This window comes from Dyadobacter ginsengisoli DSM 21015 (assembly GCF_059568735.1).
This window is the reverse complement of sequence record NZ_JCANTY010000008.1, coordinates 1-56970: the sequence shown is the minus strand read 5'-3', so window position 1 is coordinate 56970 and position 56970 is coordinate 1. Positions and strand designations below refer to the sequence as shown.

58 protein-coding genes, 2 tRNA genes and 2 pseudogenes (1 of these 62 only partly in view) are annotated in these 56970 nt (G+C 46.4%); 25 read left to right on the top strand and 37 right to left on the bottom strand.

Features of this window, described 5'->3' with window-relative positions; all coding sequences use genetic code 11:
* The 7 genes from BP71_RS27910 to BP71_RS27880 form a co-directional block, all read right to left on the bottom strand.
* Positions 1-276: the start of a hypothetical protein gene (locus tag BP71_RS27910; protein ID WP_496384869.1), read on the bottom strand. It extends 1206 nt beyond the left edge of the window; the window shows 276 of its 1482 coding nt (coding positions 1-276); the start codon lies at positions 274-276; its stop codon lies beyond the left edge, outside the window.
* Positions 277-297: 21 nt separating this feature from the next.
* Positions 298-1152: an N-acetylmuramoyl-L-alanine amidase gene (locus BP71_RS27905; protein WP_496384868.1), complete on the bottom strand. Its 855-nt coding sequence runs from the start codon at positions 1150-1152 to the stop codon at positions 298-300.
* An 83-nt stretch (positions 1153-1235) separates the two neighbouring features.
* Positions 1236-2444 (bottom strand): hypothetical protein, encoded by a 1209-nt coding sequence (locus BP71_RS27900; RefSeq protein WP_496384867.1) that lies wholly within the window; start codon positions 2442-2444, stop codon positions 1236-1238.
* A 310-nt stretch (positions 2445-2754) separates the two neighbouring features.
* Positions 2755-3807 carry a caspase family protein gene (locus BP71_RS27895; RefSeq protein WP_496384866.1) on the bottom strand — a complete coding sequence of 351 codons (1053 nt, stop codon included), beginning with the start codon at positions 3805-3807 and terminating at the stop codon, positions 2755-2757.
* 7 nt (positions 3808-3814) lie between these two features.
* Positions 3815-5314 (bottom strand): hypothetical protein, encoded by a 1500-nt coding sequence (locus BP71_RS27890; protein WP_496384865.1) that lies wholly within the window; start codon positions 5312-5314, stop codon positions 3815-3817.
* Positions 5315-6329: 1015 nt separating this feature from the next.
* Positions 6330-7076 carry a phage tail-like protein gene (locus BP71_RS27885; RefSeq protein WP_496384864.1) on the bottom strand — a complete coding sequence of 249 codons (747 nt, stop codon included), beginning with the start codon at positions 7074-7076 and terminating at the stop codon, positions 6330-6332.
* A complete protein-coding gene (locus tag BP71_RS27880; RefSeq protein WP_496384863.1) occupies positions 7073-7309 on the bottom strand; it encodes a hypothetical protein in 237 nt (78 codons plus the stop codon). Before BP71_RS27880 ends, BP71_RS27885 begins: the two co-directional genes overlap by 4 nt.
* Positions 7310-7537: 228 nt before the next feature.
* Here BP71_RS27880 and BP71_RS27875 point away from each other — a divergent pair, with 228 nt between their 5' ends.
* The 3 genes from BP71_RS27875 to BP71_RS27865 all read left to right on the top strand — a co-directional run bounded on the left by BP71_RS27875 (position 7538) and on the right by BP71_RS27865 (position 8899).
* Entirely contained in the window at positions 7538-7714 is a 177-nt protein-coding gene (locus tag BP71_RS27875; RefSeq protein ID WP_496384862.1) for a hypothetical protein, read from the top strand.
* Positions 7715-8090: 376 nt separating this feature from the next.
* Positions 8091-8486 (top strand): (R)-mandelonitrile lyase, encoded by a 396-nt coding sequence (locus BP71_RS27870; protein WP_496384861.1) that lies wholly within the window; start codon positions 8091-8093, stop codon positions 8484-8486.
* Between the two features lie 17 nt (positions 8487-8503).
* Positions 8504-8899: a putative quinol monooxygenase gene (locus BP71_RS27865; RefSeq protein WP_496384860.1), complete on the top strand. Its 396-nt coding sequence runs from the start codon at positions 8504-8506 to the stop codon at positions 8897-8899.
* Between the two features lie 89 nt (positions 8900-8988).
* On the opposite strand, the gene BP71_RS27860 is transcribed toward BP71_RS27865, so the two are convergent.
* Both BP71_RS27860 and BP71_RS27855 read right to left on the bottom strand, forming a co-directional pair.
* Positions 8989-9061, bottom strand: a tRNA-Thr gene (locus BP71_RS27860).
* A gap of 111 nt (positions 9062-9172) precedes the next feature.
* Positions 9173-11077 carry a DUF349 domain-containing protein gene (locus BP71_RS27855; protein ID WP_496384859.1) on the bottom strand — a complete coding sequence of 635 codons (1905 nt, stop codon included), beginning with the start codon at positions 11075-11077 and terminating at the stop codon, positions 9173-9175.
* Between the two features lie 107 nt (positions 11078-11184).
* On the opposite strand from BP71_RS27855, the gene pdxH reads away from it, so the two are divergent.
* Positions 11185-11826: a pyridoxamine 5'-phosphate oxidase gene (gene pdxH, locus BP71_RS27850; RefSeq protein WP_496384858.1), complete on the top strand. Its 642-nt coding sequence runs from the start codon at positions 11185-11187 to the stop codon at positions 11824-11826.
* Between the two features lie 63 nt (positions 11827-11889).
* Here the strand turns inward: pdxH and BP71_RS27845 are convergent, their stop codons facing one another.
* The 6 genes from BP71_RS27845 to BP71_RS27820 form a co-directional block, all read right to left on the bottom strand.
* Positions 11890-13176 carry a citrate synthase gene (locus tag BP71_RS27845; protein WP_496384856.1) on the bottom strand — a complete coding sequence of 429 codons (1287 nt, stop codon included), beginning with the start codon at positions 13174-13176 and terminating at the stop codon, positions 11890-11892.
* 314 nt (positions 13177-13490) lie between these two features.
* On the bottom strand, positions 13491-13946 hold the full coding sequence (locus tag BP71_RS27840; protein WP_496384855.1) for a hypothetical protein: 456 nt from the start codon (positions 13944-13946) through the stop codon (positions 13491-13493).
* Positions 13947-13980: 34 nt separating this feature from the next.
* Positions 13981-14943, bottom strand: a complete 963-nt coding sequence (gene miaA / locus BP71_RS27835) for a tRNA (adenosine(37)-N6)-dimethylallyltransferase MiaA (protein ID WP_496384854.1) — start codon at positions 14941-14943, stop codon at positions 13981-13983.
* Positions 14933-15850 carry a hypothetical protein gene (locus tag BP71_RS27830; protein WP_496384853.1) on the bottom strand — a complete coding sequence of 306 codons (918 nt, stop codon included), beginning with the start codon at positions 15848-15850 and terminating at the stop codon, positions 14933-14935. The genes miaA and BP71_RS27830 overlap by 11 nt, the downstream gene beginning before the upstream one ends.
* A 105-nt stretch (positions 15851-15955) precedes the next feature.
* Positions 15956-16561, bottom strand: a complete 606-nt coding sequence (locus BP71_RS27825) for a hypothetical protein (protein ID WP_496384852.1) — start codon at positions 16559-16561, stop codon at positions 15956-15958.
* A 136-nt stretch (positions 16562-16697) separates the two neighbouring features.
* Positions 16698-17567, bottom strand: coding sequence for a methylated-DNA--[protein]-cysteine S-methyltransferase (locus tag BP71_RS27820; RefSeq protein ID WP_496384850.1), 870 nt, complete (start codon positions 17565-17567; stop codon positions 16698-16700).
* Between the two features lie 169 nt (positions 17568-17736).
* On the opposite strand from BP71_RS27820, the gene BP71_RS27815 reads away from it, so the two are divergent.
* Positions 17737-18036, top strand: a complete 300-nt coding sequence (locus tag BP71_RS27815) for a hypothetical protein (RefSeq protein ID WP_496384849.1) — start codon at positions 17737-17739, stop codon at positions 18034-18036.
* 236 nt (positions 18037-18272) lie between these two features.
* On the opposite strand, the gene BP71_RS27810 is transcribed toward BP71_RS27815, so the two are convergent.
* The gene (locus tag BP71_RS27810; protein WP_496384848.1) at positions 18273-19256 is read right to left on the bottom strand and encodes a Gfo/Idh/MocA family protein; all 984 of its coding nucleotides are present in this window, start codon (positions 19254-19256) and stop codon (positions 18273-18275) included.
* A 99-nt stretch (positions 19257-19355) separates the two neighbouring features.
* Between BP71_RS27810 and BP71_RS27805 the strand changes: the two genes are divergently transcribed.
* The 4 genes from BP71_RS27805 (at position 19356) to BP71_RS27790 (ending at position 22139) form a co-directional block, all read left to right on the top strand.
* Positions 19356-19577, top strand: a complete 222-nt coding sequence (locus tag BP71_RS27805) for a VF530 family protein (protein WP_496384847.1) — start codon at positions 19356-19358, stop codon at positions 19575-19577.
* Between the two features lie 48 nt (positions 19578-19625).
* A complete protein-coding gene (locus BP71_RS27800) occupies positions 19626-20507 on the top strand; it encodes a DnaJ C-terminal domain-containing protein (RefSeq protein ID WP_496384846.1) in 882 nt (293 codons plus the stop codon).
* A gap of 7 nt (positions 20508-20514) precedes the next feature.
* The gene (locus BP71_RS27795) at positions 20515-20817 is read left to right on the top strand and encodes a chaperone modulator CbpM (RefSeq protein ID WP_496384845.1); all 303 of its coding nucleotides are present in this window, start codon (positions 20515-20517) and stop codon (positions 20815-20817) included.
* 86 nt (positions 20818-20903) lie between these two features.
* Positions 20904-22139 carry a DEAD/DEAH box helicase gene (locus BP71_RS27790; protein WP_496384844.1) on the top strand — a complete coding sequence of 412 codons (1236 nt, stop codon included), beginning with the start codon at positions 20904-20906 and terminating at the stop codon, positions 22137-22139.
* A gap of 60 nt (positions 22140-22199) precedes the next feature.
* Here BP71_RS27790 and BP71_RS27785 read toward each other — a convergent pair whose 3' ends face one another.
* Together BP71_RS27785 and BP71_RS27780 are read right to left on the bottom strand one after the other, a co-directional pair.
* A complete protein-coding gene (locus BP71_RS27785; RefSeq protein ID WP_496384843.1) occupies positions 22200-22664 on the bottom strand; it encodes a CHRD domain-containing protein in 465 nt (154 codons plus the stop codon).
* Positions 22665-22740: 76 nt separating this feature from the next.
* Positions 22741-23475, bottom strand: a complete 735-nt coding sequence (locus BP71_RS27780; RefSeq protein WP_496384842.1) for an SH3 domain-containing protein — start codon at positions 23473-23475, stop codon at positions 22741-22743.
* Between the two features lie 101 nt (positions 23476-23576).
* Between BP71_RS27780 and BP71_RS27775 the strand changes: the two genes are divergently transcribed.
* Together BP71_RS27775 and BP71_RS27770 are read left to right on the top strand one after the other, a co-directional pair.
* A tRNA-Lys gene (locus BP71_RS27775) sits at positions 23577-23649 on the top strand.
* Positions 23650-23875: 226 nt separating this feature from the next.
* Positions 23876-25171 (top strand): site-specific integrase, encoded by a 1296-nt coding sequence (locus tag BP71_RS27770; protein WP_496384841.1) that lies wholly within the window; start codon positions 23876-23878, stop codon positions 25169-25171.
* A gap of 105 nt (positions 25172-25276) precedes the next feature.
* On the opposite strand, the gene BP71_RS27765 is transcribed toward BP71_RS27770, so the two are convergent.
* The 3 genes from BP71_RS27765 to BP71_RS27755 form a co-directional block, all read right to left on the bottom strand.
* Positions 25277-25525 (bottom strand): DUF7683 domain-containing protein, encoded by a 249-nt coding sequence (locus tag BP71_RS27765; RefSeq protein ID WP_496384840.1) that lies wholly within the window; start codon positions 25523-25525, stop codon positions 25277-25279.
* A gap of 80 nt (positions 25526-25605) precedes the next feature.
* The gene (locus BP71_RS27760; protein WP_496384839.1) at positions 25606-25995 is read right to left on the bottom strand and encodes a hypothetical protein; all 390 of its coding nucleotides are present in this window, start codon (positions 25993-25995) and stop codon (positions 25606-25608) included.
* Positions 25996-26224: 229 nt separating this feature from the next.
* Entirely contained in the window at positions 26225-26551 is a 327-nt protein-coding gene (locus BP71_RS27755; protein ID WP_496384838.1) for a helix-turn-helix domain-containing protein, read from the bottom strand.
* Between the two features lie 50 nt (positions 26552-26601).
* Between BP71_RS27755 and BP71_RS27750 the strand changes: the two genes are divergently transcribed.
* Complete coding sequence (locus tag BP71_RS27750) at positions 26602-27012, top strand: hypothetical protein (protein WP_496384837.1); 411 nt, start codon at positions 26602-26604, stop codon at positions 27010-27012.
* On the opposite strand, the gene BP71_RS27745 is transcribed toward BP71_RS27750, so the two are convergent.
* The 4 genes from BP71_RS27745 to BP71_RS27730 all read right to left on the bottom strand — a co-directional run bounded on the left by BP71_RS27745 (position 27007) and on the right by BP71_RS27730 (position 29094).
* Positions 27007-27408: a hypothetical protein gene (locus tag BP71_RS27745; protein WP_496384836.1), complete on the bottom strand. Its 402-nt coding sequence runs from the start codon at positions 27406-27408 to the stop codon at positions 27007-27009. The two genes, BP71_RS27750 and BP71_RS27745, sit on opposite strands and share 6 nt — an antisense overlap.
* Before the next feature lie 75 nt (positions 27409-27483).
* Entirely contained in the window at positions 27484-27753 is a 270-nt protein-coding gene (locus tag BP71_RS27740) for a hypothetical protein (RefSeq protein ID WP_496384835.1), read from the bottom strand.
* 100 nt (positions 27754-27853) lie between these two features.
* Positions 27854-28417, bottom strand: a complete 564-nt coding sequence (locus BP71_RS27735; protein WP_496384834.1) for a hypothetical protein — start codon at positions 28415-28417, stop codon at positions 27854-27856.
* Positions 28414-29094, bottom strand: a complete 681-nt coding sequence (locus tag BP71_RS27730) for a response regulator transcription factor (protein ID WP_496384833.1) — start codon at positions 29092-29094, stop codon at positions 28414-28416. Before BP71_RS27730 ends, BP71_RS27735 begins: the two co-directional genes overlap by 4 nt.
* Positions 29095-30066: 972 nt before the next feature.
* Here BP71_RS27730 and BP71_RS27725 point away from each other — a divergent pair.
* The 3 genes from BP71_RS27725 to BP71_RS27715 all read left to right on the top strand — a co-directional run bounded on the left by BP71_RS27725 (position 30067) and on the right by BP71_RS27715 (position 37092).
* Positions 30067-33222 (top strand): SusC/RagA family TonB-linked outer membrane protein, encoded by a 3156-nt coding sequence (locus tag BP71_RS27725; RefSeq protein ID WP_496384832.1) that lies wholly within the window; start codon positions 30067-30069, stop codon positions 33220-33222.
* A gap of 12 nt (positions 33223-33234) precedes the next feature.
* The gene (locus BP71_RS27720; RefSeq protein ID WP_496384831.1) at positions 33235-34713 is read left to right on the top strand and encodes a SusD/RagB family nutrient-binding outer membrane lipoprotein; all 1479 of its coding nucleotides are present in this window, start codon (positions 33235-33237) and stop codon (positions 34711-34713) included.
* Between the two features lie 162 nt (positions 34714-34875).
* Positions 34876-37092 carry an alkaline phosphatase family protein gene (locus tag BP71_RS27715; RefSeq protein ID WP_496384830.1) on the top strand — a complete coding sequence of 739 codons (2217 nt, stop codon included), beginning with the start codon at positions 34876-34878 and terminating at the stop codon, positions 37090-37092.
* Positions 37093-38546: 1454 nt separating this feature from the next.
* Here BP71_RS27715 and BP71_RS27710 read toward each other — a convergent pair.
* From BP71_RS27710 to BP71_RS27670, 9 genes and pseudogenes are all read right to left on the bottom strand, one after another.
* Positions 38547-40955 (bottom strand): FtsX-like permease family protein, encoded by a 2409-nt coding sequence (locus BP71_RS27710; protein ID WP_496384829.1) that lies wholly within the window; start codon positions 40953-40955, stop codon positions 38547-38549.
* Between the two features lie 393 nt (positions 40956-41348).
* On the bottom strand, positions 41349-41483 hold the full coding sequence (locus BP71_RS27705; protein ID WP_496384828.1) for a hypothetical protein: 135 nt from the start codon (positions 41481-41483) through the stop codon (positions 41349-41351).
* Between the two features lie 177 nt (positions 41484-41660).
* The gene (locus BP71_RS27700) at positions 41661-42245 is read right to left on the bottom strand and encodes a hypothetical protein (protein ID WP_496384827.1); all 585 of its coding nucleotides are present in this window, start codon (positions 42243-42245) and stop codon (positions 41661-41663) included.
* Position 42246: 1 nt separating this feature from the next.
* Positions 42247-42825 (bottom strand): annotated as a pseudogene (locus BP71_RS27695) (metallophosphoesterase family protein); the annotation flags it as partial.
* A 59-nt stretch (positions 42826-42884) separates the two neighbouring features.
* Positions 42885-43064, bottom strand: a complete 180-nt coding sequence (locus BP71_RS27690; protein WP_496384826.1) for a hypothetical protein — start codon at positions 43062-43064, stop codon at positions 42885-42887.
* A gap of 8 nt (positions 43065-43072) precedes the next feature.
* Positions 43073-43972: a helix-turn-helix domain-containing protein gene (locus BP71_RS27685; protein WP_496384825.1), complete on the bottom strand. Its 900-nt coding sequence runs from the start codon at positions 43970-43972 to the stop codon at positions 43073-43075.
* A gap of 49 nt (positions 43973-44021) precedes the next feature.
* Positions 44022-45287 carry an MFS transporter gene (locus BP71_RS27680; protein ID WP_496384824.1) on the bottom strand — a complete coding sequence of 422 codons (1266 nt, stop codon included), beginning with the start codon at positions 45285-45287 and terminating at the stop codon, positions 44022-44024.
* Positions 45288-45333: 46 nt separating this feature from the next.
* The gene (locus BP71_RS27675) at positions 45334-46110 is read right to left on the bottom strand and encodes an SDR family oxidoreductase (RefSeq protein WP_496384823.1); all 777 of its coding nucleotides are present in this window, start codon (positions 46108-46110) and stop codon (positions 45334-45336) included.
* 17 nt (positions 46111-46127) lie between these two features.
* Entirely contained in the window at positions 46128-48530 is a 2403-nt protein-coding gene (locus tag BP71_RS27670) for a TonB-dependent receptor (protein ID WP_496384822.1), read from the bottom strand.
* A 232-nt stretch (positions 48531-48762) separates the two neighbouring features.
* On the opposite strand from BP71_RS27670, the gene BP71_RS27665 reads away from it, so the two are divergent.
* From BP71_RS27665 to BP71_RS27645, 5 genes and pseudogenes are all read left to right on the top strand, one after another.
* On the top strand, positions 48763-49557 hold the full coding sequence (locus BP71_RS27665; RefSeq protein ID WP_496384821.1) for an SDR family oxidoreductase: 795 nt from the start codon (positions 48763-48765) through the stop codon (positions 49555-49557).
* Positions 49554-49988, top strand: coding sequence for a DUF2147 domain-containing protein (locus BP71_RS27660; protein WP_496384820.1), 435 nt, complete (start codon positions 49554-49556; stop codon positions 49986-49988). Before BP71_RS27665 ends, BP71_RS27660 begins: the two co-directional genes overlap by 4 nt.
* Positions 49989-50006: 18 nt before the next feature.
* Complete coding sequence (locus BP71_RS27655) at positions 50007-50204, top strand: hypothetical protein (RefSeq protein WP_496384819.1); 198 nt, start codon at positions 50007-50009, stop codon at positions 50202-50204.
* Positions 50205-50207: 3 nt separating this feature from the next.
* Entirely contained in the window at positions 50208-50564 is a 357-nt protein-coding gene (locus tag BP71_RS27650; RefSeq protein WP_496384818.1) for a hypothetical protein, read from the top strand.
* A gap of 8 nt (positions 50565-50572) precedes the next feature.
* Positions 50573-51479: pseudogene (locus tag BP71_RS27645) on the top strand (helix-turn-helix domain-containing protein).
* 145 nt (positions 51480-51624) lie between these two features.
* Here BP71_RS27645 and BP71_RS27640 read toward each other — a convergent pair.
* Positions 51625-51990 carry a winged helix-turn-helix transcriptional regulator gene (locus tag BP71_RS27640; RefSeq protein ID WP_496384817.1) on the bottom strand — a complete coding sequence of 122 codons (366 nt, stop codon included), beginning with the start codon at positions 51988-51990 and terminating at the stop codon, positions 51625-51627.
* A gap of 99 nt (positions 51991-52089) precedes the next feature.
* Between BP71_RS27640 and BP71_RS27635 the strand changes: the two genes are divergently transcribed.
* The 4 genes from BP71_RS27635 to BP71_RS27620 all read left to right on the top strand — a co-directional run bounded on the left by BP71_RS27635 (position 52090) and on the right by BP71_RS27620 (position 54706).
* Positions 52090-52698, top strand: a complete 609-nt coding sequence (locus BP71_RS27635; protein ID WP_496384816.1) for an FMN-dependent NADH-azoreductase — start codon at positions 52090-52092, stop codon at positions 52696-52698.
* A 12-nt stretch (positions 52699-52710) separates the two neighbouring features.
* Entirely contained in the window at positions 52711-53085 is a 375-nt protein-coding gene (locus BP71_RS27630) for a DoxX family protein (RefSeq protein WP_496384815.1), read from the top strand.
* A 113-nt stretch (positions 53086-53198) separates the two neighbouring features.
* The gene (locus BP71_RS27625) at positions 53199-53768 is read left to right on the top strand and encodes a Crp/Fnr family transcriptional regulator (protein WP_496384814.1); all 570 of its coding nucleotides are present in this window, start codon (positions 53199-53201) and stop codon (positions 53766-53768) included.
* Between the two features lie 77 nt (positions 53769-53845).
* Positions 53846-54706, top strand: coding sequence for an SDR family oxidoreductase (locus BP71_RS27620; RefSeq protein WP_496384812.1), 861 nt, complete (start codon positions 53846-53848; stop codon positions 54704-54706).
* Between the two features lie 68 nt (positions 54707-54774).
* On the opposite strand, the gene BP71_RS27615 is transcribed toward BP71_RS27620, so the two are convergent.
* Both BP71_RS27615 and BP71_RS27610 read right to left on the bottom strand, forming a co-directional pair.
* Positions 54775-55692 (bottom strand): helix-turn-helix domain-containing protein, encoded by a 918-nt coding sequence (locus BP71_RS27615; protein ID WP_496384811.1) that lies wholly within the window; start codon positions 55690-55692, stop codon positions 54775-54777.
* Between the two features lie 4 nt (positions 55693-55696).
* On the bottom strand, positions 55697-56497 hold the full coding sequence (locus BP71_RS27610; protein ID WP_496384810.1) for an SDR family NAD(P)-dependent oxidoreductase: 801 nt from the start codon (positions 56495-56497) through the stop codon (positions 55697-55699).
* Between the two features lie 181 nt (positions 56498-56678).
* On the opposite strand from BP71_RS27610, the gene BP71_RS27605 reads away from it, so the two are divergent.
* The coding region (locus BP71_RS27605; protein WP_496384809.1) for a transposase at positions 56679-56970 on the top strand (292 nt) is incomplete at its 3' end.

Below are 56970 nucleotides of genomic sequence, written 5' to 3'. Positions count from 1 at the left end.
TTTTTGTCTGTTGGGAATTGTATCGGGAACTGCCAAACTCTGATTTAGAAAAATATAGTTTAGCGTTTGCACGCGGTTTTCGTTCAGTTGGATCGTCTCCCAACCGTACCGGTCCTGGAAATTGAATATTTTCCTGCTATGTAGTAACAGGTAGAAACCTACGAGGGTTAGCAGCGAAAAAGCCAAAAAGGTAAGCCAGCGAAACGGGCGGTCCCAATATGATGCCTCAAGGAGGTCTGTCAGCCTGGTCAGGGAAAAAGAACGTTTTGTTGCCATTGCGGTAGAGGGAGAGGATTATTATTGTAAGTATATGTCGGCTACCCACTCCTCACGGATCGGGTCAATTTTGGACCAGCCGTCAAGCGTGAGGTAAACATGAACCACCGTGTCCTTTCGCAACTGCCTTAAAACCGAAAAGGTAGTTCCCCGCCCCGATCTCACGTTGAGAAGAGAGCCATTGACCGTCTTGGAAACGGCATTCGGCACCGGTGCATTTGGCTGCCCATCCTGCACCGGCGGAGCCGGCTGATTGACAGCTGCCTGAACTAACGGCAGAAAGTGGTTCAGCGCATCGATGACTCTGTTACCTCCAAAAAAATTAGTTCCCGGACAGGATTTCTGAAGCTTTTGGGCCTGGACTTTGCCCTCATTGACAAAGCTGTCCGGGAATCGACGCCCATTCCCGTCAAACCAGTGATGGTAAACTACATGCTGGATCGTGACAGGTAACTGGAATTTACGGCATAGGATCGCGTTGCAGTGAATAATAGCCTCCTTGTGTTCCTCGGTCATATTATCCGCCCCGAAATCAAAAAAACCGACATGTTCGAGGCAAATCCCAAACTTATTTGCCCCGAAAATACCCGCAGGCATAATGTCAATAGGTCGGCAGAGGGCAATGGTACCGTCAGGAAAAGTCGTGATGTTTTGCCCTATCTGGCTCCAACCTCGGTCATTCATGTGGGATTGTTCCATTCCATTCAGTACGGGCAGGTAATTTTTGGTGGTATTAGAAAAACTGGCGTAAGACGGTCGGAAGGTGTGATGATTCTGGATAGCCGTAACCCTTCGGTTAAAAGTCGACTGATCGACATACGTCTGAAATTCACTGATGGTTCGAAAAATGGAGAATTCTCCCGGTCTGCGTGACATCGCTGATAGAGTTGGATGGGTGGTTGTGACTGGAATGGAATTACGGCGGTTTAGGATATTGCGGGTCGTTCCGCGTACCTGTCCTATTTCAATAAAGTATCAATCTTTCCCTGAATCGACTTTAGCTGGCTTTCCATTTCATCCGGCGATATGTTATCACCGAAAATTGAGTTGGCAACGGCATTTAGGTTACCAACTTTCTTCATTTTATTCAAAGCCAATCGAACAGTATTGTTTGTGATTTGTAGCTGTGTTGCTATTTCCGCTATAACCGGCTCTGTCTTGATACTGGATAGCTGATCAAAAATCGTTGCAGTAATCCAATCCTTCCCGGGATTGAATTGAATGCTCGATTCCTGTTTTCCAATGTCAATGTGAACATATGCATCTAACTGGCTTTGTTTTGATGTTTTCTTTTCGGGCCGACTGCTGCGTTTTACCGACGACGGGTCATAAGTCGTCCAAATGCTTTCCGCATGCATTGTTCTAAAAACTTTCTCCGCAACACTACCCTTCTTGATCAGTCCTTCATCTTGCGACGATTGTTTCAAAAAAATACTCATGCCTGCCGACACCATACAGGGGGCTGACAAACTTTGTTTCGGCAGGGGTTTATTGAAATGAACCGCTGCGAGTAAACGTAGGGCGGCCAGATCGGGGGCATCTTTATCGTTGAGTATGAAGTTTTCCAGGTTGGAAAGGATCGTGTCAAATAATCTGTCATCTTTGGAGTCGTTTGACATCAAATACATATAACAGGAAATAATACCAAGCATTGGATTTTGCCATTTCCCGATTGCAGCAGCTTCCCTAAGGCTTTCAGGCAAAATATAAATCCCATTGTACATCTTCTGAATCATCGCATCCAGTTGCAGGTTCTCAGGGCTTTGCGAGGAAAAGCCTTGCTTTTCTATTGATATTCTGGCTGTCGAGAATGATGGGGTCTCCCTGATCATCATGAACAACTGAGTTTGCCAGTTTTCAAAAACATATAACGGAATCTCCCAGCTTAACTCCTTAGTCTTGTATTGAAGATAGTATTGACCCGGGGGTACTTTTTCGTGAAATGCAATGCTTCCATAAAATTCCGAATGCTCTCCCGACTCTGATTTGACATTACTTTTTTTAAGTGAAAAGACAACTTGCCTATATTCATTCAGTATTACAAATCCTTTTTCCGGTGCCTTTATATTTTCAAACGGAATGTTCTTATCCGAATATCGAAGAAAAATAAAAATTGAATTACCACTGACAAATTGACCGGTTTCCGTCGATTTTCTGCTCCATTCCATCGATGGTCCCGAAAAATATTCATGTGTCGACGTAATTCCGACCAAAGGAGTTGCAGACGCGGTGTTGATTGTTTCCAGTCGGTCTGCTATATCCTCCGTAACCCGATAATTCCGGTCCTCAACATGTTCATTCATTTCAACCCGGAGCTGGTAAATACCTTTTGGTACTTGTAAATTCATATTCCCGTAGCCCTGGCTCACGATTTCATTATAACCATTGAAAAGCTTCAAATGTGTAAATGTCGAAAGCGTTGAATCGGCAACTTCAAATGAAAAATTGAATAGTTTCGATTTTTCCGTGTTAGTTTCATTATTCATATTCGAAAACGGTTTGAACGCCATCTATCAATATTTGTTGACCAACATTCTCATTTTCACTTCTCAGCGTATGTACACCTCTGTGTAATGGCAGTCTCCATTCACCCTCCGAAGAATTGCCTTCTTTAATAATCTCCAATTCCGGGTCTTCCAGTATTACCTGATGACCTCCCTTCTTAAAGCGAATAATTGTTTCAACCACTTTCTCAAAGGGCCCGAGAATATTCTTTTCACTATCCTTTGTGGACACTACCGACCTTGGTATTTGTGTTTTTCCTTTTGAAGTAGCCAGCTCCGGTAGTTTCTTATCGACGTAAGATACCAGGTCACGAATTCTTAAGTTCCCGTTCTTGTCAGCAGCTGCACCCTTTAATCCCCGCAACAGAACCTCCGTAAAAAGCCCGCGTGGCAATAAATTATCCAGTGTACCTTCCTTCCTCGCCAGTTCGACTTCATAGGCGGGATTATCAAATTCAGATGCATAATAAATCAGGTAATTGGAACTTGCAGCCGAGGGAAGCGCAGCCGACCAGTAAGGGCCCTGCCCCTGGACACCGGAAATTCTGTTTCGGCAACAGTCCATAAAAAATAGTATTTCCTCAAAAGCACCTTTCTTTACGAGTTCGAGTATGTATTTTTCTGAGGATAGCGCATATTGCCGATATGAAAATGTCCATTTTGGCAAAAGCATAGCCGAATTCATTTGCGTATCGCCTATGCCGTGGCCTGAGAAATAAAAATACAGTCTCCTCCCGCTATTGGCTTCCGCTAAAAGTTTATTCATAACGGTGTCCATCCAGTCGTCTACATCATCCTTTACGGGTGTGTATTGCGGCGTCGATAACAAAAGCAAAATGTTGGGACTCGGACTCACATTCGACTCTGCACCTGACCAGGCACCGTTATCCGGAAGCCCTCCGCCGGCGGGATCAATAAGCCAATGCACAAAATCCCGGGTATCTCTATGGGGACCACCCAGGGGTTGAAGAACATCCTTATAATGTTCAACCCCAATTACAACTGCAAAATCCCGATCCTGCGGCATAGTGTTATTATTTAAGCAGATGGAAAATACTATCAAGTGTTGGTTCGTCCTGGTTATCGAAGCCTCCATGGCTCACAGAGGCAGAGCGCATCCCTTCCAGGGAATTGTTATCCGTGACCGAATAAATAATCCTGTCATTCATTACCAAATACCCATTTATTTTATTCAGTACCTGCTCCCCATCATAAGGTTTGTTTCCAATAATCTGTCGTTGAAGGCCCAAAATGAAAGCGTCAACGGAGTCAGATTCCAAAACACCTGAAATGAAATACAAAAGAGAGCGCGGGTAGAGTACCGAAACCAAATGATCTTTCTGCTCATAGGAGTCAAGCATGGTGAAAATCCTCAGCTTTTGAAACAATTCCTGATGGCTTAAAATAGTGTCGGCAAACAACTCACAACGGCACGCGGGCGCCATAAACAATATATTTCTGAATTTCAGCCCAATACCTCTCTTTGCAACTGCGTCTATCAACTCACAGGTTGCTATGGAACCCGCTGAATGGCCAACTATATCGATGGTCAGTTCACCGGCTGCTTCCTGATACTCAATCAATTTTTTAATCAGGTAAGTGCCTGCATGCCAGTCTTGGGAAGCACCTGTAAAATCGTCTTCCTTCCACATATTCTTTGCTTTCGTCTTCATACTTCCCCAAACCCAAGCGCCAATATCTGCTACGTAAATTTTTCGGAGTATTTCTTCGATGATCGTAGGGTAAAAACCATGGTCACGCTTCTGCATATGTCGTTTGATGATTGCAACCGTTATCTTTACGGCCACAACGAGAAGCTTTCCATAAGTCAGGATCCCTTTTTCCCCATCCTGCGGGGTATCTGCAATGCTGTTTTTCATGAGCCTTGCCTCATCGGGATATTTTTGTTGTGAGGCCAGGGCTACTAGCTGAGGATCATTGGTGATCTCCTCTTCCACAGCCAGCTCGACTTCTGGTTTGACGGTAAACTCGTAATAAAGTTCGTCTTTGATCTTCTCAGGTGCGACCTTCAGGCTGGCCGATCGTTTCCCCTCATTTACAACAGTTTTCTCAAAAGGAGCCTCCTTTTCCAGTTGCACTTTTATTTCGGCATCGCTCATGCTTCCTACCCCTTTGCTTCCACCCAGTACATTATCCAGGTCGATTCCAAGCTGCTTGCCCGCGACCTTTATAATCTTGACCAAAAGCTTTTTAAAAAAATCCGACTTTTTGATTGTGTCCAGATTTTGAAACAGGGTCTCATTCAATCCTGTCTCCCAAACAAAACAAATTGGGTGTGATGTGGAGCGCTCTGCCGCATATTTTACGATCCGGGTCGCGGTCTCCATTCCGTTAGATGCATTTACAAGTCCTCCGTGAAAATACAATAGGATCCGTTTTTGATTTTCCTCACTGAGCTTCTGGATCATTTTATCAACATCCTCCGGCGTTGTGTCGAAAACAGAGTTTCCTGATGGGCGGAAAGTTCCATTTTTCCCGACATTTATATAATAAAGTTTATCCAATTCTGGCATATCAGTCTGATTTAGCATTTGTTAATACCAATAATGATGGCTTTTACGAAGCAACCAATTTGCTGTGGCCCCTGACTTATCAATGATCTTCCATTTCCACCACAAGTCTATCCATGACCAGTAATGGCAATCCATGCCTTACATTAAACACATCGCTCCAATATCCTATTCTCCACGCTCCAAACAGCGAACGGGATAGCATATACGCTAATCATAGCAAATCAAATCAGCTCTCCTCAGCGATCTATTTATCTTTGAATTTTGCTTATTCTGTCATTGCAATGAACCGACATATGTGGTAAGTAAGAGCATTTACGCTTCATTACTCCGTCGTTATGGTAGTTATTGAACAGCATCAACCTTGCAAATAAATACATGCTTTGGATCCCGATCAGGGCTAGCTTACCTGCCCGAAATAGCATGAAGCATCAATTACAAGACAATTATGATTGTGAAGACATCGAAATGGGTACGTAGTACCAGTCGGTTGAGCATTTTTCATATTTATGAGAAGAGTTTTATGTAGAAACCTAAGAAATTCAAATTCAGCTTAATTTGGGCAAAAAATATCACTTCACACAACGGCAACTTACATAGTTAATACAAACTTATTATTCGGTATTAATTATTATCAAAAACTCATTAAGTATCCGAAAGTAAATAAGTTATCATTCCATATTGCGTGTTGTTCGATTCGTGAAAATACCGTCCATCCAGTCCATTATATTGTGGAACAACTGCTGATACATTACGAATTATATATTGTTCCAAAATCGATTTGAGTGGCTTTATATATTGCCGAAAGTATTTCCGCTGATCCGTTTTTTGACGTTCTGATTCAGTCTTTTGAATATTACATCTTGTCTGACTTTCGTTCTTTAAGGTTATCTGAGCGAAGAATTTAATTCAGTTGTGATGTGCATTACGGGCCATCATTCATTTCCGGTTAAATTGTCCGGACAAAACTTGCCCGGACATGCATACTTTGGTTAGGTTATGTTATGCAAAAACAAATTTAATTCACTTTGGTAACCGACCAGTTGATACCGGTACCGCCCCCTGAGCCCAGGTTCAGGGCTACCGTATATCCGCCTGCGTCATAGAAAAGTTGCAATTGATCTCCCGCATTGAGTGCCACAGTGCCGTCAATGGGTACGGTGCCAGTGTTGATCAATGCCCGCAATGTGAGCACAAGTATTACGTTGACGTTCAGGATGGGAAACACGCCGCGGAGAACCTCTGCGGATCCAACCACTTTGCGGATCTGCATGCTGGGGTTAACACCTGCGCCAATCGAAATACTGATCGCCGACAAGTGGGCGTAATTGACCGAAGCGGAAATTTTATAAATACCGGTGGCGGGAACTGTATACGTTCCGGTAGGCACATCAAATCCACCCGTTGAATACACCTGGGTCCATCCGGCAGTCACAGGCCCTGACGCAGACTGCGTACCTCCTGTGCTGGTGGCGGCAAAGCCGACTGTGGAGGTATCTCCAACCCGTTTCCAGGTCGAACCATCGAAATAGTAAAATCCAGGCGTGTTATTGGTTTGGTAGATTACAAGGCCTGTGGCGGGAGTAACAATGGCGTCACGCCCGGCCATGTCCATTCTCGGGATCAACAGTCCCTTGTCGGTGGCTGTAACATCGAGCTGTGCGCTGGGGTCAGGGGTGATCGTACCTACCCCCACCTGAGCGAGAATCCTGTTTCCTGTAAAAAGACAAAGAGCCAGCAAAGCGAACGTAAAAAGGTGTTTCATAGCAAGGTTTGATATTTAGGGTTAAAGAATAATCGATGGCAAAGCACTTTACAAAGCAGCACCAGGTTGCTTTCGGTCGCTCCTGCCCTGCTCCAATCGTCCGCCACGGTTACATTGCCGGCAACGGAGATACGGTCAGGAAGAACTCCAAAGCATGGATCTGCGGTTAAAAACCAATTGAACACAACGAGCACCATCCTGTCGTGTTGCAGGTCGGCTGGTACTAATCGCAAAGCTGGCGTGGGTTAACCCGGTAAAGGGTCTTCTAATTAGTAGAAATAATTTTACAAAAAAAACAATTGATCTTAATAAAGTCAAAATAATTATTCGAATAATCATTTCAAGTAAAATTGGCGGTTATCCCGGATGCCTCTGGTACCCCATGGCGTAAACAATGCCGGTCGTGGAATGTACTGTTTTGTTGCCGCCTAAGCCGGGGATGTTCTACTTGCATCTCCGTTATGCTGTCTTCCAAAATGCAACACCAGGAGTTCAAACCTCCCGAAGCGCTACGGGATGCCATCAAATGTTTTTGGCCCGACAAAAGAGACTTTGAAGAACTGCCAGCGAGTTTTGAAGTAGTACCGGACGGCTCGCTGAAATCATTTTTCATTTCGGAAGCCCTGCGGCATTTCTGAAAATGGAAACCTGCATTCCCTACCATCGCCGTTTCTCGTGGGGCTGCTCGATCAACCTGTTCATTTATACAAGAAAACCCCCTTGGAAACCATTGGTATCAGGTGCTGTCCCTGGCAACCACTTGAACCGACGGCGCCCGTCAAACTACAACCTATCGTAAGGGACGGAGTTTCTTAGCAGGGGGATTACATCAGTTGGATCATTCTCAGCGCAAACATAGAGATGCATCCTCCACAGCGTATCGGCAAAGGTCCTTTACGAATGCATTTTGTTTGAAATTCTTAAAAGATGGTTTGAAATTTTTTACTATGCGTCAGTCGCCAGTGTGATCTTTGTACATTCACCACTAATTCAGCATACCAAACATTTCAAGTTATGGAAATTACGAGAGCAGGCAGCAAACCCTCCGGCAAAGGCCCGGAAGATTGGTTTAGCGGATCCGTGCGGATCGATCCGCTGTTTGATGCCAATAATACCCGGCGTGCCGTGGCAGCCCTGGTCACTTTCGAACCCGGCGCAAGAACAGCCTGGCACACGCACCCGCTCGGGCAAACGCTGATCGTTACAGCGGGCAGTGGCTGGGTACAGCGTGAAGGTGGACCCGTGGAGAAGATCTTCCCCGGCGACGTCGTCTGGTTCGAACCCAATGAAAAACACTGGCATGGTGCCACCGCCACAACCGGAATGAGCCATATCGCCATTCAGGAAAATCTGGACGGAAAAGTGGTGGACTGGATGGAAAAGGTCACAAAAGAGCAATATCAGATATAACCTAACGGCATTTTCGAATGAAGATCTTTCTCATAAGCTTGTTTGTGCTGGTTGGCGCTACGATCCAATCGGCATTGGGCCAACACAAGGAATGGATGATTCGCATGGCAAAAATCGAGGTTGACAGCGCGTATCTGGACCAGTACAACGCCGCTATCCGCGAGCATACCCAGGCGGCTATCGCTTCGGAACCCGGGGTATTGACCTTGTACGCGGTGTATGACAAGGAACACCCGACCCGCGTCACGGTTTTTGAAATCTACGCAAGCAAGGACGCCTACCAAGCCCATTTGAAAACCCCTCATTTTCAAAAGTACAAGACCGGCACGCTCAAAATGATAAAATCATTACAGCTTATCGACGTAGACCCGATCGCATTGGGGGCTAAGCCGAACATTTTGGAAAAAAGATAGTGGATTTGATTTTGAGTTGGCCGCAGGTTTCAGCTCACAGGAATGCCATAAAAAAAAGGTGTCATTTCTGACACCTTTTTTCTTTCAAGAGCCCCCAGTCGGGATCGAACCAACGACCTACTGATTACAAGTCAGTTGCTCTACCAGCTGAGCTATGGAGGCCTTTTTCTTTGTGATACCGTTTGTTATTCCGTTATCATGGTGCAAAAGTAGTCGAGCGGGATATACGATGCAACCTTTTCAAAGTAAATTTTTCAAACTTTTTTTCAGGTTTTATATAGCTTCCTGAATAATAGTCAGTTGGTGTTTCAACTCATCCAGCTGGCTTAATGCATTGTTGATCTTTCTTTCGAACTCGGCTTTCAAACGATCGGAAGTTTTCGATTTCGCAAAGAATTCAATGTTGTTTTGCCAGAGCGAAATGTCGTTTTCCAGTTGCGTAATCTTCCGCCTGATGTCGTTTTCTTTGCGGTACAGGTTGCGGCTGCTTTCGCCGTCACGTACCAGTTCGACTTCACTTTCCAGCACAGCCTGCTCCTTCTCTTTGGTGGAGAGCTGCCCGATCGCGCTGACATAGGTGTTAATTGCCGCAATATAGCGCTTCTGGATGGCTTGCATGTCCTTCTTGGGGACAAAGCCTATCGAAGACCATTCCGACTTAAATGCGCTCAGTAAATTGAGCGAAGATTCGTCCTTGTCCTTGGCTGCCGCTTCGATTCTCTCGATCAGATCTGTTTTCAGTTTCAGATTGTTCTCGAATTCCTCTTCCACTTCGCGGTTTTTCGCACGTTTCTGGTCGAAATAAGAATCGCAGGCTTTTTTGAAGCGGTCGTAGATCGTGTCTTTGAATTTCTCCGGAACCTGGCCAATGCCTTTCCATTTCTTCTGGAGTTCGATTATCTTCTGCGTGGTAGCAGGGTTATCTTCTCCTGTTGCCAGCAGCGTTTCTGCCTCATCGCACAGCTGGTTTTTCAGTTCGAGGTTCTGCTCCCGCTTCGATTCTAACTGGCGGAAAAACTCCCCCTTGTTATTGAAGAACGTTTTCAGTGCAGCCCAGAATTTCTTGCTCAGCTCTTTTCCTTCTTCACGAGGCATAATGCCTTTCAGCGCAACCCATTGGTCCTGGAACGCCATGATGTCTTTCGTTTTGGCATTCCATTCCTTGATGCTTCCCGAGTTGTATGACGTGAAAGGAACAATGGCTTCGTAAATCTTCACTTTCTGCTCATAATTCTCCTGCATCGACTTCTTTTGCTCGGCAAACTGTCCGCGTTGCGCGTCATACAGCACATCCAGCGCCTCTTTGAAACGCTGCCAGAGTTTTTCCTGGTCCTCTTTCGGTGCTGGCCCCAGGTGTTTGTACTCTTCAAAAATATGGTTGGCTTCGTTCAGGATTTCGCGGGACATCGGCCGCCCTTCCAGTGATTTGCCCAGTTCTTCGACTTTGTCGCACAGCTCGCCTTTCAAATCAGCATTCCGGCGTCTGTCCAGCTCTTTCAGCTCGAAATAAATGTTGCGATTGCTGAAATAGCGATCAATCAATGCATTGTAAGTCGCCCACAGCGTACCGTTATGCGGCGAAGCGATATTACCGGCCTGCTTCCATTCGTCCTGGATCTTCTTGAATTCCTCCCAGCTCGACTTAATTCCCGAAGCGTCGGTTTCCCGGTGGCCCTCCTCTTCCAGCAAAACCCGAAGACGTTGCAAAAGAGCCGTTTTTACATTGAAATTCTTCTCCTTCTCTTTCTCCTGGCTTTGGTAGAAAGCATTTTTCACGCCACGGATTTCACGGCTCAAAGAGTCGATTTTCTGGGTTTCGGCATCATATTTGTACTCGAAGCCCTCTTCACCGCCGGTATCGGCCACAAATGCCTTCAATGCGGCTTCACGTTCCTTGTGTTTAATCTGGTCCAAAACCGTACGGATCTCCCTGGCCACAGTTTCCGCCTTTTTTAGCTGAGCAGGTGTTGCACCCTCTCCACGGACGGCCGCCAGTTCATTCTCCAATAAATTAACCAGCTGTTCTTTAGACAATTGGCTATAATCCACATCTGGCGTTTCCTCCTCATGCTCCTCCGTCAACTCATTGTTAAGATCAATTTCAAGGGTATCAATCGTTTTTGGTGCCAGGTCGTCCTGCTCTTCGCTCTTGACCCCTTCTTGTTGTTCTTGTGCCATCGTGATGCTTGTTTCGTACGTACGGTCTCTTATAGATTACAAATCTAATAATCTTTCCTCTGAAATGGCTACTTTTGGCATCCTAACATTGAACATATTAGTATCAAATGGACCATAGTATTGCAAATATCCGGCACGATTACGACCTCAAAGGACTTCTGGAGTCTGACCTCGATCCTGATCCGCTGAAACAGTTCAGGTTATGGTTTGATGAAGTGATAAATGCAGGGATCACCGAAGCCAATGCGATGCTGCTCAGCACGGTTTCAAACGGACGTCCGTCGGGCCGGATCGTACTGCTGAAAGACCTCAACGAAAGCGGCTTTTCCTTCTTCACCAACTACGACAGTAAAAAAGGCCGGGAAATGGACGATAACCCGCAGGTGGCATTAACCTTTTTCTGGAAAGAGCTCGAAAGACAAGTAAGAATAGAAGGGCGCATCATAAAGACTTCAGAGGCTGAATCCAGCGAGTATTTCGCCGTGCGCCCCAGAGGAAGCCAGATTGGCGCGTGGGTATCCGCGCAAAGTGAAGTGATCCCCGGCCGGGCATTTCTGGAAGAAAAGACAAAGGTTTTAACAGCCCGTTTTGAAGGTCAGCCGGTGCCGAGACCAGCCCGCTGGGGCGGCTACCGGGTTATTCCCGATTATGTGGAGTTCTGGCAGGGGCGCCCCAGCCGCCTGCACGACCGGTTAGCTTATACGAAAGAGGCGGAAGGTGATTGGAAAATAGAAAGACTTTCGCCCTGACAGGGTTTAAAAAGTAAAAGCCCTTCGAAGTTCGAAGGGCTTTTACTTTACCGGAACTCCGGCTTATTTTCTTTCGCTCATCGGAACAAAATCTCTTTTCGGTGCGCCGGTGTAGATCTGACGCGGACGGCCGATCGGCTCCTTGTTAGCCCTCATTTCCTTCCATTGTGCAATCCATCCGGGAAGACGGCCAATCGCGAACATGACCGTAAACATGTTAGTAGGAATACCCAATGCCCGGTAGATGATACCTGAGTAGAAATCCACGTTCGGGTAAAGCTTGCGTTGTACGAAGTAATCATCTTCCAAAGCCGCTTTTTCCAGTTTTTGTGCAATTTCCAAAACAGGGTCGTTGATACCCAGCTTGTTCAACACGTCGTCCGCTGCTTTTTTGATGATACGGGCACGCGGGTCGAAGTTTTTATAAACACGGTGACCGAAGCCAAACAGGCGGAATCCGCTGCTCTTGTCTTTGGCCATGTTGATGTATTTCTGTGTGTCGCCTCCATCCGCTTTGATGGCTTCAAGCATTTCGATCACTTCCTGGTTGGCCCCGCCGTGAAGTGGCCCCCACAAAGCACTGATACCGGATGAGATGGATGAGAAAATGTTCGCATGCGATGAACCTACCAATCTCACGGTCGAGGTAGAGCAATTTTGCTCGTGGTCTGCGTGCAGGATCAACAGCTTGTTCAATGCAGCCGAAACCACCGGGTCAACATTGTATTTGGCAACCGGCAGCGAGAACATCATATTCAGGAAATTCGAGCAATAGTCAAGGTCATTCTGCGGGTAATTGACCGGGTGGCCCTGAGATTTCTTATATGACCAGGTTGCTATCGTAGGCAATTTGGCCAGCAAGCGGATAATGTGCAGCTGGGTTACCTCTTCGTCGTTCTGTCCGTTGGCATCAGGATAGAATGCACTCATGGCACTCACCAGTGACGATAACACGCCCATGGGGTGCGCATTAACGGGGAAGCCTTCAAAAATCTTGCGCATATCTTCGTTGACGAGCGTATGCGTACGTATTTCATGCTCAAACTCAGCAAATTGCTTTTCGGTAGGAAGTTCTCCGTAAATCAGAAGGTAAGCTACTTCAAGGAAAGAAGATTTTTCGGCCAGATCCTCTATCGAGTAGCCTCTGTAATTCAACACACCTTCTTCACCATCCAGAAAAGTGATGGCGCTTTTCGTAGCACCGGTATTTTTGTAACCTGCATCAATCGTAATATACCCTGTCTGGTCGCGTAACTTGGCAATATCTATCGCTTTTTCCTGTTCACTGCCTTCTATTATGGGGAACTCGTACTTTTTACCTTCAAGGGTCAATTCAGCTATTTGGGACATAGAAATAAGAATAAAATTAAAAAGGTTAATGACAAGGCAGAGCCAATCGGGGTCAATTCAAGCCAAAGTTTTTCGTTAACAGCGATTTACTTGCCCAACAAATTAATTTTGTGTTAAATGGCCCCGGGATTAACCATTTCCCGGTCCGACACAAGCCGCAATATCCTAAAAAACTGTGTACTTTCTATTATTATCCGTGGTTTATTTGTGAAAAATCAAGACGGAAACAATAATATTTCACAATTTGAAGTATTTATGATAATATTCTACTGCCTAGTGGCAAATACGCCATTGTTAGCACTGCAAACGGCCGTCTAGTACTCCTGAAAACCGCTTTTTTCGTTTGTTAACGCATCATTAACCGGTTCTTTTACCAATATCCTCTTGATGAGGTATCTCAGGTTGAGCCCGGTCAGGATCACCGGCAACAGGTGTGCGCCATATATGAATGCCTTTCCCGTGATCCTGTATGAAAATGAGGAGAAGGTGATAAAGACATACATGAACCACACTACCGCTATGCCTGTCAGTACCAGGTAGGTTACAATGGCGGTGCGTTTCCCGCCAAACCTGTAAACCACTTCACATATCGCCAGCGACACGCCTACCACAAGCATCACCGTGAGCAGCGCTCGTGGGAAGTTTCGGATGTAATGGTGCCTGTATACCAGCACGCCTATTTTTCCGATCAGGTTGGGATGCGCCAAAAGATATGCATCCGTTACACTCAGTACCAGCAGCGCCAGCAGGCTGCTCAATTTCCTATTCATTTACTTCAATGACGTTATTTCGATAATCTTACACCTACCTATTACCCGGAAGGCCGCTTTTAAATTCCCCGTAATGCTCAATAATAAACCGGATCTTTTCCTCCTCGGGCCATCCATCCGGTATCCAGTTGATTTTCAACCCATCTTTCTCCATTTTCCTGAAAAAAGTCATCTGTCTTTTGGCAAACCGGTGTATTTCCGTTTCCAGTTTCTGATGCATTTCTTCGTAGCTCATCAGTCCGGTCAGGAACAGCGTTACATATTTGTATTCCAGTCCGTAGTAAATTAACGAATCGGGGCTAAGTCCCTGATCCAGCAGTCCTTGCACTTCTGTGATTAAACCTTGCTTCAACCGGGCCGACAACCTGCTGCTGATCCGGCCACGCCTGGCCTCCACCGAGGGAGACAAACCGAATATGTCCGCCTCGTATACAGCAGTTCCATCCCCGAAATCAACTTTCGCATCCGGATTCTCATTCAGAAATCGGGCTATCTCCAGAGCCCGGATCAGCCGCTTCCTCGTAGACGTGTCTGCCAGCCGGTGATACTGTGAATCCGAGCTTCTGAATTGTTTCATTAAATCTTCGGTGGAACGCGCATCGAATTCCTCGCGTAACTCCGGACGAACCGGCACGGTGTCCTGGGCATGCCCTTTCAGCAATGCATATATATAGAACCCCGTTCCGCCGCAGACAACCGGACAGCGGTCCCGGCAGACGATATCGGCATAGGCATTGGCAAAATCAGCTTGGAATTCATTCACATTGTATTGAGCCCCCGCCTCTCGAATGTTAATGAGATGATAAGGGACCGCATTGCCGTCCACGGTATACTCGTCCAGGTCCTTTCCCGTACCAATGTCCATCTGACGGTAAACCTGTCGCGAATCGGCACTAAGGATCTCGCCCCTCAACGCATTAGCTACCCTTGTTGCGAGGTGCGTCTTGCCGGAAGCGGTAGGCCCCAAAATGATGAGTAAGGGTATTTTAGTCCGCATCGGAAGAGGTATTGATCGTTAATACATATTTGATACTGCCCAGATTATACACCGTTAGATAATCGACCGATGGTTGAATGCTTTCGGTCTCGCTTACTTTCGGTACCTCCTTGACGCGAAGCATATTACCAGTGTCGAGCAATGCTTCTCTGGGCGCCATTGCACCGCGCTTTTCAAAACCCAGCTTTACATAGCTTCGTCCATCCGACCACTCGATATCCGCATAAGTCATAATATCATCGGGCTCTTTCTCACGCATGAATGCACGAAGCAATTTGTCCAGTGCCCCTACGACGTTGGTATTCAAAAGACTGGCAAACCGGATGAGTTCGTGGGAGCGGAAAGGGGTTCCTTTCTGCTCAAAAATCCGGGCGTGACTGAATGTGGCAACTGCTACCAGTAATTCTTCCCTACTGTGATCGGATACAAAGTTATCCGGCAGCACCCGATAATATCTTTGCGGAAGAAACAACCCGTAACGAAATTTCGACGTCGTGGGCCCGTTCAGATGGTTCTCTGCCAGAAAACCGGTAGCAAGCGCATTCTCAATCCTGCGCACCTGCGTCAGGCGCGCCGGAATTTTGGCCGAAATACCTAGCATTGCCGCCAGACGCGACTTAACTATGTTGTTTTTGGAAATCCAGAAATCCTCCCAGATCACGATCACCGGCCTGCCCTTCCCGCGCCGCGCAGAAATGTTCTCTGCCAGTACTTCCGGAAGATATGCACATGACAAACCCTTGCAGGCAGCAAGTTCAACAGGCAGGATCTCCATTTTCACAGAACCTTCCTTAACTACTTCAATAAACGGCAGCGGAAGATCGGAGCTATACCCCACCCTGCCCTGGAACCCCATGGAAAAGAGCCAGTCGCAGATCTGTCCGGATAAAGGAAATGTATTTGTCAACTTGAATGCAAATGGATTAAACGGGGCAAGTTAACGCCGGAAGTCCTCACAACAAAAAAACGCGTCTCTCGACGCGTTTTGGGGTAAGTTGATATCAGCTAGCTGCTACTTGCCGCCCAACCCGAAAATGACACCCACATTTACACCACCGAACTTGGAGGTCGACTCAAAATCGATGTTGTTGGGAGAACCTGTTTCAGAGCTGTGGTTTTTGTTACCGAATACAAAATGATAGATGCCTTCCACCTGTATACCGAGGTTTCCGAATGCAAATACCACACCAGCGCGGGGCGCCGCACCGAAGTTACTGTGCTTAGACGATTCCAGCACGGTTTCGCCGTTCCATTTTGCTTTGTACTTGGAAAAATAAACCCCCGCGTCACCACCTATGTACGGACGGATCACGCCTGTTGTAAAAAAGTAATCGAGCGTTCCGGTAACGGGCGTAAGTGTTCCGGTTGTACTCAGGTTCTGTCCGGCAACGCGATAATCGCTTCCATCGGCGTAGATCTTACCGGCTACCCCTATTGCAAACTGGGGAGCGGCGAACACCCGCAGGTTCACACCCCCACCTGCTACGGTTTTTGAATCCTCTACATTGGATTTTGCAATGCCTCCCTGCAGTCCGAGAGAGAACTGTGCGTAACTTGCCGAGGTCGCGGTAACAATCATGGCGATAACCGCCATAGATAGGATCAATTTCTTTTTCATGTCTGATACTGATTTGGTTAATAGTTTGCGGCTATGCTTCCAATATCAGTCCAACAGGCACAAATGCTTCCGCTGCGGTTTTAGCTAATTGTCATACAATCAATTACGAAGACAATTTGCACGAATCCGACCGCCGTCAGGAAGCCTGTTCCTGGGCAAAATATTCCTCATCCTGATGGGCTGCCTCCCATCCGATCAATGCCTTTTTGCGTAAAGCCCCCCAGCGATATTCACCCAAAACACCTTCTTTCCGTATTACCCGGTGACATGGGATGATGTAGGCAATGGGATTGTCTCCGACTGCCGTACCCACGGCGCGCACCGCATTCGGATTGCCGATGCTCTGCGCGATTTGCCGGTAGGTCGTAACAGCACCCTTGGGTATTTTAAGTAATGCTTCCCAAACTTTGAGCTGGAAATTGGTCCCCTGGACCAGCAGCGGAAGTTTCTCAAGGGAGCTTCCGGCGGGCTGAAAAATACGTTGGACAAACCCTGCCGTCAGAGGCTGATCGGGCCTGATCGTTGCGTGATGCCACTTGCGGGCGAGCTCGATCAATTGCAGGTCACGGTTGCTGTCGTCCACAAATGCCATGGCGCAAATCCCTCGTTCGGTAGCTGCCACAAAACAGTCCCCGAAAGGCGTTTCATGAAATCCATAGCTGATTGTCAACCCCTTGCCGGCACTTTTGTATTCATGTGGTGTTACCCCTTCGATAGAAATGAAATGGTCGTACACCCTGCTCTGGCTTGAAAGTCCGGCAGATTCTGCCAGTTCAGCCAGATTAGCCGAATCTTTGATTTTGTCTTTAAGATATCCGGCCGTGATGTACTGAAGGAATTTTTTAGGACTTACCCCCGCCCATTCAGAGAAAAGACGTTGAAAGTGAAACTGGCTGACGCTGACCTCATCCGCTACCTCGAATAGCGATGGCTGTTCTTTCGCATTGGCCACGATGAACTCGATGGCTTTGGCGATTTTGTCGTAATTATAAGTTTGCTGGTTCATGGGATTTTGAATTTGTCGATACAAATTTGGCAGCTCTACGCCTGGCAGCCAACCTGAAACTTGCGCAAAAACCGGAACCAGTTACTAACCCCCGCTGGCGCCATTTGTGTATTCCGGATTATATTCACATCGATTTTCAAACCGCAACATTTGACATTTCCTCACAGCCATGAAATTAGTTTTTGCAAGCCTGCTGACTCTTTTATTGACTTCCCATGCCTATTCCCAAAACTTCAAAGCCGATCTCCGAAAGCTTAGTGGTCAGATCGAGTCGGCCTATAAGAGCCGTAAACTGACCGCCGTGGAATATGGCAAACTGAAAAAGGAACAGGACATGATCCGGCTGACGATCGACAAGGCAATGGCCGACGACATCCTGACCCCGGACGAAAAGAACAAAATACATTCAAAAATAGTCCGCTCGCGGAAAAGGCTGGCGAAATACAAAACCAACCGGGAGATCTATTAAAGCGAAATGGCTCCTGCTTAGTAGCGGGAGCCATTCGGGAGGATCAGTATTCTTTTTTACCATCCTTTTTAGCCTTCTTATCAGCTCGTTTTTCTTTCAGGGACTTCGTAGCCTCCTTTTTGGTGCTCCCTTTGTCCAGATTTTTTCCTTTGGCCATGACTTTAAAAATTTTGGAGTATTAAGAATCTTTTAAATAACAGCAATACCTCGTTCGTTTGTATCCTTTTGCACCGAAATTATTGCCTTTTGGTGATCCAATCCATGATCAGATTGGACCGTGCGCCCGAATCGCCACTGCTGGGGCTCTTCGCTTCGCCCCGCAGCTCCTTCACGATGAGGTCGATCAGCGGCTGCTGAACATGCTGGGGATAAGGTATGTGAAATACTTCAATTCCTTCACTGGTTTCGACGTGAATATCGAACTTTTCAAAAAAAGAAAAGGTAATACGGCCTTTGGAACCGATAATCTGCGCTTCATCTTCCCGCTGCTCTTTATCCACGGTGTAACACCAGCTGCCCTTTCCCAGTACACCCGACACGAATTCGAAACTGGCTACCACAATGTCGTCCGCCGCATACAATCCAGCCTGGTTCCGTGCGATGCCGGTGGCATATTTGACTGGACCGAAAACAAATTCAAGAAAGTCGAACTGATGCGATGCCAGGTCATGGAAATGCCCGCCGCCGGAGATTTCGGGGTTTACACGCCAGCGCGGCTTCGGATTTTCACCCACTTCTTCATCGTAAGGTTGCCATTGCAGGCAAATGTCGACAAAGCGGATGTCGCCGATCACTTTCTTATCGATCAGTTCCTTCACTTTCAGGAAGTAATCCAATGCGCGGCGGTAGTAGGCTACGAATACGGGTACCCCTGTTCTTTTGCTTTCTGCATTAATACGGTCACATTCCGCCGCATTCCTCGCCATGGGCTTTTCGATGTACACGGGCTTACCGGCCCGCATGGCCTTGAATGCCAGGCTTTCATGCGCATCGGGCGGCGTGGCGATGTAGATCGCGTTGACATCGGGATCGTTGATCAGTTCGTCGGCATTGTCGTACCATTTAGGGACGCCATGCCTTTCGGCATAGTCTTGCGCGAGTGCGCCATCCCGGCGCATGACAGCGACGAGCGACGAATTGGGTACTTTGTTAAATGCAGGGCCACTTTTAACTTCGGTCACATTGCCGCAGCCAATAATGCCCCATTTGATCTGATCCATCGGACAGTTTTTTAGGATTTGAACTAATCAACCTGCATAATAATTATTTATAGACAGAAATCTACTTTAAAATACACGGCAACATTTCTAATGGTACCTATGGAATCACAACCCAATAACCCGCTCCACGGCAAGACCCTGGAAGCCATTTTGAACGAACTGGTGGACTACTATGGCTGGGAGCAAATGGGTTACCATGTGAATATCAACAGCTTCCAGCAAGACCCCAGCGTCAAATCGAGTCTTAAATTTTTGAGAAAAACACCATGGGCAAGAAAGAAAGTGGAAGATCTGTATTTGAAAATGCAGGAACGAAAATAAGAATAGCGGATTTAAGACTGATTATTCACCTCAACTGACAAAACATTTATGGCTTTTGTAGATTATTATCAAATACTCGGGCTGGACAAAAATGCAGACGATAAGGCCATTAAGAATGCATATCGAAAACTGGCCAGGAAATACCATCCCGACCTCAACCCGAACGATAAAGAAGCTCAGAAGAAATTTCAGGAACTGAATGAGGCCAATGAGGTATTAAGCGACCCCGAAAAACGGAAGAAATACGATAAATACGGCAAGGATTGGGAACACGGTGAGGAATTCGAACGGGCACGCCAGGCACGCAGCCAGGCCGGCGGTCAGGAAGGGCAATGGTTTTCCGGCGGTGGCGAGGGGTTCTCCGATTTTTTTGAATCGATGTTTGGTTCGTCATCTGGCTTTGGAGGCGGACGGCAGGCCCGCTTTCGTGGACAGGACTACCAGGCCGAAATCAGCCTCAGTATGCGGGATGCTTATGAAACGCATAAGCAGACATTGACCGTTAACGACAAAAACATCCGCATTACTGTTCCGGCCGGTGTCGAAAACGGCCAGACAATCAAGATTGCCGGTCATGGCGGAAAAGGCAGCAATGGCGGCCCTGACGGTGACCTGTATATTACATTTTCGGTCGGCACAGATGAGGAATTCAGGAGATCAGGCAATGACCTGCATCTGAAGGCGGATCTGGACCTTTATACCGCAGTACTTGGCGGTGAATTGGTGATCGAAACCCTGAGCGGCAAAGTAAAACTTCCCATCAAGCCTGAAACACAAAACGGCAGCGTAGTCAGATTAAAGGGTAAAGGTTTCCCCGTGTACAAGCAGGAAGGCAAGTTCGGGGACCTGTATGTTACTTTCGACATCAAGATTCCTACCAACCTGAACGAGCGTCAGAAAGAGTTGTTTACAGAACTATCTAAATCCTGAAAACGATATGGAAAATGATCAACTGGTAGCCATCGAGTCATTCTGCTCCTATTATGGTGTGGAATATTCGTTTCTGGAAACATTGCAGGACCATGACCTGATCGAGACGGTCATCGTCGGAGAAGCGAAATTTTTACATATCCCCCATCTGAACCGCATCGAACGCATGGTCCGCCTCCACCATGATCTCGCTATCAATGCGGAAGGCATCGGGGCTGTGCAGGCACTGCTGGACCGTATCGATTACCTTGAAAGAGAAATAGGCACACTTCGGAACCAACTCAGGTTTTACGAGCCCGCGCGACAATAAATCGCGCATTGCCGGATAAGCGGTTATCTTTGCACTCCCATTTAAATCCGGGGCAGGCGCCATTCATGCCTGCCCGTTATTTGCCTATGAAATTTGACGATTACGCTATTGCAGCAGAGATCAAGCGGAGCCTGGAAACAGCAGGCTTCCGAAAACCCACTGACATCCAATTCAAGGCCATTCCGGCCGTCATGAAGGGAGAAGATGTGCTGGCCATCGCTCAGACCGGTACCGGTAAAACTGCCGCATTTGCCATTCCTATTATCGATAAACTCCACAAACAGAAATCTTCCAGCCGTTCGGAAGGCATCCGGTGCGTCGTGATGGTTCCCACCCGCGAGCTGGCCATTCAGATTGCCGAGGTTTTTAACAACATTGCACGACACACCCGCGTGAAGACATTCAGCGTATTCGGTGGCGTGGAGCAAGGCCCGCAGATAGCACGCCTGGAAAAGGGGATCGACATTCTGGTGTCCACGCCCGGACGGATGTTCGACCTGGTAAGCCAGGGACACATTAAACTCGACCGCGTGGATACGCTTATTCTCGACGAAGCGGATCACATGCTAGATCTTGGATTTATCAAAGACATCCAGGACCTCATCAAGCATCTTCCGAAGAAGCGGCAAACCCTGTTTTTTTCAGCGACCATCGACGAGAAAATTAAAAAGCTAGCCTATTCACTCGTAAGAAATGCCATCCGGATCCAGATTTCGCCCAAGAACCCTGTTGCCAAAAATATCGATCACTCTGTCGCATTTGTGGCCATGGACGACAAGCGGTTCTTCCTGGAACGGGTTATCAAACAATATCCGGATAAAAAGATACTCGTGTTTGTACGCACAAAGGTACGCGCCGAGCGCGTATACAGCGCATTGGAAAGAATGGAGATCAAGAGCATCACCATTCATGGCGACAAGGAGCAAGCGGACAGGCTGATTGCTATGAATGAGTTTAAAAAGGGAACCATTAAAGTATTGATAGCTACGGACGTAAGCGCACGCGGAATCGACATTCCGAATGTGGATTACGTGATCAACTACGATTTGCCGGAGCAACCTGAAAATTATGTCCACAGGGTCGGCAGAACGGGACGCGGGACGCAGAAAGGACTCGCCGTGTCGTTCTGCAGTGAGGAAGAAAAGCCATTGCTGGAAGAAATCCAGGGCTATCTGGACAAACCCGTAGCCGTGGTGCAGATCAGCGCGACCGACTATGCACAGACACTCGATTTCACTACCGATACCACCAATGACCTGGGTGCATTGATGCGGGAAGTGGAGGCACTCGAACAACGGCGAAAGAAGAAGGGTAAAAAGTAGGACCAAAAAAAAGGCTTTCAGGATCGCTCCCGAAAGCCTTTTTTTTGGATGTGTTGCAGCTTATTCTTCGAATTTGTCAGCCAGGATCTGCCCACGAATTTCACCGTAAAAAGCCTGAGCGGTAGGAATATTGACATAAAACATACCGAGGATCAGTTGCGTTTGCTGTTCAGTGTTCAGCTTCACTGAACCCTGAACCTGCGTGCCGGTCGGCTTGTCCGCTACTGTAAAAAGGATCGGACCTGCCTCCCACGCTGGATTTGCCGCATTGATCGTTACAGAAGTAGGTGTAATATTTTGGTAGTTGATATTGTATTTCAGCTCCATCGTGTTTTTGTTGTATTCAAAAACACCTGTGCCTTGTGCAGACGATGTAGATTTTGGAACCGTAGCGCTACTATTGATAACAGCTGAGAACTTCACAATGTCATCTTTGTGAGGGCCTTCCTCTTTGCAGGAAGAAACAAATCCTAACATTAAAACTCCTGCGATTAATAGTAAAAAACGTTTCATTGGCTTTTTCATACATCTTTAATTTAAAAATTTAACTCCTAAATATACATACAAACTTAAATGCTGCAAAAATGATACCACTTCGCTGTCAGATATTCCAAAGATCACTTTTGCGGATATAGACGATCCGGTTGTTCCAAATCACCCGGTCCCAATGGTCCACAGAACCGATAATCGTCAATTTATGCCCCTTTCCGACCTGTTCGACAACCGCCGCGGCCGAGGAGGGCTCGTCACGCAGGAAAGTACTTTCATTGACAATAATGCACGTTTGATAGAGAGAAGGCACATTTAAAATTGCAAGCAATGCCAGCAGATAAACAACTATGGATATTTTATGAATCTGTAAAATGGGCTCCTTTCTACGTGTCTTTGTAACCATTATGATAACTATGTAGGTGCCCAAAGTTAGAAGCAATATTGGAATGTAGTCGCCATATCTGCGATAAAATATTATAAAATAGTTGTAATCATCAAATTCATAACCACTTAGATTTTGCTCGCTGGCGAGCTTTTCCATTTTCTCAAAAAGGTGCCTGGAAGGCTGGATAAGGGCCAGTTTGCTGAGAAAAAAAAGGCAGTCGGTATAATTGTTTGTTTTTTCAGCAAGGAAAGCGAGCTTCAAAAGGAGTGCCTGGCTATTTTTTTCGTCCAGGTTGAAATTTTTTTTATAGAGTACCTGGGCTTCCTGGTACTTGGCCATAGCGAACAGAGAATCAGCTGTTTTAAGCTCTTTCGGGTTGGCACAAAATGCCGCTCCCGACATCCAGAAAGGCAGCAATAACAACGAAAAAATCAGGTTTTTCTTATCTTGGATTTGCATTATACTTTTAAGAATTCTACTTTTGCATCGCAATTACGGAAAACGCCACGGCTAATCCAAGGTTGCAAAGGTTCGAAACCCTCCGGGGGTAGTAGAAAAAAGATTCCGTAGCTCAGCTGGTAGAGCAATACACTTTTAATGTATGGGTCCTGGGTTCGAATCCCAGCGGGATCACAGAAGGCACACGAAAGTGTGCCTTTTTTGTTTAAAATGCATTGATAATCAGCACATTTTACAAAAAGGCAGGCCAGTCTGAATCATAATGAACCAATCCATTCGGTCACCTATTCGGTCACCTGTTGGATTCGGTAAATTAGGTGACCGAATCAGATGTTTGATTGAGGCGGTTTTGATTTAAGGTTCTCCACGGACACAATTACCAACCTTAAAATGTGCGAGCATGAAGTTCAAACAAAATCTGTCATTGCTATTCTGGCTGTACCGGGGTAAGGCCTCCAAAGACGGAAAAGCACCCATCTATGTCAGGATTACCATCGACGGAACCGACACTGACATTTCTCTTGGCAAAAAGATCCATCCCGACTTTTGGAACAGCGATGCCAAGCTGGTGACCGCAACGACCTCGGAAGCTAAGATGATCAATCTAAAAATCGTCCAGGCACAGGCTGAGATAGAAAAACACTTTCTCGTGCTGCAATCCCAGTTTAACCATGTGACGCCGGTGATGCTGAAAAATGCATATCTGGGCTTGCCATTGACTCATTCCAAAACAAAGCCGGAAAAGGTTGCCGGGCCCAGCCAAACGCTGCTAGCAGCCTTCGATGAATTCATCGCGATCTTCGAAAAGAAAGCTAAGAAAGGAATCCGCTCCGAGGGGACATTAAGGCACTGGCGTTCGACCAAACGTAAAGTCGAGTCATTCATCCGTTTCCGGTTTCAACGGAAGGATATCGAGATGATCGATATCGATCAGTGTTTTGCCGAAGAGTTTTACGATTATTTAACCCTTCACCTGGATGAGCCGCTTTCCGAAGTCACTGCCAAAAAGCTGGTGAAATGGACAAGACAAATCGTCAAGACAGGTGTTAAGAAGAAAGTAATCGCTTCCAACCCGCTGGAAGGGTTTGTTTGCTCGGGCGGCAATAAAGAAGTAATGCCTTTGGAGCTATTTGAAGTGGAGGCCATTCACAAGAAGCAGATCGACATCGACCGGATCGGAGAAGTGCGCGACGCCTTCATTTTCCAATGCTTTACAGGCTTTGCATATCAGGACATGTACAATCTTTCGCCTGAGAATATTGTGAAGGTTGGCAGATCGGGTGAAAAGTGGTTGATCAAAGACAGGGGCAAGACCGAGGTGACTGAAATGGTGCCTATTCTGCCCGTTGTGCAGGATCTGATCGATAAATACAAAAGCCATCCCTATTGTAAGGTCAATAACCGGCTAATCCCGGTCAACAGCAATTTCCGGTACAATGTTTATCTCAAAGAACTTGCGGTGATCTGCGGGATCAAAAGGCCGCTCAACACGCACCTTGCCCGTCATACGTTCGCCGACATGATGCTCAACAATGGCGTGCCCTTGGAAGATGTCGGTAAAATGCTTGGACATCGAAACATCCGTACGACCCAACGCTACGCTCGGGTGAGAAAGCAACGGATTAGCGACCACATGGCCTTGGTAAAGCAGAAGCTGTTTACGAATTCCGGAAAACTAAGGACGGTATCGAGTTAATAATGTCGCAAGCCGCTGGCATCGCCGCCAGCGGCTAACCCAACTGGACAAGTTTTAAGGGACTGTCACTACCTGAGTTGGTTAGGAATTCGCCTACTTGCCGATCTACCGATAAGCTTGCCAACAATAGAGAAAGTAATCATATTTTTCGTGCTCAAAAGCATGCTCTACCCATCGCGACAAATCTGATGACTGCTGCGGGGTAACCTCATAGACCATGTACATTAACGGGTCATCGTCATAGCGCTCAAAAATTTGAACCAACTCGTCCAGCGAAATTTGATCAACATACAAAGTTCCAACTTCATCTTCGGTGCCCTTTCTGAACCAGATGATTTCACGATTCACGCTCATGCTTCATTAATACTTTAATGGTTGGTAATTCTCTAATGATCAGGTATTATTGTCGATTCGATCCGGGCAGACATAACTAACTAAGGAACTTCAATTTCTCTCTTTACTGTCACCCCAGCCAGGAATTCTGCGGACGACGAGATTTGCTCCAGTAGAACCTCATTTGAAAAAACATCGAATGGATCAAACACAAGTAATAATTTAGCAATACCGTCACGGTCTTCACTCCAAAATACGACGATATTGTTACCCATTATGTCGTAATCCCCATCTGCAAGAAACTGATTCAAGCAGTCCGACCTAACGGCCGCTCTGAGCCCATCCAAGTTCTCTTGGGAATACATTACTCCGCCGGAGAATACAAAAGCCCTTTCGATCTTGTCCGCAAAACGATAGTGAACATTTAACCTTTTAAGGATACCCCAGAAGGAATCGTCTTTTTTTCGACTAAACAGTTTGAAAAAGCTCATATGTAGCTCTAGGTTATTGTTCACCTTCTATTCCAAATCCATTGCCACGCGAGGCGCTTCCAGTCTCGAATAACCATTCCGCTCGGAGAGTGCCAAAAACGCTGTGAGTAATGCTGGTAGAATTCACGGGCGTCCTTTTCAGTCCTCTTACATTGAAGGAAATAAATCTCCACGTATTCCGGCCTGGGAGGGACATCACATCCTCGACCGGAAGTTTGGTATGCGGTATTCATGCCTTGCCAATCAAGGTTGATACTTTAGCTTTTTGGATCATAGCTTCAATATCGTCCCTGTCGTAGTAGATTACTCCACCCAGTCTCACAAATGCGAGCTGGCGATTAGCTCTGAGGGCTAACAACTTGCCCGGTGAAATGTTTAGGAGCTTTCTAACCTCAGACGATTTGAGCCATTTCTTGGGGGTGTCTGTTGAAGATACCCTCGTCCCGGCAATTGCTGCCAAAAGCTCGTCCCGAACACTTTTCAAGTCTGAAAGCGTAACCAATTGATCTAGCGACAGGCCGCCTTTAGCCCCATCCGTTCCCCTCATCCTTTCCATCACGTTTTCTGTTTTAGTATTGCCAGGAAAACAAAGCTAAAATCGGCAATGTGGAAATCCTAGACCCTTTCGATTTTCAAATAGGTGAAACTGATGTGGAGCAGATATTCAGCTGTTTACCTATGTTTGCAGCCAAAGAAGCGTTTTGTGCTAACTCACTATGTTTTCACCCTAACTTCAAATTTATGGAAACCATCCTGCTGCACTCTTTAACAGTCGAAGAGTTCATGGACCGCGTCCGCACAATTGTCAAAGAAGAATTGAAAAGCGTGTTGCAACAAGATCAATTGCTCACCAAAGAAGGTGCTTTGAAGTTAACCGGAGCCAGCAACGCAGCTTTCCTTAAAGCTGTAAACGCGGGCATCGTAAAACCACAACTGGTCAAAGGCAGAACAAAGGCGATGTACCTCGAATCGGAAGTGCTCAAAATTGTAGTCAGTAGGAAGAGGAAGCCGTCATAATTCATAGGCATTAGGGTCTTCCGGTGGGGTAAATTTCTTCCCTTTTCCACTCAACTTCGAAAGTGCATCGCAGGCCATGTTGTATTGGTCGCACCAGCGCCTGCATTTGGATTTTATCTCCTTTTCGGCAAACCCTGAAAATGGATAGCGGAATTTCATCATTGCATGACCACCGTAGACATCTATATATTTTGAAAGATTTTCTTTGGCAAACTGTTCACGTAGCTTGCTTAGTTCGGCTTCAACAATTTCAACTGCTGGATGAAAGTCTTCGGTAGTAATGTCTTTTAGGGAATCAGGTAACTGAAATGGAGGCTTCTTTTTTTGCTTTTTGTTTGCGGCAGCAACCGCGGAGACTTTTTCCTGGAATTTTGCCTCACTCTCTTTAAGCTCCATGTATCGGGCCAAGTCGACATTTCGGGATTTCAATTCTTGGGATAAACGGATAATGCTGGATTTCCGGTAATAGTATTATTTCCCCTTCTTGAAAAAATCATTAAATCCGAATGTTTCCCGGATGAACCTTCCCCCATTGTAGACCCCTTTAAAATATCTGCTCAGATCCCTGTCATCGATCCATTCACCTCTTTTGATGGAAAGCTTCTTTAACTCCAGGGCAACTTTATCCAGTGAGGCTTCGGAAAATTGCTCTTCGGAGGGAAGTGCTGATGTACCTGCAATTCTGACAATAGCTTCCCTGATTTCTGACAGTTCTCTCAGTATCTGCTCTTGGGTTTTCATTGGAAAAGTGCGGGACATGTAGCCAGAACGCCTTCATTACTTGCTTGCATTCACCATGCCACTTATCTATGGCGATCAAAATCTTGCAATCCGACAACAGCTAATTTTTAGCATCAAAAACAAGGCAGGACGGGCTTCGCAACAATCCACCAAGATGAAACAAAATCACCGCCCCAAAAAAGACCCCAAAAATCGTATTGCGCAGGCTTTCCAGTTTTTTATAGCCATATTGGTCGAAAGCGGTAGCTATTACAATATATTCCTTGCCTTCGTGGGGAAAAAGTATCCCTGTTACTTGCCAACGGTCTTTGTAGAACTTCACATCTTTGTTTTGCCGGACTTGATCGATCATCTCGCGCGTTTCCTTGACAAAATCAATGTCAACCGCGTCATGATAAAGCAGCTTAAAGCCCGGATCATAGATTGCCACTTCCACTTCACTGATCGTCTCGCGGTTGTTTTTATAAATTGCCTGCAATATGACCGGATCAACCTTTGCTGTAAGATACAGATTGGCCTTGGTGACCGCCTCCTTGCGAAGGCTGGCATAGAACTCCGATTCGCGGCTTTTATAGGCGGAAAAATAAACCGATGCGGCAAATGCGGCAAGGATCGCAGCTGTAAGGAAAGTGAACAACAGGCTTAGTTTGCTGCGTATCGTCATTCGGAGCGGAGTATGAAACCCATGCCGGGCTTGGTATGGATCAATTTGGTATCAAAATTCTTGTCTACCTTTTTGCGCAGGTAATTGACATACACATCAATGAAATTGGTACCGGTATCAAAATGGGTGTCCCATACTTTTTCGGCGATCTCTGTCCGCGACAACACACGCTCACTATTTTCGACCATGTATTGCAACAACTTGAATTCTTTGGGCGTCAAGCTGATTTCCATGCCTGAACGGCTCACCGATTTGGTTTGGTCATTGATGACCAGATCAGCATATCTGAGCAAAAAGCCCTGCGCTTTCCCATTGCTTTGTCCCCGTTTTAAGAGCGCGCGTATGCGCACATGCAGTTCGCGGAAATCGAATGGTTTGACCAGGTAATCGTCCGCACCTGCGTCAAATCCCTCGACCTTGTCATCTGTCGTCCCAAGGGCAGTAAGCATGATTATTGGCACGTCCGGCTGGGTCAGTCTGATTTGCTTGCACATATCGATCCCGCTGAGTTTGGGGAGGATAATATCTGTAATGATCAGATCAAAACTGAATTGTGAAAAAAGCCTGAACCCCATCTGGCCATCATAGGCAACGGCTGTTACATATCCATGTTCTTCCAAGCCCCTTTTGATCAGGGTCGCCAGGCGCTCGTCATCTTCTACGATCAGTATATTCATTCCCCTATTAATTTAGAAGCAACAAAATTATGATTGTTACACTTTCGGCCAATTAGTTACTGACGTTTAACTAGTATGGAAAAAAGTAAAGCCCATCATCTCTCCTTTCTGGTCGGCTAATTTCCTTCCATACAGGCAATTGTATCCTTGTTTTTTTGCTTGATATCCATCTGGGGCAACAGTGGTGAGCTCAACAGGTCAGACCATTGCATGTAAATGATCTGCGTTTTCTTAGCTGTGGTTGCAATCCCGTGCCTGTTTACACCATTGGTCCCACCAGAAGTGGGGGCCCAGCCAGTGATTTCCCTTTTTACAACGTTCAAAAACGTCCGATCCTAAGGCCCTTTTGAGGGGGAAAAATTACTATAACATTGACAGAATCCAATATACAAGCCTGCGAAAATCAATGTTAAAAATCAATTTTTCAAACACTTCCTTATTGTTATCTATTGTTGTTTTACGAAAATCACTTGCCGATACAAAACTCAAAACACGCTCAATATCAAAAAGTTATATATTTACAGGCCAATTGCGGGATAAGAATTACATCTACAACGGACAAACAATTGTGAATATCAGCAAATAAAAAATAACCTGAGCTTATCGTGTGGTGCACCCTGTACCTACCATTTTCCACAGGAGCCACAAACGCCAGTGTCATTTAAGAGGTAGCCTCCATTGACTTGGGAGGAACCGCTGCTTCGTAAATTTCAGCCTATGACCCTGCATCACGCAGGCTATTCATGGTAAACAATAAATCTGCGGCAAAAGTGGATGTGACGAGACGCCACTGCGCCGTTCAGCAATAATGGTTCAGATTACCTGATTGCAGCCAATGAAGGTGATGCATTTTCATAACAAATCCATAACCTACGCTTAACAACCCATCACCTACTACCAAAATACCTTTGGGGTTTTAAAAACGACCGGCGCAAACCGCGCGTCCAGACTATCACTTAACCCCTATTACTAATGAAGAAACATTTACTGCAAGCAATATTTGCTTTGCTGGTCGGGTGCTGCATATCGCTGCGAACATCGGCACAATCCGTCACCGTGAGCGGTAAGGTTACCGCACCCACAGGCGAGGCGCTTCCGGGCGTTAGCATTCTCATCAAAGGGAGCAATTTAGGAACGACTACGGATGCGAATGGTGCATATAGTCTTACAGCGCCGTCGGCGAATGCAACATTCATTTTTTCGGCAATCGGCTTTCTTTCCGAAGAACACATCATCGGCAACAAAAGCGTACTCAACATTACACTAAAGGAAGACAACAAGTTGCTGAACGAGGTGGTTGTTACTGCCCTGGGCATTAAGCGGGAAGAAAAATCGCTTGGTTTTGCTGCGCAGACGATCAACGAGAATGCGGTGAAAGATGCCAAATCCAACAACTGGGTCAACACGCTTTCCGGGAAAGTGGCTGGGTTAAATATCCAGGGCGCAGGTGCCGGGCCTATGGGGTCTGCGCGCATCACGCTTCGGGGCGAGTCGTCGCTCAACCTGGACAATAACCAGGCGTTGATCGTTGTGGACGGCGTCCCTGTGAGCAGCCGCATTACGGGAACAGGCTTCAATTCGCACCTTTCTGCGGATAGCCCGGTGGATTATGGTTCGAGTTTGTCAGACATTAACCCGGATGACATTGAGAAAGTTACGGTACTGAAAGGCCCGGGCGCTACGGCATTGTATGGAAGCCGGGCCGCTGGCGGTGCCATCATTATCACCACCAAATCGGGTGTTCGTCAGGACAGGGGTATTGGTGTAACGGTCAATTCCAATTTCAGTTTCGAGCAGATCAATCGCTATCCCGATTATCAGTTTGAACATGGCGAAGGAAGAAGCGGCGCTTATTTTTCCTATCTGGATAGTGAAGACGGCCCGAACACAGCCACGACCGTGGCAGCCGGAAGGGCCTGGGGCCCTAAATTTGATGGGCAAATGTATTACCAGTATGACCCCGATGCGCCGGATGGTCGGCCGACGGTTCGCACACCGTGGGTTGCTAATAAAGATTATATATCAGGATTTTTTCAAACAGGAACTACATTTTCTAACAGCATTTCGGTTGAAGGCGGCGGTGACAATGGCTCCGCGCGTTTGTCCTTGACGCATTTGAAAAATAAATGGATCATTCCCAACACAGGTTTTGAGAGGATCAATGCTGCACTTTCAGTGAACCAAAAAGTTTCGAACAGACTAAAAATCAACGGTAAAGCAAACTATACAAACAAGAAAAGCGACAACCTGCCGATGGCGGGTTATAATAACCAGTCGCTCATGTACTTCCTGATCCTGGGCACAACACCGAACATTAAGCCGGAATGGTTTAAGCCTTACTGGGAGCCGGGTTTGGAGAATGTGAAGCAAAGGAACCCATTCAACCCCACACCCGACAATCCTTACCTGGGCATGTATGAAATGCTCAACAAGATGAACAAACATGGATTTATCGGCAACGTGTCGGCAAATTATGAGATCTCTCCAAAGTTTGACCTCATGGTGCGCACGGGCCTGGATATGGCATTTGAATTCCGCTCGCAGCAGCGCCCGTTCAGCATGACACGTTACCCGCGCGGCATGTATCGTGAGCAGAATGTATTTACCTACGAGTCCAACACCGACTTTTTATTAAACTATAAAGATAAAATCGCCAACCTGATCGATGTTACTGCTTCCGCAGGAGGCAATGCCATGCGGCAATCGTACGACTTTGCTGGTCTGTACGCCGATCAGCTTGCTCAGCCGGGCATCTACCAGATTTCCAACAGTTTGGATCAAGCCGTCGCAGATCCTTTGAAAACCAAAAAGGCGATCAACAGCATTTATGCAGCCACGCAGTTTTCCTGGGACGAGAAAATATTTTTAGATGTAACCGGCCGGAACGACTGGTCGAGCACATTGCCTTATGGGAATAATTCATTCTTCTATCCTTCCGTGAGTTCGAGCTTTTTGCTGAATGAACTCTTTGCTTTGCCGCGTGCCATATCCTTTGCCAAGTTCCGGGCTTCGTGGGCGCAGGTTGGGAATGATACAAGACCTTATCAAACAGCTCGTTATTACGACCGTATTTACGGAAACAGTTTTACCAACTCCAGCACGCTTTTCAATGCTGACCTGAAACCTGAGATCACAGCCAGCTATGAATTTGGATTGGACGTGCGTCTGCTGAAAAACCTGGTTGGTCTGGACGTGGCTTACTATAATAACAACAGCCGCAACCAGATCCTGGCCATTCCGCTGGATCCGGTTTCGGGTTATAACAATGCGCTGATCAACGCCGGACTTATCAACAGCCGCGGCGTGGAGATCAAGCTGACGGGTAAGCCGGTAACATCCAAAAATTTCAGCTGGAACACGACATTGCTTTGGTCCAGAAACCGGAGTTATGTAAAAGAGCTCGCGTCGGGGATTACGAACCAGGTCATTTACGCGCATAATACGAATGTGAGCATTGAGGCGCGTGTGGGTGGTTTGATGGGCGATATGTACGGCCGGGGTTTTCAGCGCTCGCAGGATGGTCAGATCATTTACTCGTCGGTAGGACTTCCGGCTGCATTGGATCCGACGGCTAAAAAATGGGGAAATGCATTTGCAGATTGGAAAGCCAGTTTTTCCAATGAATTTACAATCAAAAATGTGCGGGTGAGCCTGCTGCTCGACGGGCAAAAAGGCGGTGACATGTTCTCGCAGACTTCTCACAAAAACAATACGCTGGGTAAAACAAAGATAACATTGCCGGGCCGTGAGGATGGGATCATTGGACAAGGTGTAGTAAAACAGCCGGATGGAAGCTTTACGCCGAACACCGTGAAAGTGCCCGCCAGCTCCTACTACGACAACTATTACCAAATCGCAAACGCCGAAACCAATATTTTCGACGCTTCTTTCCTGAAAATTCGCGAGTTAAGGATCGAATTCAACTTGCCACAGGCGTTGCTTTCGAGGATCGGCGTGCGCCAGTCGCGCCTGGCGGCTTTCGGCAGAGACCTTTTCAACTTCACGAAGTTCCCCGGATTTGATCCAGAGGGTGGAAACCTGAACAATGGCACATTGACGCCGGGTGTCGAACTGGCCCAGTTCCCTTCTACAAGGACCATGGGAATGAACCTTACCCTGAAATTTTAATTCAAAGAAATCATGTTGAAGAAAGCATACATTCCATTTCTGCTCCTGCTAACCTTCTTGGTGTCCTGCACCAAGAACTTTGAAGAGCTTAATACAGATCCTAATCGACCGAAAGAAATTACGCCGGGGGTAATGCTGGGACAATTGCAATATCAGATCGTGAACAGCACGGTGAATGCAAGCCGCAATTTTACGCACGAATTGATGCAAGTGGATGCGCCCCGTGCAAGTGCTGGCGGTGGCGGGCTGCACCGTTACATTGTAAATCCAGGAAGCGGTGTTTGGAGCAACTTTTACACGTATCTTAATGATATTGAGGACATATACCTGATCTCCGATCGCTTGAATGAGAACAATTACAAGGCCATTTCACTGATCTACAAGAGCTGGGCCTACTCCATTCTCACAGACCTTTATGGCGATGTTCCCTATTCGCAGGCGACCAAGGCCATTGAAGGAAATTTCAAACCAACCTTTGACAAACAAAAGGACATTTACATTCAGCTCCTGAAAAACCTGGAAACCGCCAATAGTCTCCTTGACGACACAAAGGCGCTTACTTACGGAGGCGATATGCTTTTCAATGCCAATGCATTATCGGGTGGCAAAAATCCGGGGATTGCTAAGTGGAAAAAGTTTTGCAACTCGCTCCGTCTGAGGTTACTGCTTCGCATTTCCAAACGGGACGGCGAAGTAAATGTGAAGGAGCAGCTGACGGCAATCCTGGCCGATCCGACAGCCAATCCAGTCTTCACAGCTAACGCGGATGAAGCGATTTTTCGCTATCCGGGCACATTCCCGTTTTTCAATCCATTTTACAATGCCAGGCAGGTCGACTGGCGCGATGGAAATTACTATACCAAATTCTTCATGGACCGCATGAACAATCTGGGCGATCCGCGTCGCGCAGCCTGGGCGACACAGGTTAAATCCGGGACTGAAAATGTGTTCCGGGGCATTGAAAGCGGCTATCCTACCACTTTGGAATATGCCGTAGGAAGCAATTCCAGTTATTCGGATGCATTGAAAACATTGCCACAACTGGGAGTGATGATGACGTGGGCGGAAGTTGAATTCATCAAAGCCGAACTCGCATTAAAAGGCTATAAAACCGGCTCGACCGCTGAGCAGCATTATGAGTCGGGCATTGCTGCTTCTCTGGCACAATGGGGCACAACTATTCCCGCAGGTTTCGTTGATCAGCCAGGAATAGCATTCAAAGCGACGGCTCCTGTCGAAAAGCAATTGGAGCAGATTATGCTGCAAAAATATTACGCTTTCTTTTTTGTCGACTATCAATCCTGGTTTGAAAAAAGAAGAACCGGTTATCCCGTGCTGCCGCGCGGCGCTGGCATTCCGGCAGAAAACACATTCCCTTCCCGCGTCCCCTATCCTACCTACCTGCAATCACTTAACCCCGAGGCGCTGGCCGGAGCCGTGGCTTCCATGGGCGGTGATGACAGTGACATTAAGGTTTGGTGGGATAAATAGTTTTTCGGGTTCATTTTTTACTTTTTCAATATGATTTTTAAAAATAAAATAGCGACCCGGGCAGTCCTCTTAGTTTGGACTGCCCTCGCAGCCAATGTCGTACAAGCACAAAAATCCGTAATAAAAATGCCGGAGCGGGGCTTGTGCGCGCATCGCGGCTGCATGGATACGCACCCTGAAAACACATTGCCCGCATTTAAAGAGGCTGTAAGGTTAGGCGCGCAAATGATCGAGTTTGACATTCAGCTTACGAAAGACAGCGCCATGGTGATCATGCACGACGACGGTGTGGATCGCACAACAGATGGCTCGGGAAATGTTTCCGAAATGACATTTGCGCAAATACGCGGCCTGGATGCAGGAATTAAAAAATCGGAGCAGTTCAAAGGGACGCAGGTGCCTACTTTTGAAGAAACACTTGCGATGATGCCCGACAATGTGTGGCTTAACTGCCACCTGAAAGGCGACGCGGCGGTTGGCGCGAAGGCCGCGGCTCTGCTTGCCAAATCGGGCAGGCTGCGCCAGGCTTTCCTAACCTGCTCCGAAAAAGCGGCTGTGGCTGCGAGGCAAATTGTTCCGGACATTATGATCTGCAACGGTGAAAACAATTATAGGAAAAATACAACAAAATACGTGCAGGCGACGATCGACATGAAGGCAAACTTCATCCAATTGCTGCGCCACGAACCGGGTGAAGACCGGAAAGCTTCGCTGCTGGCTTTGAAACAAAACAACGTGAAAATAAACTATTTCTATGCTAAATCTCCCGAAGAGCTGGGCAGACTTTACACAGAAGGCGTTGATTTTGTGTTGGTTAATAATGTTGCTGATTTTATACCAGCGGTAAAAAAGGCAGGCATTGAGATGATCATTCCAACTTATGGCAATGCTACAATTCCGCAGCAAAAATCTTCAAACAAAACCAAAGCCGATAAAAACAAAACGCTCATCGTCTTTTTCGACGGCCTTCGTCCTGATTATATTTCCCAGGAGCAAATGCCGAATTTATATGCTTTTAAACAAAAAGCTTCACACGGGAAAAACCATCACAGTGTCTTCCCGACCGTTACGCGGGTAAATTCCTCTTCCTATGCAACAGGCTCTTACCCTGGCACGCACGGACTTTTAGGAAATTCCATTTACTTTCCAAAAGTAAGCCCCAACAAAGCGATCGGGACCACTTATGAAGACCTGATAAAAGTGCAGGACTCGGAAAGTGGTAATCTGCTTACGGCAGTTTCGCTGGGCGAAGTGCTGGATGCGGCAGGTGAGCAAATGATGGTTTTTAGCTCAGGAACAACAGGCCAGGCATTTTTGCAAAATCACAAGGTGGGCAAAGGCGCCATCATCAATCACGAATTGATCCTGCCTGAATCGTTCAAAGCGCAGGTCATGTCGGATATTGGTCCTATGCCCAAAGTAACTGGGGATGTTTTTATCAAACATAAATGGATCGCAGACGCATTGCTGCATTACGGATTAAAAAACGACGGCCCGCTTGTGAGCGCAGTTTGGTTTTCGGATCCAGACGGGGCGGCACACCGTTACGGCATTGGTTCAGAACAGGCAGTGGCGGCTATCAAATACGTGGACGCGCAGTTTGGTCGCATTCTGGATTCCCTTTCAAGTAGAGGTTTAAGGGAAAATTTCAACATCCTAATCTCAACAGATCACGGTTTTGTAACCCACACAGGCAAGCAGAGCCTGGGCGATCTGCTTATTTCGGAAGGCTTGAAAAAGGATAAGGAATCGGACGATGTCGTGATTTCTGAAGGTGCTATCTATGTCAAAAACCATGATGCAGGTCAGATTGAGAAAATCGTTGCCGCATTGCATAAAACAGACTGGATCGGCGCAATTTTTACCAAACCTAAAAAGAAGGGTGATATGACCGGATCGGTAAAAGGAACGTTATCCTTTGACGCCATTCATTACAATCATCCGACACGTTCAGGCGACATCCTCGTATCACCAAATTGGAATGATGATAAAAATGACAAAGGTTTTGCCGGAACGGATTTTTCAGGAGGCGTTGCCGGGCACGGTGGATCAAGCCCCTACGAGATAAATATCACTCTCTTTGCCGATGGCCCAGATTTTAAAAATGCACTCACCAGTGACCTTCCGACATCAAACGTTGACATCGCGCCAACCGTGCTCGCGCTTTATGGCTTGAAAGCTCCTTCAAAAATGGATGGCCGTGTGTTGTTGGAGTTTTTGGAGAATCAAAAAACGACAAGCAGCAATGCCAAAAAGCAATTGGTAACGGCCGAGGCAAAATATGATTGGGGAACATATAAGTTAAAACTCGAAATGTCTGTCCTGGGTGATTACAGATATTTTGACTTTACTAAAACAGAAAGAAACAAGTTAAACTAATAATCAATGACACCCCCCCATTAAGCTGTGTTAGGGGAATGAGGGAGTGTAAGGCAGGGTTTTACCCCATTTCGTTTGACGAATATTAGCTCGATCCTACCAGAATGTATAAAAACGAAGGTTATTAAAAACTGACTGAAAATACCAGAGGACCCATCCTGCAACGTCTTAACGAAACAACAGTTAGTTAACCCTCCTCTATCAATATCGCACAAAATTGCGCCTATGGTCTAATTGACAAAAGAAGTATTTTTTCAACCTTTTAACAAAAAATTGAGACAGTTATTAAATGAAACTGGTTTCAAAATTCGCTTAAAAACTTTTTATCAATGCTGATTTTCATTTTGATTGAAGACAGGCCATAGGTAGCTAGGTGCAGGGTGCTGACTACGTTTGGCAAACGATATTGGTTTCATACTTTTAGAACCCGTTGTGCGGCTGAAATTTAAATAGAAAAAGATTGTGCATTTTCCTAAAATTCTGTAAGTTAAATAAATTCAAAAATCTGTTCAATTATAGACAGACACCTACTGAAGCTATTGTACCTGGGAATTAAGGCACCACCCGATTCCGTGGCAGAATAACCATGACCAGATTTTATCTTGACAAGAGTTACAATACTACAAATCAGTTCTTTAACCTAGTCAAGTCAGACCGAAAGGATATGACCTTGATTTCCGAATGGCGGTGTTCAATGACTCCAAAATCTCCAATCCGATGGAGAACTTTCAAACATTCTGAGCCTATTTGATGTAAAGATCGACAGGCTGAACTTCGTCGGGAAGGTTTGTGTCACCGATCAACTGCTCGATATTGTCTCAATAGTCGTGGCTGGAGGTCATTTTAATGTCCGTTGGCGAGTTGCTAAATGGATCTTGCAGAAGGTGGCGGCACGTTCGAGCAAAAGGAACAGGGTCGTAATCGCAAGTAACAACGGAATCTCGAAGTAGCTTCCAGACCCCGTAGCAAGACCGAAAGCGAAACAATAAACAGGTAGATTGTCAGATCGAAAACAAACGGTAAGGGTCGGAAAAATCGGGCTCTTGATCCGTTCGGCCATACCCATAGCATTGGTAAGATTTACGATGGTTCTATCAATCTGCTCCTGCCTGAGCAGCCCACAATATGATCGTTATTAAGTTTCAATATGGCCAGACCTGCGTTTTGATGAATGACGCGTCGTCGCCATCCAGGTATTATTCATCCGTTCGGTAGCGTCGAGCCTACGGAGTGAATGCCCGAGGCAATTACTCCACACGGCCTGACGGTGCACGATTTTGCAAATCGCATGTCCATTGCCATTGCTGACAAGCGCCTGCAGCTGCAACACCAGTTGCACGACTCGTTTACGATCGTGCCCGATATTTTGCGTGCATCCTCACATGATTCTAAAAAAAATCAGCAGTAGCCAGAGGCTTTCAACAAAACTACTTCACAGAAGGACTCACAAGGAGCTAATCGGTCCTAAGGCTCCTCACGGGGTCCAGCAATGCCGCTCTGATCGCCTGGTAGCTTACGGTGAGCATTGTAATGATAAGCGCTCCAGCTGCCGATGCGGCGAAAATCCACCAGGAAATTTCTGTGCGGTAAGTGTATTTCTGAAGCCAGTTGCTCATAAAAGAATAAGCGATAGGCGCGGAAATCAGACAGGAAACAATTACCAGCAGCACAAAGTCTTTTGATAACAACTGCCAAAGATTGGCAACCGAGGCGCCCAGGACCTTCCGGATACCTATTTCCTTGGTCCGCTGCTCGGCAATAAAGGATGCTAAGCCGAACAATCCGAGACAGGAAATGAAGATCGCTAAAACAGCAAAAAAGGTGGCCAGCTTGCCGATCTGCTCTTCACTTGCAAATTTTTTGGCATATTCTTCATCTACAAACTGATAATCGAAAGGAGCCGACGGGATGATATTTTTAAAAACAGCTTCGATCTTCGGCAGCGCCACACTTGCACTGACGTCCGGTTTGATTTTTATGTTAATGTAATTGACCCCGCCATTATGCCCTTTTATGAAAAAGATAGTCGGTTCAATTGGGTCATAAGGTGATTCCATGACCATGTTTTTGATGACGCCCAGGATTTTGTAATTCAAGACCTCATTGCTTCGCCACCACGTCCAGCGCACAGGCTCCCCGACCGGATTTTCCAGGTTCATATGTTTCATCGCTGCTTCATTGATAACAATCCCGGATGAATCCGAAGCTATTTCCCTGGAAAAATCCCTGCCCTGAACAAATTGCCAGCCTACCGTTTTTCCGTGTTCATGCGTCACAGCCAGCGTTCCGAATTCCTTTTTGGGGTCTCCACCCCTCCAATCGAACCCGTTGTTTCCCGAGGCCAGATTCGTAACCGCGCCCATCGACTCAGACATTTCGGCCACTGCACCCGTCTTTTTTAATTCATTCCGCAAAAGATTATATTTTCCATAAAAATCACCGGATTTCATTTCCATCATAATCAGACCGTCGCGTGTGTAACCCACCGGCCGCTGCTTTGCGACGCGGATCTGCCTAATGATAATGATTGTGCTAATGATCAACGTTACTGACACTGTGAACTGCATAACCACCAGTACTTTGCGCGGGACGGAAGCAAACCTTCCCGCCCGGAATGTACCTTTAAGCACTTTCACCGGCTCGAAAGATGATAGGTAAATTGCGGGATAACTTCCCGCCAGAAAACCAGTGATCGCAACAAAACCGAAACTGAGCAGCCAGAAATAAACATTTGTCCAGGACATTGTCATTTGCTTTGCCGCCAGGTTGTTGAACCAGGGCAATGATACGGCAACCAGTAAAAGCGCCAGCAAAAAAGCCATGGTAACCACCAGAAAAGATTCACTCAGGAACTGGCCGATTAGCTGCCCGCGCAGGGAGCCGATTGCTTTTCGGACTCCGACTTCCCTGGCCCGTTTTTCGGAGCGGGCGGTGCTCAGGTTCATAAAATTGATGCAGGCTAGCAGCAACACAAACGCACCAATAATGCCCACAGTCCAGACCAGCCTCATAGCCTCCGTATCGGGAATACCACGGTCAAATCCATGTAAATGCCAGTTTTTCATCGGGTGCAGGAAGGTCTGCGGTCTTTGTGCGGCCTGTTCTTTATAGCTGCCCAGATTTTTAAGCTCGGAGTCTTTGATAATGCCCGATACCTTCTCAAAACTGTCACCTGGCTTTATTTCAGCATATATCGCCAAAAAATGGTTGCTCCAGTCCTGCGTGGCCCTTTCTTCTATCCACTTATTTTCCGAAAGCCAAAGGTCGAACGGAGCGAAAAATGCAATGGAATTGAATCGGGTGTTCAATGGCAGATCTTCATACACTCCGGTCACCTTTATGTCTAGCTTATTATTCATTCTTAATGGCTTACCGGTCGGATCCTGATCTCCAAAAAGTGCCTTCGATGTTGATTCAGAAAGCATGATGGAATTAATATCCTGCAAACCTGCCCTGGAACCATATACCATCCGTAAAGAGAGCATCTCGGGTGCATCTTTATCCCAGAACTGACCTTTTCTGGATAGTTTTTTGTCCCCTGCCGAAAGGATATAATCCTGTACCCACGAAGCCCGCACAAGATGTTTAAAATTGCTCCGATAATTCGTATTCAGTTCGGTATACAGCGGGTAAGGCATAGAGTGGTTGGCAACGTGGTCGCCGGTGCCTGTAAATTGCGACATGACCTGTGCAATGCGGTCGTAATTCCTGTGGTATTTATTAAATGACAATTCATCATAAATCCAGAGCCCAATAAGCATCGCCACAGCCATGCCCACAGCCAACCCTCCGATATTGATAACCGAATAACCCTTGCTTGTAACAAGGTTCCTGAAAGCGATTTTGAAGTAATTTTGGATCATACCGTAGCTGGATTATGTTGGGCACAATGCAAAAAAGGCGGACTTGGAACAAGGATAGGAAAAGGTTCTTTCGCTAAGACGCTGGCCTACCCTAACAAAAGACGAAGCCCATTTCAAAGAGTTGCAAAAACCCATAAAAAAATTATCAAACTTAAAAATCCAACTTGTATCTTTCTTGTATCCATTTCTCATATTTATTCTTCACGCATGGATATTTCAGGCAGACTTTACATTTACGAAAATCCAACTCCTGCAAGCCGATCTCCTATTTGTCAAACCTTATCCAGTATGATATTGTCTTTATGTTTTCTGATAATCGTATTTCTGTCTGTGGTTTTGTTTTACTTTGGCACCATAGGATATTTATTTCAAAAATAACGCCGACTCTTCAGTTTAGCACTCAACACTTTCATTACCTCTGCCCGATAGTTTTAACTTCGCTTCGTCCCTGATGAGCCATAACAAGGGCATATCAGGATTCACTTCAAATGTGCTGGCTTCGGCATTAATTTTGAGCGCTATTTTCATGTTTTTCAAGTAAAAATTTTACTGACTTACAAGAGGACTTTATGGGACTATGGCAAGAAGGTCTGCATGGTCGCATTTTTTTCAACTTCATCGATCGCGGGAACGATACAAAATTGCTGTATGTAGAATTGGCGTAATTAGTTTAAACACCTTTTGTTGTAGCCAAAACGGATGGCTTTAAAATTGGATTCTGATTCCGCATCCTACCTTGATAATATCTGTGATTGTCAGTACGGTTGGATTGAGCACATAGCTGACCAGATACAGATCATTGGTATTTAACTCGACATACCCGGTTACCGCTTTTACGCTACCTGCGTTTTTTAATTCACGGGTAACAGAGGCCCCTATCGCCAAATGAAGCCGGAGTGCTGACTTCCACCAATAATAGCCCCGGGGAAATCGTTCGGGCCAGTTAAGGTAGAACTGGTCGCCAAAATGGTAGGCCGCTTTTATTCCAGTATCCATCGGATGAACAGCAGCGGTTCTGCTGATCTTTATCTTCAAGGGCTGATAATACACCGAGGCGGAAAGTATGTGCAACTCCCCACCAAAATCTTTGGGCACATACCCGTAGTGCAAGCCGGTCCGTATCCGGCTGCGAAATAAGTCGTAACCGGTGCCCACACTGACCCACCCGATGCTCCCTGCATATTGAACCCCCAAGTGATCAGGTACTAAGTTTTTCAGAAATTGCGCATAGCAATTCAGTTCTGCTGATCCGATCAGCAGCGCAAGCATTACCCATACTTTCGGTTTCATTCTAGTATCTCACTATCGATTTGAAGACTTTTCCGTTTACTATTTTAAGCAGTACAAAAGCATTTTGGTTAAAAGCATAGCTGGTCATATACCTGACACCATCCTCAAATGGGTAAAAATCCAGATGCTGGTGAACGTGCCCATGAAGAGACAGCAGCATTTTTGGTGTTTGGCTTAATAATAATGGGTACGATTCAGCGAGCTCAAGATCAAATTCCAGCGGGCTGAAAGGCGGAACATGGGAGACGGTCACTATATACGCAGCATCTTGCGTACCGGACAATTCTTGGGAAAGCCAGTTCATGTCGGGCACCTTACGATTTGAGTATTCCAGACTGTTTGTGTTATGACAGATAAATTTGACGCTGTCATATACGAATGAGAAATCAGTAGGCCCAAACATTCTCGTGAATACTTCTTCCCCATTCGCAATCAAGTCGTGGTTCCCGACTACGCCTATGTACGGTTTTTTCAAATGCCCCAGCCGGTCAACCACCCACTCAAATTCCTGCAAAAGGCCGAAATCCGAGATGTCGCCTGCAAGGAGAACCAAGTCGACATCATCCAGTGTATTTACCTTTTCTACAAACCGGTCGAGCTGATCATACCAGCGCTGCGAATCCCCGACAAAAACAACAGTTACCGTATCGTCGGTCGGGGTTGAAAGAGCTTGGTCAGATTTTTCGAATTCAGGTCTCTGGGCGAGTTCTTGTCACTGACCTGGTTGGGACTAAATTCGAAGTTGCCGCAGCCCGTCAGCAGCAAAAGCAGAAAGATCCCACATAGAAATTCAATCTGTAATTCACATTGACGTCTCATCCAAAGTCTCAGTTGAACGAAGCCCTGAATTCCAAAGGAGAAACCTTGGTTTTGGTCTTAAAAAGTTTGTTGAATGATTGCGGGTGCTCAAAGCCCAGGCCATAGGCAATCTCGCTGACCGACAAGCTGGTCGTAGATAGTTTTTCCTTGGCTTTGGCGATCAGCTTTTCGTGAATGTGCTGCTGCGTGCTTTGTCCGGTCAGCGTTTTAAGCAAACTCCTCAGATATCCTGGTGAAACGTGGAGCGCCTCTGAAATAAACTCTACCGACGGCAAGCCGTTGGTTACCAGGTCATCGCTATCAAAATAATTGTTCAATAGATCATTCAGCCGGTCAAGGATCTGGTGATTGGTGATCTTCCGGGTGATGAACTGTCGCTGATAAAAGCGTTCAGAGTAATTGAGCAAGGTCTCCAGGTGCGATACGATGATGTTCTGGGTGAACCCGTCGATATTCCCGTTGCATTCATGGATAATATTTGCAACGATATCATTGATCACCTTTTCCTCTTTGTCGGACAAAAACAGGGCCTCCTTTACCGAGTAATTAAAAAACTCGTACTGCTTGATCTTTTTGGCAAGCGGTGTTCCCCAGAAGAAATCCGGGTGCACAAACAGCATCCATCCCTTGGGTTCATATCCAGGTTCATGCTGTTGCCCGCTTAAAATCTGGTTGGGTCCCACAAAGGCCATAAAGCCCTCGTCAAAATCGTATTTCTGCTGCCCATACATCAGGTTGTTGCAATTCCGTTTGATCGAAATCATATAAAAATCCAGCACGACGCTCATGCCGGGACTTCCTTTCAGCTGGCCACATTCAATAATGCTGATCATGGGATGCGGCGGCGGCGCGAACCCCTGCATTTTATGGGCCTGAGAGATGGAACTTATTCTAATCGGTGTATTCATCGTATTTTTTGTTAGAACTTGAAGGATATTAATCACAATGAGTGATCGATTAAGTGACGCCTATTTTTTTGTTTGCGATAAATAAAGCACCCGCACAAAGCACACTTGCCATCGGGCCGATCAACAATCCCCATCTGAGCCCATTGCCTGCGTGTGAAGCCGTAGCAAAATCACTGATAAAACCCACCAACACGGGCGCCAGCGACGGGCCCAAAAGACTGGACCCAAACAAAAGCAAACCCGTGGACAATGCTTTATTGTCATTTCCAGCCACCAAATGGCCGCTGCCAAATGCGTAAGGCAACAAAAAGGCAAAAGAAAACATACCTGGCACCAGTAACGCGATGGCCAAATTGCTTGTAGGCATAAACAAGGCCGCAACAGTACAGAAAGCAGCAATTATGATCAGGACAGCTGGTGGCCCCAACAAATACCTAGAATGTTTGGCAATTGCCCGGTCGAAAAACCTTCCACCCAGCAGCGTTGCTGCGATGCCAAGTAGCCCCTGTATCAACCCAAACCTGAGCCCTACTTCACTTGCCGTCAGCCCGTAAGTTCTTATCAGGAATGGAGCGCTGAAAACATAGAATGGCGCGGACGCAAAACCCAGCAGATTAGCTGCCGCAAATAGCCATAGGAAAGCGGGTTTCATCAATAACTTTTTGCCTGCAGCGAGAAACCCATCGGGTTCTGCCGTTTTCAATGCTGATGCTCCGTTTCCAGGCACAAACAGCATGACCGATAAGGCTAAAACCAACCCAAAGGCACCTGCCGTAAAAAATGCGCTACGCCAGCCAATATGGTCTCCAGCCCACCCTCCCAGGGCAAATCCAAGCATAGTGCCCAAGGGAATTCCCATGGAGTACAACCCAATCGCCCTGCCCCGAAACAAATCAGGAATTCTTTGGCCAATAAGAAAATGACTGGCAGGTGTACTCCCCGCCTCTCCCAGGGCTACCCCAATGCGCAACAACACCAATATCAGGAAGCTATTAGCCAGCCCGGCCAAGGCGGTCATAACCGTCCAAATCACGATACAACAAACCAGTACATTTTTTGCACCGCCCCTGTCAGAGATGCGGGCCAGGGGCAAAGCGGCAAGCGTGTAACACATAGCGAATGCAAGGCCGGTCACCATCCCGAGCTGCGTATCGCTAAGGCCCAGATCCCCTTTGATCGATTCCGCCAAAATGAACGGCAAAATCCTATCGACCTGGCTGACAATACTTACCAATAGCAAGGTGGTTAAAAAGGTGGCTTTTTTCCAACCACGTAGATATGCATCATTGCTGGCAATCTCACCAATGTTCATCATAAGATCAATTTATGCGTTTTTTTGCCCACCTTTTTTGTCTCTTTCTTTAATTGGCGGAATAGAATTCCTTGCCCGCTTTACTTGCCTGTTCTAACAAAAAGCGGGGCGCAATCCTGCTCATCACCCGAATGAGCTTCGATAAGCCCGGGTAAACTTCATCCCGATCGTCTTTTATCCCTTTGATGGCCGCATCCACAATTTTATCAGGTGACATCAAGGCACTTGCATTCACGGCCGGGTCGGTTGTAAATTTTTCGTTCAGCGGTGTATTCGAACCAGGTGCGACCAACTCGATCACCTTTATCCCGGTATGCCTGAGCTGCACCCTGAGCGCCTTTGTGTAAGCCCTGAGGCCCGCCTTGCTGGCTCTGTAAATCGGCGAGATCGGAAACGTCATTAGCGCAATACCCGAAGTTACATTTATGATGGCAGCCCTTTTCCGGGTCTTTAAATGCGGCAAAAACTGCTGTACCAAATGTATCGCCCCTGACAGGTTGATGTCTATCTCCCGGGTGAGATCAGCGAGCTCATGAGGCTGGTTCAAGCTTATCTTCCGCATTTCGCCGGCGTTGTTGATAAGGATGTTTAACTCGGGAAACCGTTGAGTCACTTGGCGGAATAGGTTCCCAATATGCGCTATATCGGAAACATCACTTTGAAAGATTTGCACCCCGGGAAACTGTTTTTTTGTTTCCTCTAATCTGGCCATGTTTCTTCCGGTTATGATCACCGTATTGCCCAGCTCTAAAAATCTTTTTGCAAATTCAAGACCAAAACCGCTGGTTCCGCCTGTGATCAGGATGGTATTACCAAATAAGTCCATTGATGTTCAATTGTTTTTTATAGTTCAACCCTTACCCCAAAAGTTGGAAACATCCCCAGGCCGGCCCTGTACACGTTTCCGGTATTAGGAATGAACACCTCTGTATTTACATTAAACTGGTTGTTGATGTTGGCCAGGTCTACAAAGGCAGAGAACATTCCTTTTTTCAAAGGCACATTGTAATCCACGCGGACGTCCAGGCTGACATAATCAGGCAATCTTCTGCCATTGATCTCAGTGATTTCCTGCGAATAACGCAGCATATTGGGATTGCCGAGCACATTGGAGTGAAGGGTAGAGACATCGGCAGGGCGGCCGGTACTGTAGCGGAATTTACCCGAAAAGATCCATTTATTGTTAGGCTTGTAGCTGCCCAGTAAGGAAAGGTTGTGTGGTATGCTAAAAGTGTAATCATATTCACCCAAGCCGTTGTTGTCATTTCTTTTGCTTTCCATATATGAATAACTGAGGGTACCGTACCAGCTTTGTGAAAGTCGTTTGGTAAGGCTCAGGTCAGCGCCGTATGCGTAGCCGGTACCGTTATTATTGAGGTAGCTCTGCACCCGGTTAGGCTGGACAACCACATCGTCGAACTGTTTATGCCAACCTTCCACGACCAGTTTCAGATCGCCTGAAAACTGGTATTTATAGCCTAAAATGTTTTGAAAGGTCCGCTCATTTTTCAGCTTGTTGGCGGCGCTTTGCCCTGCCAGGTCGGAAAAAGCAGCATCCTGAAAATAGACACCGGAAGCAAAATTGACGCTCTGTTTATCACCCAACAGAATACTGCCGCTTATTCTTGGCGAAACGGTATGCTGCTCGGTGAAACCTGTGTAATCATAGCGAATGCTTGGGTTCAGGGTAAAACCATTAGCAATTTTCCATGATACCGCGACGTAGCTCGAACCGTTGAAGGCACTGTTATCAAAGCTGGAATTGTATTGGGACGGGTTCAGAATCTGATAATATTGGCCGGGGCTTGGTCTTGGATCCGTACGGCGGAAAGTATAGACCGTATCTACACGTTTCAGGGTCCTATCATAATCCAGGTTCACCATAGCCGCATCAATCCCGGCGGTAAAAGTGACTTTATTGAAGCGTTTAGTATAAACCGAGCGGTAACCCACTTCTGCCTGGTTGTTTTTGATCCGCCTGAGATCGTCTTCGTATCTGCCATATCTTGGGTCTAAGACCATGCCTTCTTCATCCAATGATGGCGTAAAATTGCCGAAGTTGTTGTCCACCGTCGATGAACGGAAGTACAGGACGTTCCTGAGGTAACCTTTGCTATCGATCAGAGTCCTCAGATTCAACCCGACCAGCGCTTTGCTACCCCTATGATTAAAGAGCATGGTGCCGCCACTGTTGTCATCATTGATATTGTAGTTTGGATCGACATCATCAATGCTCCAGCGTGGCCTTTCCGGATTATACATGGCAATAAATGAAAGTTTATTTTTTGCATTGAGCTCTGTTGTCGTTTTGACCAAATAATCGCCAAAGCCGATGCTGACAGGATTTTGCTGATCCAACACCCTTTGCAACACTGCAAAATTCTGATACCTTCCCGAAGCGAACATACTTGTCTTTTTAGAGACCGGGCCATCGGCAATTAAAGTCGCCCCCAGCAAATCAAACTGTCCCGCAAATGACCAGGTTTCTTTATTACCTTCCTTGATGCCAAGCGCAAGATAGGACGAAGATTTCCGGCCATATACCGCGTCAAAACCACCATTCTGGAATTGTACGTTGTCGATAATCCGCGGTGCAAAAATGCTGAACCGCCCGCCATTGGGATCGTTAAAGCCCGAGTTGAAACCCTCCGCTTCCAAATGGGACAAGTTGAACATCGGTATATCATCGACCATGTAAACGTTGTCCTGAGTCCCCTGTCCCCTTGCGGCAATGGCAGAAAATTGTGCCCCGCTGCTTACCACGCCTGGCAGGCTTCCCAAAGCCCGCATGATATCGCCCTGAGCACCCGGATTTCTGAAAATTTCTTCCCTCGAATAGGAAAAAGTGGAGACTGGTGTCAAAAGATTGTTTTCTCCCTTAAATGCACGGACCGTCGCCTCGTTTAAGTTCGCTACCGCTTCCAGAATTTCTAATTCGGAATAATAGGTTTTACCCGGTGTGATCATTACTTCACTGATGTTCTTGGTCTGAAAACCAATATAAGAGACTGTGACCGCATAAGTTCCGGCAGGAATATTATTTACCGTGAATATCCCCGATGTGTCGGTGATCGCCCCGAACTGTGAATGATCGATTTGCACAGTGGCGCCCACAACAGGCTGTTTAGTGGACTGATCCAAAATTTTTCCTTTGAAATTTCCCGTCGCCTGTGCGAATGACGCCAAGCTAGCCATACTGAAAAGTAGGGTCAGTACATAGGTCTTCATCTTGCTTCTTTGTTTCATTTTATCCTGATTTCGTTTATGCAAAATTGCAGCAGGAATAAAAAGCGGAAGTAGCCTAAACGCCTTTTGATGTAGCCAAAAGGAATATGATCTGAAAGCCTATTGTTTCCATCAGGTGCACATACTGCCACAGAAGCTCCTGATCTTCCTTTTTACTACAACTTCGTGACTTTTGGATACATCTGCTAATTGACATTGGCTGAACTTTGCATCAACAACAGCGAGAAAAAATATGGACTTAAAGAATAGCACCATCCTCATTACAGGAGGAACCAGCGGTATAGGTTTGGAATTGGTTAAGCAACTTACCGAGCAAGGATCAACAATCATTGTTACAGGACGTAAACAAGAGGCCTTGAATGAGACGAAAAGGCGTTTCCCCCAGGTACACGTCTTTCAGAGCGACGTAAGCGATCCGCAAGATATTGAGCGCCTCTATAAGGAGGTGACGCAACAATTCCCTGATCTGAATATGATCGTTAACAATGCAGGTGAAATGCGGTTGCTTGACGTTCAGGACGCCAGTAAGGACCTGGAAAACATAACCCGTGAGATCGATATCAATCTTACGGGAACGATCCGGATAGCTCATCAATTTTTGCCGCACCTGATCAGCAGGCCTTCTGCGGCAGTTGTGAATGTCTCCTCCGCCATTGCTTTTATGCCCTACTCCACCGCCCCGGTTTACAGCGCTTCAAAAGCGGGCGTTCATGCTTATACGCAGGCATTGCGCCTGCAACTGGACAAAACCAATGTCAAGGTATTCGAGCTGGTCCCGCCGGGCGTGAATACCAATCTTCAGAATGATTGGGTGCTGCCACCTAATCCAAGTCAAATGATGGATGTGGATAAACTGGTCGGTGTAGCCATCCAAGGACTGCTGAACGATACGCCCGAGATCAAGCCACTGCTGGTGGGTGTGATCAAATTTTTAAGTAGGCTCATACCTAATCAATTGATGAAGTTAGGGCACAAGGAATTTGAAAAGTTTAAACAACTCAATAAAACAATAATTAACCAGCTATGAAAAAATCAATATTGGCAGTGTTTGCGCTGCTATTGTCACTGCCATCTTTCGCACAGAAACAACCTGCGGATCGCATCATAGGTATCTGGCAATGTGACGATTACAAGATCGAGGTGTTCAGAGCGGGCACCTCTTACTCGGCCAAGCTCTTGTGGTCAAAAGAGATGTTCGAAGTAGATGGTAAAACGCCAAAGAAGGATGCTAAAAACCCCAACGAAAAACTCCAGAGCAGGTCCTTGCAAGGCCTTACGCATATCACCAGTCTTGTCTATGAGGACGGCGAATATGTGGACGTTAAGTTGTATAGCGTAGAGGGTGGAAATACTTATGGTTTCAAAGGTGAGCTCAAAGGACCTAATGATCTTGAAACCCGCGGCTACAAGGGGATTCCACTGGTGGGCAAATCCTTTAGATGGAAAAGAGTTCAGTAAATTATAAAAACAACGCTCATGAAAGATAATAAAGACCATCTGTCCAGGTTTTGGCTGCTCGTTTCCAATGCCCTTCCCCCAATAGGCTTTTTCCTTTATTTCAGGCACAGAAAGACACATCCGAATAAGGCCAAAAGTGCTTTAACAAGCGCAATGATCGGCGTGCCGATTGCGGTGCTTGGAGGTTACATCATGAAGACTTTTATCCTTAATTAAACCATGATCAAAAACATTGTTTCCGCAGTGCTGCTACTCGTTTCGGTAACGCTCAGTTTCAAACATGCCTGGGATACCCTGCATTACAAAAACAATCCGGAGTCCGTTAAGATGATGGAAAGTTTAGGGATCAGCGAAACGTACATTCCATATTTGGCTTGTGTTGCCATAGCGGTCGGCGTACTTTTGCTCATCCCTGCCACCTTTTTCCTGGGCAATATGCTCAATGCGGTCCTAATTGTTATGATCATGGGACTGGCGCTGCGAGCGGGAGATTACCGCATGGCGTTGATAGAGATCCCATTTTTAGCCATGCCATTAGTTATGATTTGGTTCAAATATCCGTTTAAATTTAAATAACCCGTAGTATGGCAAGCAGTAAACCCTACCGGATCAGCTCTATAACCGAGATACACCGTTTGATGGGGCTCCCCAAACCCCATCACCCGCTGATCAGCATCGTTGACCTGAAAGGCCTGAGAAACGATACAGGTATAGAGGCGGTCCTTTTCGATTTGTATGTAATATCCATGAAAAGAGGGTGTGACGGCTTGCATTACGGGCAACAGAAATACGACTTTGACGAAGGGCTTATGGCCTTTTTGTCTCCCGGCCAGATCCTGCGCGGTGAAGAGAACGGTGTACCTTTGGACCTGGATGGCTGGATGCTTTTCGTACACCCCGACTTTCTTTGGAACACATCGCTTGCTACCAAGATCAAGCGGTACGAATACTTTAGTTATGCCACCAATGAAGCGCTATTCCTCTCAGACAAGGAAGAAATACTAATCAATGACCTGGTTAGAAATATTAAAGCTGAATATTATTCCAATATGGACAATTTCAGCCAGGACATTATTATCTCGCACCTGGAAACCTTGTTAAAATACGCCGAACGTTTTTACCAGCGTCAGTTCATCACCCGAAAGATCACCAACCACCAGGTCCTAAACCGGGTGGAAGAGCTCTTAACTACCTACTTAAACAACGAAGCCCTGCTTTCCGAAGGACTGCCAACCGTTGGATACTTTGCCGATGCTTTGAATATATCCTCCAAGTATTTAAGTAGCCTGCTGAAACAACTGACCGGCCAGACGATGCAGCAGATCATCCACGAGAAACTGATCGAAGGCAAAAGAAAAATTATCTACCACGAGGTTGTCCGTCAGCGAGATCGCCTACCAACTGGGTTTCGAGCATCCTCAGTCCTTCAACAAATTATTTAAAAGCAAGACCAACCAAAGCCCATTGGATTTCCGGCAGTCCTTCAACTGAAATGTTCGAGCCAGCTCTCGGTGATACCAGGAGTGCTAACTGCTAACAGGTGGATGACTTTTCGCGCTCGGCTACTCTCTCCAACGACATGTTAGTATGTCTGTTTGGTAACCGTTACGGTAGTATCAGACGGTTGTCTGTCAAACTAAGCCTTATCGTTAAGCAGTATTTTCTTTTTATGCTTTTGTCCCCAGTCTGCTAGTACAGCAAAAACGTCCTTGAGCGATTTGGCATATTCCGTAGGAACATATTCTACCACGACGGGCGTTTGGTCTGCTTGCACCACTCGTTGTAGCAATCCATTTACTTCTAGTTGCTTTAATTCATTTGAAAGCACTCTTGCCGAAATGCCGTTGACTGTTCGCTGCAATTCGTTGAACCGAGTGTGTCCGCTAACTAATGCAATAACAATTCGCAATTTCCATTTACCGCCCACCACATACAAAGCATCTTCAACTCCGTTGATGTGCTTAGTGCATTGCGCTTCTGAGTACAGTGTTCCCTCTTTCATATTTTATCAGGTAACCCAAATGTTAGTACTAACCTTTTGTTTACTACTAACATTTGGTTAGCAAACATAGGTAATTTTGCGTCATTAAATCAAAAAATAATGAGCAAAAAAGTACTACATATTATGACAAGCCCACGAGGTGAGGCTTCGGTAAGCAAACAATTTGGTAACGTAATCATTGAGAAAATTCAAGCGAAATACCCTAACAGTATTGTCAAAGAAAGAGATTTGGCAAAAGAAGCCTTTCCACATTTAGATGGAATGCAAATTGGCTCGTGGTTTACGCCTGTCGAAAATCACACACCTGAACAAATAAAAGCGATCAAAATTTCAAATGAAGCTATTGCGGAAATGCAAGAAGCGGATATCTATGTCTTCGGTGGGCCATTCTACAATTTCGCAATAACGTCCACATTGAAAGCATATTTAGATCACATTGCAAGACCGGGGATAACTTTTAGCTATAAAGAGGACGGAAAACCCGAAGGTCTTTTGAAAAACAAAAAAGCATATATCGCAATCGCTTCAAGCGGTGTGTATTCCGAAGGCGTCATGCAGTCATTTGATTTCGTCAGTCCGTATCTGAAATTCATACTCGGCTTTCTGGGCATTACTGACATTACTACATTTCGTGTGGAAGGACAAAGAATTCCAGGTCTTCAGGAAACCGCATTACAAAAAGGTCTTGAAAGTGTTGTAATTGATTAAAAAACTGGTCTTATGAAAAAAATGAAAATTGCTTATTACGTTGCGACAGGGCTGCTATCGTTGGCAATGGCATTATCAGCATATGCTTATTTGACAAATCCTGAAGTAAAAGTGGGGTTTCAGCATTTGGGTTTTCCCGACTATTTCAGGATAGAATTAGGAATTGCGAAAGGCCTTGCCGCGATTGCGCTTTGGTTACCTTTTCGTTTAGCGAAAGAAGTCGCTTACATCGGTTTATCAATTAGTTTCGTATCGGCGTTCATTGCACACGTTGCTGTTGGTGACCCGGCTTCCGTTCTCATTAATCCGCTTATTGTCCTGATTATACTCGTTGTGTCTTATATAACGAACCAAAAACTACGGGAGGTCGGTAACAAAGCTGAATGATTGCAATTGGGGCAATCCTTATGCCTTCCGTTTTATTTGGTTATGGGCCTGAATCGTCTCATTTTTTACCATATGATAAATGGATGCTCCGCGATGTGTACTATTTTTAAGTGATGGAAGCACTGATAAATCTTATCCTGCAATTTGGTGACCTGAACAAACAGCAGATCGAGTTTTTGCTTAGCAAGGTAGAAATGCTCGAATTCAAAAAAGACGACTACCTGTCGGAAGCCGGGAAGGTGCCTCGGTATGTGGCGTTCGTGTTGGAAGGTGTGTTCCGCTTTTGCTATTATAACAACAAGGGGGAGGAAATCACCAATTACTTTGTGGACGAAGGCAACTTTGTAGTCGACAACCAAAAGTTTGAATCGCAGATGGTGGCCTCCGAATATGTACAGGCTGTTACCGATTGTAAAGTACTTGTTTTCAACAAGAAGAACTGGGACCAGATATCCGATACCATTGTGGGCTGGGAAATGATGAAGGCCAACATGGTAAAAAAATGCCTTACACTGGCCATGGAACGGCGCAGTCCGCTGGTTTCAGAAGATGCCACCACGCGTTATCTTTCGTTCATCGAGGCGTTCCCAAACCTGGTCAACCGCATCCCGCTTTCCTACGTCGCCTCGTACCTGGGCATCACCCAGCAATCGCTAAGCCGGATACGCCGAAATATCCGTTAGCGGCGCTTTTTACCAAATGATAAAAATTTTCCTGTTGCCGTTTTCAACCTTTGCTTATTCATTTAAAGGTAAAAAAGATGAGCAAAAAGATTGTATTGGTAACCGGAACAAATAGTGGTTTTGGCTGGCTTACCGCCCAGAGTTTAGCCGCTCTAGGGCATCGGGTATATGCCACGATGCGCGATACCCAGGGCCGTAATACCGATAAAGCCCAGGCCCTTGCAGCCGTGGAAAACGTGACGGTTTTGGACGTTACCCTGACCGACGACGAAAGTGTGAAGCAGGCCGTTGAAACCATTTTGGCCAAAGAAGGCACTATCGATGTACTGGTGAACAACGCCGGTTACGCAATGGGCGGGGTGGCAGAGAGCTTTACCACCGCCGATGTGCACACCACTTTTGATATCAATGTTTATGCCCCCTGGCGACTGATCAAACAGGTACTCCCCGCCATGCGCAAACAGGCCGAAGGACTGATCATCAACGTGACCAGCGGCTTTGGCCGGGTGTCGTTCCCGTTCGCTACCATTTATGCGGCCTCCAAATTTGCACTGGAAGGAATAAGCGAGGGCCTGCATTACGAGGTAAAGCGTTTAGGCATTGACGTGGCGATCGTGGAGCCGGGCGCTTTCCCGACCGAAATGCAGCAAAAGAACAATCCTGCATCGGATCAGGGGGTATTTGAGGGATATGGCGCCATTGCCGATATACCCAACAAAATGGTAGCGGCAGTGGGCGGACAGATGCAGGCCAAAAACCCTAATCCGCAGGACGTGGCCGACGCCATTGTTAAACTGATCGACACGCCAAAAGGCACCCGGCCATTACGCACCGTGGTTGACCCCATTACCGGTCAATACATCGAAGCCGCCAACCGGGCCGTAGCCGAACAATTTGCCAAAGGATTGACCGTGTTCGGGATGGGTGAATTATTCTAAGATGAATAAATTTAATGGGAACGGCAGTGGCGCGGGCTACTGCCGTTTTTTCTTTTGTAGCAGTTGGATCAATTTAACGTACCGCGATACGCTGATGGCGTAAAGTTTGTTTTTAATTTAAAAAGCCTGCTGAATGATTGCGAGTGTTCAAAGCCGAGTAGAAAGGCAATTTCACTAATGGATAATGATGTGCCGGATAATTTTTCTTTTGCGGCCTCGATCAGCTTGTCATGAATGTGCTGTTGGGCCGACCGGCCGGTATGCTGCCGGATTAGGTCGCTGAAATATTTAGGCGTAAGGTTGAAGCTGGCCGCTATTGCAGTCACATTCGGCACGCCATGTTCCGGAATGGCGCCTGTATGCATCAGCTCGTCGAGATACTTTTCAAATTTGGCCAGAAGGGTACTATACTTTGGTTTACGCGTCAGGAACTGCCTTGTGTAAAAGCGATCGGAATAGGTCAGCAGTAGTTCTAGGCTGGAAATGATCACATCCTGGCTGTGCTTGTCTATTGGTCGTAAAGCCTCCTTTTCGATTTGCATGAGGACAAGTTCAATGAATGCTTCTTCCTCCTCGGACAGGATCAGAGATTCCGTCACCGCATATTCGAAAAAATTGTATGATCTGATCTTGGTCTGCAAGGAAGTCCCCTTGATATAGTCGGGATGGATCATTATTAAAAATCCCGCAGGCGGAATCACTTCACCATCCTTGATGAAAGTTTGTTTGGGGGCGAAAAAGGATAGAACGCCTTCGTCGAAATCGAACTCGGACTGACCGTAAATGATCTTATTACAGCAACCCTTCTTAAAAGTGATCTGGTAAAAATCTGCACTGAGCTTCACACCGTCTTCAAGCTCGATCGCAGGGAAATCTTTGAACCGCAGAACAGTGAACAGCGGGTGCTTCGGTTTGGCGAAACCTAACTGTTTATGTAATTCAGCTAATGAATCGATATGTAAATGCGGTCTGCCATCATTCTTCATCTTCTTAACCTTTTTGGCCTGTCCGTTTTTTAAAAGTCCTGGCCGAGCTTGCCGCGATCACCGAATTGGGTATCAGGGTGAGTAATTTAACTCCAAGGCGGTTAATGCTCCCTGATACCGCAGACCTTTTTCTGTTATAATAAGCCTTGATAAATTCCTCTGCCACCTCGTCTGCCGTTTGGGTAGGTGCTCCGGCGATCAAAGCGTCACCCGTTTCATTTTTTAATGCCGCCGCCTCCATAAAGTTAGTGGAAGTAAGGCCGGGTGCAAAAAACATCACATGCACGCCATAAGGCTCGCATTCTTCGTATAAAGCCTGAGAAAAAGAGCGGACGAACGCCTTGCTCGCCCCATAAAGCGCCATGTAGGGCACCGGCGCAAATGAGATCAGCGAACCCATGTTGACAATCGTTCCGGCTTTCCGTTTTAGCATATCCTGCATGAATAGGTGTGTGAGGCTAACCATCGCGCCATTGTTCAGCTGCAACATATCCTGAAGGCTTTTTAGATCTGCCGCGGCAAATTCACCACCTGACCCGATACCGGCATTATTGATCAGACTGCCCACTTCAAGTCCGCGATGTCTGCATTCCTGATATATTGCTTCGGGCGCCTGCGGGTTGAAGAGATCGGCTGCAATGAAGCCAACATTCACATCGTACTTTTTAGATAATTCCTGGCTCAAAAGCCTAAGCTTAGGTTCATTTCGGGCGACCAGTGTCAGGTTCTCCTTTTTTTTGGCCAGGTGTTTTGCAACTGCCTCTCCGATGCCCCCTGACGCCCCGGTAATTAATGTGGTTTTCATTTCCTGTTATTTTTAGGACAAAGGTCCTGACAGGGGGCCTAAATTTTGTAGCTATAATGCTGGAACTTGTAACCAAATGGCTGTTGCAGGTTCGTCGGTTTTGCCAAACAGCTAACCGAGAATCAAATGGAGTGAGGTGGCTCCGAAAATCGGCACACATTTTTGCACAACATGATGCAAAATGAAAGACCCCAAATCGGTAAAAACTCGCAAAAGCTACGATGCTGAGTTCAAACAGGAAATGACCAGAATGCTGGCTTCCGGCAGGAGCGCCAAGGAAATCTCGGAGGCGTTTGGAATTGCCGAGAATCTTCTCTATCGTTGGAAGAGAATGGCAACAAAAAAGACAAAATCGAATAGCGAAGCAGATCGCAACGACAAAGCAGCGAAACTGGCTGCGGAAGTTGCTAAACTACGGGCTGAAAATGAACGCCTAAAAACCGACCGCGAAATCCTAAAAAAAGCCTTAGGTC

What these genes read in the sequence shown, in the direction of transcription:
- BP71_RS27680 (WP_496384824.1), bottom strand. Translation starts at nt 45,287, where the DNA reads ATGATGAACATTGGTGAGATTGCCAGCAATGATGCATATCTACGTGGT.
- BP71_RS27735 (WP_496384834.1), bottom strand. Translation starts at nt 28,417, where the DNA reads ATGACGATACGCAGCAAACTAAGCCTGTTGTTCACTTTCCTTACAGCT.
- BP71_RS27725 (WP_496384832.1), top strand. Translation starts at nt 30,067, where the DNA reads ATGAAGAAACATTTACTGCAAGCAATATTTGCTTTGCTGGTCGGGTGC.
- BP71_RS27755 (WP_496384838.1), bottom strand. Translation starts at nt 26,551, where the DNA reads ATGGAAAGGATGAGGGGAACGGATGGGGCTAAAGGCGGCCTGTCGCTA.
- BP71_RS27625 (WP_496384814.1), top strand. Translation starts at nt 53,199, where the DNA reads ATGGAAGCACTGATAAATCTTATCCTGCAATTTGGTGACCTGAACAAA.
- BP71_RS27630 (WP_496384815.1), top strand. Translation starts at nt 52,711, where the DNA reads ATGAAAAAAATGAAAATTGCTTATTACGTTGCGACAGGGCTGCTATCG.
- BP71_RS27740 (WP_496384835.1), bottom strand. Translation starts at nt 27,753, where the DNA reads ATGAAAACCCAAGAGCAGATACTGAGAGAACTGTCAGAAATCAGGGAA.
- BP71_RS27635 (WP_496384816.1), top strand. Translation starts at nt 52,090, where the DNA reads ATGAGCAAAAAAGTACTACATATTATGACAAGCCCACGAGGTGAGGCT.
- BP71_RS27795 (WP_496384845.1), top strand. Translation starts at nt 20,515, where the DNA reads ATGGAAAATGATCAACTGGTAGCCATCGAGTCATTCTGCTCCTATTAT.
- pdxH (WP_496384858.1), top strand. Translation starts at nt 11,185, where the DNA reads ATGGACCATAGTATTGCAAATATCCGGCACGATTACGACCTCAAAGGA.
- BP71_RS27690 (WP_496384826.1), bottom strand. Translation starts at nt 43,064, where the DNA reads ATGAGACGTCAATGTGAATTACAGATTGAATTTCTATGTGGGATCTTT.
- BP71_RS27780 (WP_496384842.1), bottom strand. Translation starts at nt 23,475, where the DNA reads ATGCAAATCCAAGATAAGAAAAACCTGATTTTTTCGTTGTTATTGCTG.
- BP71_RS27870 (WP_496384861.1), top strand. Translation starts at nt 8,091, where the DNA reads ATGGAAATTACGAGAGCAGGCAGCAAACCCTCCGGCAAAGGCCCGGAA.
- BP71_RS27890 (WP_496384865.1), bottom strand. Translation starts at nt 5,314, where the DNA reads ATGCCAGAATTGGATAAACTTTATTATATAAATGTCGGGAAAAATGGA.
- BP71_RS27840 (WP_496384855.1), bottom strand. Translation starts at nt 13,946, where the DNA reads ATGAATAGGAAATTGAGCAGCCTGCTGGCGCTGCTGGTACTGAGTGTA.
- BP71_RS27705 (WP_496384828.1), bottom strand. Translation starts at nt 41,483, where the DNA reads ATGAAAATAGCGCTCAAAATTAATGCCGAAGCCAGCACATTTGAAGTG.
- BP71_RS27760 (WP_496384839.1), bottom strand. Translation starts at nt 25,995, where the DNA reads ATGAGCTTTTTCAAACTGTTTAGTCGAAAAAAAGACGATTCCTTCTGG.
- BP71_RS27655 (WP_496384819.1), top strand. Translation starts at nt 50,007, where the DNA reads ATGAAAGATAATAAAGACCATCTGTCCAGGTTTTGGCTGCTCGTTTCC.
- BP71_RS27715 (WP_496384830.1), top strand. Translation starts at nt 34,876, where the DNA reads ATGGATACGCACCCTGAAAACACATTGCCCGCATTTAAAGAGGCTGTA.
- BP71_RS27770 (WP_496384841.1), top strand. Translation starts at nt 23,876, where the DNA reads ATGAAGTTCAAACAAAATCTGTCATTGCTATTCTGGCTGTACCGGGGT.
- BP71_RS27700 (WP_496384827.1), bottom strand. Translation starts at nt 42,245, where the DNA reads ATGAAACCGAAAGTATGGGTAATGCTTGCGCTGCTGATCGGATCAGCA.
- BP71_RS27620 (WP_496384812.1), top strand. Translation starts at nt 53,846, where the DNA reads ATGAGCAAAAAGATTGTATTGGTAACCGGAACAAATAGTGGTTTTGGC.
- BP71_RS27660 (WP_496384820.1), top strand. Translation starts at nt 49,554, where the DNA reads ATGAAAAAATCAATATTGGCAGTGTTTGCGCTGCTATTGTCACTGCCA.
- BP71_RS27745 (WP_496384836.1), bottom strand. Translation starts at nt 27,408, where the DNA reads ATGGAGCTTAAAGAGAGTGAGGCAAAATTCCAGGAAAAAGTCTCCGCG.
- BP71_RS27615 (WP_496384811.1), bottom strand. Translation starts at nt 55,692, where the DNA reads ATGAAGAATGATGGCAGACCGCATTTACATATCGATTCATTAGCTGAA.
- BP71_RS27905 (WP_496384868.1), bottom strand. Translation starts at nt 1,152, where the DNA reads ATGTCACGCAGACCGGGAGAATTCTCCATTTTTCGAACCATCAGTGAA.
- BP71_RS27825 (WP_496384852.1), bottom strand. Translation starts at nt 16,561, where the DNA reads ATGAAAAAGAAATTGATCCTATCTATGGCGGTTATCGCCATGATTGTT.
- BP71_RS27640 (WP_496384817.1), bottom strand. Translation starts at nt 51,990, where the DNA reads ATGAAAGAGGGAACACTGTACTCAGAAGCGCAATGCACTAAGCACATC.
- BP71_RS27710 (WP_496384829.1), bottom strand. Translation starts at nt 40,955, where the DNA reads ATGATCCAAAATTACTTCAAAATCGCTTTCAGGAACCTTGTTACAAGC.
- BP71_RS27730 (WP_496384833.1), bottom strand. Translation starts at nt 29,094, where the DNA reads ATGAATATACTGATCGTAGAAGATGACGAGCGCCTGGCGACCCTGATC.
- BP71_RS27670 (WP_496384822.1), bottom strand. Translation starts at nt 48,530, where the DNA reads ATGAAACAAAGAAGCAAGATGAAGACCTATGTACTGACCCTACTTTTC.
- BP71_RS27865 (WP_496384860.1), top strand. Translation starts at nt 8,504, where the DNA reads ATGAAGATCTTTCTCATAAGCTTGTTTGTGCTGGTTGGCGCTACGATC.
- BP71_RS27885 (WP_496384864.1), bottom strand. Translation starts at nt 7,076, where the DNA reads ATGAAACACCTTTTTACGTTCGCTTTGCTGGCTCTTTGTCTTTTTACA.
- BP71_RS27610 (WP_496384810.1), bottom strand. Translation starts at nt 56,497, where the DNA reads ATGAAAACCACATTAATTACCGGGGCGTCAGGGGGCATCGGAGAGGCA.
- BP71_RS27685 (WP_496384825.1), bottom strand. Translation starts at nt 43,972, where the DNA reads ATGAATACACCGATTAGAATAAGTTCCATCTCTCAGGCCCATAAAATG.
- BP71_RS27895 (WP_496384866.1), bottom strand. Translation starts at nt 3,807, where the DNA reads ATGCCGCAGGATCGGGATTTTGCAGTTGTAATTGGGGTTGAACATTAT.
- BP71_RS27765 (WP_496384840.1), bottom strand. Translation starts at nt 25,525, where the DNA reads ATGAGCGTGAATCGTGAAATCATCTGGTTCAGAAAGGGCACCGAAGAT.
- BP71_RS27665 (WP_496384821.1), top strand. Translation starts at nt 48,763, where the DNA reads ATGGACTTAAAGAATAGCACCATCCTCATTACAGGAGGAACCAGCGGT.
- BP71_RS27855 (WP_496384859.1), bottom strand. Translation starts at nt 11,077, where the DNA reads ATGGCACAAGAACAACAAGAAGGGGTCAAGAGCGAAGAGCAGGACGAC.
- BP71_RS27720 (WP_496384831.1), top strand. Translation starts at nt 33,235, where the DNA reads ATGTTGAAGAAAGCATACATTCCATTTCTGCTCCTGCTAACCTTCTTG.
- BP71_RS27675 (WP_496384823.1), bottom strand. Translation starts at nt 46,110, where the DNA reads ATGGACTTATTTGGTAATACCATCCTGATCACAGGCGGAACCAGCGGT.
- BP71_RS27800 (WP_496384846.1), top strand. Translation starts at nt 19,626, where the DNA reads ATGGCTTTTGTAGATTATTATCAAATACTCGGGCTGGACAAAAATGCA.
- miaA (WP_496384854.1), bottom strand. Translation starts at nt 14,943, where the DNA reads ATGCGGACTAAAATACCCTTACTCATCATTTTGGGGCCTACCGCTTCC.
- BP71_RS27785 (WP_496384843.1), bottom strand. Translation starts at nt 22,664, where the DNA reads ATGAAAAAGCCAATGAAACGTTTTTTACTATTAATCGCAGGAGTTTTA.
- BP71_RS27805 (WP_496384847.1), top strand. Translation starts at nt 19,356, where the DNA reads ATGGAATCACAACCCAATAACCCGCTCCACGGCAAGACCCTGGAAGCC.
- BP71_RS27845 (WP_496384856.1), bottom strand. Translation starts at nt 13,176, where the DNA reads ATGTCCCAAATAGCTGAATTGACCCTTGAAGGTAAAAAGTACGAGTTC.
- BP71_RS27815 (WP_496384849.1), top strand. Translation starts at nt 17,737, where the DNA reads ATGAAATTAGTTTTTGCAAGCCTGCTGACTCTTTTATTGACTTCCCAT.
- BP71_RS27810 (WP_496384848.1), bottom strand. Translation starts at nt 19,256, where the DNA reads ATGGATCAGATCAAATGGGGCATTATTGGCTGCGGCAATGTGACCGAA.
- BP71_RS27790 (WP_496384844.1), top strand. Translation starts at nt 20,904, where the DNA reads ATGAAATTTGACGATTACGCTATTGCAGCAGAGATCAAGCGGAGCCTG.
- BP71_RS27820 (WP_496384850.1), bottom strand. Translation starts at nt 17,567, where the DNA reads ATGAACCAGCAAACTTATAATTACGACAAAATCGCCAAAGCCATCGAG.
- BP71_RS27875 (WP_496384862.1), top strand. Translation starts at nt 7,538, where the DNA reads ATGCTGTCTTCCAAAATGCAACACCAGGAGTTCAAACCTCCCGAAGCG.
- BP71_RS27900 (WP_496384867.1), bottom strand. Translation starts at nt 2,444, where the DNA reads ATGGAATGGAGCAGAAAATCGACGGAAACCGGTCAATTTGTCAGTGGT.
- BP71_RS27650 (WP_496384818.1), top strand. Translation starts at nt 50,208, where the DNA reads ATGATCAAAAACATTGTTTCCGCAGTGCTGCTACTCGTTTCGGTAACG.